Raw genomic sequence first — 56049 nt, 5'->3', positions numbered from 1 at the left:
TAGTACCTGTGGCATCAGTGGACCGATCATTGACGAGAATCCATTCCACATTTTTGTAGGTTTGCTCTAACTGGCTGAGGATGCTTGCAGCAATCTGCTTTTCCTCATTACGGGCAGCAACTACTACAGTCAACAATGCTCCTTGCGCTAAGTCTTCCTCTTTTTCTAATGGATCTATTTTTCGCAGCCCAATCATTCCGTCTATAAGAAAGATAATCCAGACTAGAATTCCTAATGAAAATAAAATCGTTAGCATGCATGACACTTCCCTAGCCTTTTCTTTTCTAATAAGAAAGTATAAGTTTTGAACTTAGATTACTGTCTAGCTCCAGGCCATACGCCGCTGACCAGGGCGCTTGCGCTTTTCTTATTAGTTTAATGTAATAAAGGCAAAAATCCAATTTAGGAAGGTTGGTCGGCAGTTTGAAGCTTAGAACTTAATTCAGTTCCCATTTTTTTAGATTGGGCCGTTGCTGCTTTGATACATGAAATGAAGGCCTCTTGTACCCCGTGTTCCTCAAGCACTCGAATCCCAGCTTCTGTTGTTCCTCCAGGGCTTGTTACATCTTTACGCAACTGGGTAGAAGATTTACTTGAGTTTTTGACCATTTCTGCTGCACCAAGCAGTGTTTGTACAATCAATTCACTGGCCATATCTTTTTCAAGACCAACTTCAACGGCACTTTTCTCCATTGCTTCAATTAGATAATAAATATAGGCAGGGCCGCTGCCGGAAAGTCCAGTTACGGCATCTAATTGTTCTTCTTCCACAACGGAAGCCATGCCGACGGTTCCAAATAAGGTTTTAGTTGTTTCTAACTGAGAATCGGTAACACGATGATTCACGGCAACAGCAGTGGCTGATTTTCCAACCGCTGCCGAGGTATTTGGCATGGACCTTACAATCGCAAGTGGGATTCTTGCCAATGTTTCAATGGTATCCATGGATACACCTGCTAAGACAGAGACGACAAGCATCTCCTCAGTTAAGTGTTCACGAATCGATTGAATAGCAGTCGCGACGTCTTTTGGTTTCATGGCTAACATCACAATGTCTGTTTGATCAAACAGTTCATTCAAATTATAAGTCGTTCGAATTCCATAACGTGTTTCTAATGTTGCTAATCTTTCTTGATTAGAATTGTTTGTGATCCAAATATTTTTTTTATCAATAAAACCATTTTCAAGAATTCCAGAAATGAATGCTTCAGCCATCGATCCTGCGCCAATAATTGCGATTTTTTTCATGTTTATTCCTCCTTTATTTTACCGAAAACATAAAAAAACCCTTCATCCATAAAGGACGAAAGGTTTCGCTTCCGTGGTACCACCTTCATTTACCCTTGCTTAAATTTCAAGAAGGGTTCACTCGACTCCGATAACGCCGGATGTGCGTTAGGTTTTCCTAAGTGCTCCTAAGGTAGGTTCAATGATTAAGAGGGCGGTGAAGTCTTTCAGCCATCGAACTTCACTCTCTTTCGCCATTTCTCATTTACTGGCCTTATTCATCGCTTTAGCGAATCAAATTTTTACTAGATTATGCAAGATAAACAACCTATCTGTCAATAGATAAATTTAGCGAATTTTTTATTTTTTCTAAAAAATTATGCAGAAATAATGACAATTGGTTAAAAAGTCGCTACACTTTAGTATATATAATAAATGTCACATAATGTTCGTATTTATACCATTGGATTCTTTATTCAAAAATAATGATAAGGGGTTTTAGGAATGACAAAATGGAAAGACGGAATAGCAAAAATTACGGTGCCGACTCCTTTTGCGGTTGGGGATGTCAATGTTTATTTGATTAAAGACGAGCGCTTAACACTTGTTGACGCGGGAGTGAAAACGGAAGAGTCCTGGTTGTCGTTTAAGGAGCAATTAGAGGATTTAGGCTTAAGTCCTGGTGATATCGAGCAGGTGATTCTAACGCATCATCACCCTGATCATGTTGGTATGCTTGATTACTTTCCAGACACCTTAGAAGTATATGGTCATCAACTGAATGAACGATGGATTCATCCCACTGAAGCTTTTTTTCAAGAGCAAGAAGAATTTTTTCGTGTGTATTTTCTAGAATTCGGTCTGCCTGAAGAATACTTTCCTTTGCTTTCAGATTTAAGAAAAACATTGAAATATTCTTGCAACCGCTCATTGACTGGCCATCTTGTTGAGGGAATGAGACCTCCTGGGCTTAATGAATGGCAGGTCATTGAAACACCGGGGCATGCCCAAAGCCATATTGCCCTCTACCGGGAAAAGGATGGAATTTTAATTGGCGGAGATTTAATTTTAGCACATATCTCACCCAACCCATTGCTAGAGCCGCCAGCCCCTGGGGAAACAGAGAGACCGAAGCCACAGCTGCAGCATAATGACTCAATGAAGAAGCTGCTTTCGTATCCCATTCAATGTGTCTACACAGGGCATGGGGAGGAAGTTTATAAGTTAGCAGAGTTGGTTGATAAACGATTGGTGCGGCAGCACGAGCGGGCCATGACGGTTCATAGCTGGTTAAAAGAAGAAGAGATGACCGTATTTGAAATCTGTAAACGCTTGTTTCCGTCGGTTTACCAGCGCGAACTGATGCTGACCATTTCCGAAACCGTCGCACAACTTGACTATTTATCATCTATTGGGGAGATTAGTAGTAAGGGGACGAATCCTGTTCTTTTTCAGGCTAAAATTTAGTTGGAATCAACTCAGATGAGGTGTAGAAATGGTTAGGGAACAATTAAAAGGTAAAAATATCGTGATTACTGGTGCATCAGGAGGTATCGGAGCAGAAATCGCTAAACTTTGTGCTTCTAGCGGGGCCAATCTTGTGCTATTAGCACGAAGTATTAGTAAGCTCGAGCAATTGCGAATGGACCTCCAGCAAAAGCATCCCGTTAAAGTTGCTGTTTATCAGTTGGATGTGTCGGAAACAGCTGAGGTAAAGAAGGTTTTTCAACGGATTTTCGATACAATCGGGGATATTGATATCCTTGTTAATAATGCCGGCTTTGGAGTCTTCCGTGAAGCCCATCTGGCGACATTGGATGAAATTAAAGGCATGTTTGATGTCAATGTGGTTGGGCTGATGGCCTGCACAAGCATGGTGCTGCCGAAAATGCGTGAAAGGCGTTTTGGCCATATTATTAATATTGCCTCTCAAGCTGGGAAAATTGCCACACCCAAATCAAGTGTCTACTCGGCCTCAAAGCATGCGGTTCTTGGTTACACCAACTCATTGCGGATGGAATTAGCAGATGTTAATGTACTTGTAACCTCTGTGAATCCTGGTCCAATCGCTACCAATTTTTTTAATATTGCTGACGAAAAAGGCACCTATGTTAAAAATGTGCAGAGATTTATGCTCAAGCCCGAGTATGTCGCCGAGAAGGTCATTGACAGTATGCTGACGAAAACAAGGGAGATTAATTTGCCGCGTTGGATGAATATGGGGAGCGTTGTGTACGTACTCTTCCCCCGACTGTTTGAACGGATTGGCAGACGGGCTTTTAATCAGAAATAAACAATGAAGTAGAAAGCCTCTCATCAGGGGCTTTTTTTGTTTTGATGGCATAATTAGCCTGTTAAAAATTCATACACTGTATCATTGATGACCTCGTATAAGTCTGCAGTTGGTTCGTCCTCTTTTAATTGGATAATTCGCTTTGTGAGCATCTCCAAATCCTTTTCACCAATAGGCATGGAGTCCGCTTCGTAATATTGTTTAAAACAATTTTTAATCATCTTCGCGACTAGTTTTTTATCCATAAACATGCACCTCACTCACATTATACTATTTTTTATCCAGTTTCCATAAATGAATAAATGCCGAAAAATTTCCATTGAATACGAACGCATATTCGCTTATGATAGTGAATATAATAAAAAGGAACGAATGTTCGATATTTAAGTTGTGAGGGATCAGTCATGGTGGATTACAGCGTACTGCCACAAAATAAAATTTTATGTGTGGACATGAAGAGTTTTTATGCCAGTTGTTCGGCTGTCATGCACGGCCTTGACCCAATGGAATGTTATTTAGCCGTTGTCGGTCAAAAAGAGCGGCAGGGAAGCATTGTCCTGGCTGCTTCACCGCGAATGAAAAAAGAATTTGGCATCAAAACGGGTTCGCGAATGTTTGAGATTCCCAATGACCCGAGGATTCAAATTGTGGAACCGAAAATGGCAACCTATTTGCGAATTGCGACAGAAATTTCGCGTGTATTTAATCGCTATGTTCCAAAAGAAGCAATTCATGTCTATAGCGTCGATGAAAGCTTTATTAAAGTGGATGGTGCGATGCAGTTGTGGGGGGATGCCCACACGATTGCCCGAAAAATAAAGAATGATATTGAACGGGAGTTTCAATTGCCATGTGCCGTTGGAATTGGCCCGAACATGCTACTGTCGAAGCTATGTCTCGACCTTGATGCCAAGAAAAAGGGAGTGGCCGAGTGGACATATGAAGATGTCCAAACCAAGCTTTGGAAGCTGTCTCCGCTTAGAGAAATGTGGGGGATCGGCAGGCGCGTGGAAAAAACATTAAATGGGATGGGCATTTTTACTGTCGGTCAACTCGCTCGCTATGATTTAGAAACGTTGGAAAAGAAATTTGGCATCATGGGAAACCAGCTTTATTATCATGCCTGGGGTGTTGATCTCTCTGAATTGGGTGCATCGCTTATTCAAGGGCAGATTAGCTTTGGAAAAAGTCAAATTCTGTTAAGGGACTATAAAGAGGAAGCGGAAATTAAGACGGTCATTTTAGAAATGTGTGAGGAGGTAGCAAGGAGGGCACGGACGCATCGAAAGGCAGGGAGAACGATTAGTCTCGGAGTCGGCTATAGCCAGGATGAATTTGGCGGCGGTTTTCATCGCTCGAGAACGATCGGACAGCCAACAAATGTGACGATGGAGCTTTATCGTGTTTGCCTTGAATTATTTCATGAGCATTATACCGGAAAGACGGTACGGCAAATTTCGATTGCCATCAGCAATATTGTTGACGACCTCGAGCTTCAGCTTGACCTTTTCGACATGGGTGCTTATAAGCGGCGTGAGCTTGGCTATGTGGTAGATACGGTGCGCAGACGCTTTGGCTCAGGTGCTTTGTTGCGCGCTGTTTCTTATACGGCAGCCGGAACGGCTAAACACCGGGCCACACTTGTCGGCGGACATAAAAGATAGGAAAGAAGGAGAGGGGTATGATTCGTGACCGCGGAAGAATCAAATGGACGTCGATGATGCTTCCAGAGCATGTGAAATTGCTCAGGGATTGGGTGAAGGAAGATCGGTATGAACAGAAACGAGAGATGGATGAACAGCAGCTGGAACTCATGAACGAGATTTTATCCGAAGCGATTGAGTATAATCAGTACGTAACAATTACCCATTACCGAAATCGGAACTATGAAATCGTGATTGGCAAAATCCATTACTGGGATGAACTAACCCAAAGGCTTCATGTATTGGACCGCTTTGAAGAGGTGCACCGGATTCCGATGGATGCCATTGCTGACATTCGGATGACGGAGACTTAACTATGAGCAAAGTTGAGTCAACCTCACGTAACATGTGGTACAATCACCATATGCTAAACAGAGGGGGTAATCAACGTGGAAATCAATATAACGGCAGCGGCAGCTGAAAAAATAAATCAAAGAGTTCATGGTCGAGAAGGCTACTTAAAGCTAAAATATGATACCGACGGCTGTGGTTGTGCGGTTAATGGGGTAGTGGCATTGTGGTTTGTCCCGAATCTAGATTCAGATGATATTGCGATTGAAACAAATGATCGAACGGTGTATGTGGAAAAATCAAAAATAGTTTTTTTGGATGAGCAAATGAAAATTGATTTTTCTAATGCGGCCAATTGCTTTCAACTAAAGAGTCCACAGCAGATCCTTAATGGTCATATGAGCTTACTAATCAAAGAAAAAACAGACTGATCCATTTTGGACAGTCTGTTTTTAGCTTGGTAAGGCATGATCAACATACTTTTGTAAAAATTCATCAATTACTCGTTCATAATCAGCCCGGTTTTCGTTAAAGGACTGAGCGTGACGGCCATTAGCTGCTAAATAGAGCATTTTAGGCCCTTTTTTATGTTCGAACAAATCCTTTGACATGGTCGGGAGAATAAAATCATCCTTTTGGCTGTGAATAAACAAAATCGGATGTTTGATATTTTCGATGACCGAAATAGGTGATACATTTCGAATCGAATATTTATCCCGCAGACGTAAAAGTGCATCACCAAGCGGCAATAAAAGGCTAGGGATGAGCTTAAAATCTTTTTTAATGAGATAGGCAAGCTGCTCCTTAAAATCCGAAAATGGACAATCAGCAATATAAAAATCAGCACCGTCCTCAAGAAGCCCAGCATAGAGAAGCATGGTAGCGGCCCCCATCGATTCACCATGAATTCCCAGTTCCAGCTGAGAGCCTTTTTCCTTTTTGAGCCAATCGACGACAGTTTTTAAATCAAATTTTTCATAATGACCAAAGCTAGTGGTTTTGCCCCCGGATTCCCCGTGGCGGCGATGGTCATAAATTAATGTATTAAACCCCCGCGCTAAAAACAGATTAGCGTATTTAATCGAATTAACTTTTGTTTCGGTTACACCATGAGAGATAATGATATAACGATTGGTCTGATGTGGTTCAACGAGCAGAGCTTTAATCATATAACCAAAAGGGGAAGGGATATCTATTTCCCGCTTCGGCAAGGATTCAAATTCCTCAGGATTATATCTGCCAGCCTCTTTTTCACGTCTTAAAATTAAATCCTCATCCTTCTTTTTCATATACATAAGGCGGTTTGTAAAATACAAACCGAGAGATAACCAGAATAACAACAAGGCAATCAAGGTTCGGAATGTCTTCTTCACCAATGGCACCTCCTGTGTTTTTTAATATAAGGTATGAAAAAATAATCTCCAAGCGCCCATAAATTAACAGTTTTAATTTTAGCATAAAAAAAGCCGCTGGCACTAACGAGCGGCTTCCTGAGTTGACCAAAATAATTTATTGCTCAGCGTTTTGTCTTTTGGTAGGGTGGATTGCTTTTTCGACTTCTTCAGCAGCCATCACTCGCTGTCCTCCACCAGCAGTCTCCGCATAGTTTTTTCCTTTTTGACTGGAACCTTTATCGCGTTTTTGGCTCAAAATAATCAGTCTCCCTTCAAGCTAGTCTCAATTAATAAGATGCATTAGTAGTAGAATGATTATTCACTGAAAGTTAATTTAGACAGTTTGCGCATGCAGGCGATAGTATCCGCTTTCAATTTGCCGGGAGAGATGAGGGCGAATGACTTCAATCGCATCAATCAATTTATTCAAATCAACCCCGGTATCAATTCCCATCCGTTCAAGCATATAAACCACGTCCTCTGTTGCTACATTTCCAGAGGCACCAGGTGCAAATGGACAACCGCCAAGCCCGCCGGCAGATGTATCGAATCGGTCAATTCCTGCCTGGAGAGAGGCATAAATGTTCGCAAGGGCAAGCTTTCGTGTATCATGATAATGGGCAGTTAAAAGTGTATGAGGAAAAAGACTTTTCAATTGGGAAAACAAAGCAAAGCACTCATCAGGAGTTGCCATCCCGATGGTATCAGCGACGCTTAATTCATCGACACCTGCATCAACAAATTCTTGGCAAAGCTTTATCGTATCACTTTCATTGATTTTTCCCTCATAAGGACAATAAAAGGAGGTAGAAATGCAGGCCCGGACAAAATAATTCTTCTCCTTTAATTCAGAAATGATCGGTACAAGTTCTGTCATACTGTCCTTTGTTGTTTTATTAATATTTTTAAGATTAAAGCTATTGCTGACGCCCACAAATACAGCAACAGCTTGACAATTGGTAGAGTATACCCTGTCAATCCCTCTACGGTTCGGGGCTAGAACAATATCTCTGGAATCAGCATCAAGGCAGTCGGCTGCTATTTCAGCGGCATCGCTCATTTGAGGCACCCATTTCGGTGATACAAACGACGTGAGTTCCAATTCCTGAAGACCAGCAGTTCTTAATCCATTGATAAATTGTTTTTTTATATCAGTGGGTACAAATAACTTTTCATTTTGCAGCCCGTCACGAGGACCTACCTCGATGATCGTGACCTTTTTAGGTAAATTTAGCATTCATTTTCCACCTCCGATAATCATACTTTCATTGTAGTGGTGTTAATTTCAAAAAAGCAAGAATAATAGAAATTTTGACAAAATAAAAGGATTTTTTCGTATTTTACTAGAAATAATAATGGAAAAAAGGATGGATGAAGGAGGGAAAACTGGATGAAGAAAATTTGTACATCCTTCCAGGAGGCAGTTGCCGATATTCATGATGGGGCTACCCTGATGGTTGGTGGATTTGGGTTGTGCGGAATACCGGAAAATCTGATTCTGGCCTTAGCAGAAAAAGGCGTGAAGGATTTAACGGTCATTTCAAATAACTGTGGGATTGATGAGTGGGGGTTAGGGTTGCTCCTAAATAATAAACAAATCAAAAAGATGATTGGATCCTATGTAGGTGAAAATAAAGAGTTTGAGAGACAGGTTTTAACTGGTGAACTAGAGGTAGAATTAACGCCTCAAGGCACACTCGCTGAAAAAATCAGGGCAGGCGGGGCTGGGATTCCAGCATTTTATACACCTGCTGGAGTAGGAACTCCGGTTGCAGAGGGGAAGGAAACGAAGATTTTTAACGGAAGAGAATACCTGCTAGAAGAGGCACTAACGGCCGATTTTAGTCTTGTGAGGGCGTGGAAGGGTGACAAAATGGGAAACCTTGTTTACCACAAAACGGCACGGAATTTTAACCCGATGATTGCGGCGGCTGGGAAAGTAACGATTGCAGAAGTGGAAGCGCTTTATAAAATTGGTGAATTAGATGCTAATTTTATTCATACTCCAAGCATCTATGTGCAAACAATCATTGAAGGAACACAGGAAAAACGAATCGAGAGATTGACAGTGAGCAAATAGTGTAGGGGAAGGGAGAGAGTACAATGGCGGATGAAAAAGTCTCTGTCAGAGAGAGAATTGCAATCAGGGCAGAGAAGGAAATTGAAAATGGCTTTTATGTAAACCTAGGCATTGGTATGCCAACCCTGGTTGCCAATTATATGTCAGCTAATAAACAAGTGGTCTTGCAGTCTGAAAATGGTCTTCTTGGCATCGGGCCATATCCAGGTGCGGACGAGGTGGATCCTGATTTAATCAATGCTGGTAAAGAGACAGTTACGGCGATAAGTGGTGCCGCCTATTTCGATAGTGCCGAATCGTTTGCGATGATACGTGGAGGACATGTCAATTTGGCGATCCTTGGTGGAATGGAAGTATCCGAAACGGGTGATTTAGCGAATTGGATGATCCCAGGAAAAATGATTAAAGGCATGGGCGGGGCGATGGATCTTGTCCATGGAGCTCAAAAAATAATTGTAATCATGGAGCATGTTAATAAAAAGGGGGAATCAAAAATATTGAAGGAGTGCACGCTTCCTCTTACAGGTAAAGGGGTAGTCAATCGGATTATCACCGAGCGCGCAGTCATGGATGTGACGGACGCGGGTCTTAAGTTGGTGGAAGTAGCAAAAGGATTTACAATTGAGGAAGTCGTCAATTCTACAGAAGCCGCATTATCAGTGGACGAAAATGTGAAAATTGAAGCTTATTGAGATAGCCACTCTGTTGATTGGAGCGAAGCCGCCTGGAGTGGAAATCAACAGACTAATTAAAAGAGCCAATAATATAGAATAGCAGGCTGCAAGAAAATAAAGCCTGCTTTTTTCTGTGGGCATTTTTGATGACATGATATAATATAAATGAATTTTGACAACGGAGGCGTTTTGATGAAAAAGCAAAACAGACAAAAAAATCAATCGAAACCCAAAAAGGATGATTCAGCGGTCACGCTTGCCGATATGATCAATCCAAATTTATTTAAACAATTAAAAGATCAACAGGAACAGCTGAAAGCAGCAGAAGAAAAAAGAAAAGAAGAAGAAGAGCAAAGAAAACGGGAAGAAAGAAGATTAAAAGAAAAAAACAAATCATTTGAAGAACTATTAAATGAAAGCGGCATGAATTGGAAAGAGTTTAAATAAAAGGCTGTGTTAAAGGTTAATTTTGATTTTGGCACTCTGTTGATTGAAGTGCCTGGAACGGAAATCAACAGACTAGTTTTAACACAGCCAAATAAGAACTGATAAAAAGGAGAGCGGTTGTACGCTCTCCTTTAACGATGTTCTTTATAGATACTTACTTTCGTTAATTCTTTAATGAGAGAAACTTCTTCAGCAGAAAGTGGCTGACTTCTAACTGCTTTCGCATTACATCTAATTTGCTCTGGACTGCTTGCCCCGGCAATAACAGAAGCAACAACAGGATTTGCGAGATTATACTGGAGGGCGATCTCTGTAAAGGAGCGTGAGTCCGCTAGTCTTTCCTTTAGCATTGGCAAAACTTCATTCAGCTCAGTTAAGCTATAGTCTTGATACCCCTTATCGGCTGCTTTCTCCAGCATTTTATTACTTAAAAGGCCTTTAGCAAGCGGGCCGCGGGTTACAACGCTTACACCAAACTCTTGCAGTAATGGAAGTGCTTCTTCTTCAGGACGGCGGTCTAGGATACTATATTGCATCATCACGGAAACGAGACTCGACTTTTTCACATATTCCCTAATGACATTGGGGCGGATCGATGAAATCCCGTAATAACGGATAAAGCCTTCTGCTTTTAATTCTTCGAATGCTTCAATCGTTTCCTCAATAGGATCATCAATTGTACCGCCATGCAGCTGATAGAGATCGATATAGTCCGTGCCTAGTCGTTTAAGACTTTGTTTGACTTCTTCCTTTATATATGACTTCGATGGATCCCATGACCATCCTTTTTTATCCTGACTCCAGCGGTTTCCAACCTTGGTGGCAATAATTACATTTTCACGTACACCCTTTAATGCTGCTCCGACAATTCTTTCGTTTTCCCCAAAATCATATAAATCAGCCGTATCAAAATAATTAACACCTTCCTCAAGTGCGGTCTCAATAATATTTCGTGCCGTTTTCTCTTCGGTACCAATTGACATACAGCCAAGCCCTAATTCTGTTACATACAAATCTGAATTTCCAAGTTTTCTCTTTTTCAAAAAATCACCTGTCCTTTTTTTACAATTTTAATAAAGAAAAGGACAGACTACAATCGAAAGGCATTATTTTTGATTGACCTTTTCAACCCATTCGGAAACGGTGAGATGATCTTTGTTATATTCTTTTAGTTTCTGAACTATTTCCCACCCTTTTCCAACAAGAATGATTCCCTTTTCGTGAACGTACACCTTCATCTCATACCCTCCAATTAAAGTATGGTAAAATGTATGAGCAGATAATAGGAATAGAACAGGAGTGACCCATATGAACAATCTTGAAGAAAAAACGCTCCAGAGCGAAGAGATTTACTCTGGAAAAATAATCAGTGTTCACTTACAGGATGTCGAACTTCCGAACGGGAAACAATCCAAGCGGGAGATTGTTAAACATCCCGGTGCTGTCGCTATTTTAGCGCTGACTGATGACAAAAAAGTCCTTATGGTGGAACAATACAGAAAAGCACTGGAACGGACCATTGTCGAAATTCCTGCTGGAAAGCTGGAAAAGGGCGAAGAACCAGCCCTTTGTGCGCGCCGTGAACTGGAAGAAGAGACAGGTTATGAGTGTAAGAGCTTAGAGTGGCTCACCTCTTTTTACACCTCCCCAGGATTCGCCGATGAAATCGTACATGTCTATGTAGCAACAGGTCTGACTAAGAAAGAAAATGCAGCCACACTCGACGAAGACGAGTTTGTGAATCTTGAGGAATTAACCATTGAAGAAGCCGTTCAATATGTGAATGAGAAAAAGATCTATGATGCCAAAACGATTTTCGCTGTACAGTATTTACAGTTACAAGAGGCTTTGAAGAGTAAATGAATCGCTACTATGTAGATTTACATATTCATATTGGCCGGACCTGGACCGGAAAGCCGGTAAAAATTACTGGGGCCAAGTCATTAACGTTTACGAATATCATTGAACACGCACGACATGAGAAAGGGCTTAATATGGTGGGAATCATCGATAGTCATTCACCTGAAGTCATTCTCGAAATGGAGAGTCTTATTGAAAGTGGAGATGTAGTCGAGCATCCAGACGGGGGCTTAGTATTTGGTGATCTAACGGTAATCCCTGGTTCGGAATTAGAAATTTACGATGAGCAATGCAATGGTCCAATCCATCTATTGTGCTACTTTCCTAATCTTTCCGTCATGAGGGAATTCTCCACATGGCTTTCTGGTCACTTGAAAAATATTCAACTAAGCTCTCAAAGGATTTATGCCTCGGGTCTCACTTTGCAAAAGAAGGTGAAAGAGTTAGGTGGAATCTTTATTCCTGCTCATGTATTTACGCCTTTTAAGAGCTTATATGGGAAAGGTGTCAATCAATCATTAACTGAGGTATTGGACCCGGATTTGATTGATGCCATTGAACTTGGATTAAGTTCCGACACGAATATGGCAGATCAAATCAAAGAGTTGCATGATTTTACTTTTGTAACGAATTCCGATGCCCATTCCCTTGCAAAAATAGCTCGAGAATACCAAGTTATCGCGATGAAGGAACCAACATTTTTAGAATTGCAGAAAGCATTAAAGAAGGAAGATGGACGGAAAATTATCGCAAACTATGGTCTTGATCCATTACTTGGTAAATATCATAAGACAGTTTGTGCAGAGTGCCTCAATCCTGCAGCAGATGACGATCAAATATGCAGCCAATGTGGAAATACCAAAATTATTAAAGGTGTAGCTGACAGAATCCTTGAACTGAAAACAGCTGAACAAGGGCCAGAAGATCGTCCGCCCTATATTCATCAGGTCCCGCTTGAATTCATCCCTGGCTTAGGACCTCGCTTATTGGAGAAGCTGGTCGATCATTTTGGGAGTGAAATGGCGATTTTACATGATGTTCCATATGATGGTTTGAAAGAGGTCGTCCCTGAAAGAATTGCTGAACTGATCCTGAAGGCTAGAGAGGGGAAAGTAAATCTAGCAGCTGGCGGCGGCGGGAAATACGGAAAAATTTCAGATTAAGTAAAGCAACCCCGGTAGCAAAAGCCATCGGGGTTAATTTCTGAAATCTATTAATTTTTGAGCATAGAAATACTAGACTGGCATACAATGTATTAACTGAATCGAGAATAGTGGGAGGAAACGCAAATGAAAAAACGATTGTACCAGTCCGATGCCGCTAGTTATTTCCGTGAGCATTCCTCAATATTTTTGTTTATTGTCGTTTTATTTTTGATGGGAGTCATCTTTGGGGCCATTGTCGTAAATAGTATGAGCATTACCCAGAAGGAAGATTTATTCTACTATTTATCCCAATTTTTTGGCCAAGTCTCAAGTGGAAAAGATGCCGAAGACAGTGATTTATTCTTACAGAGTTTATTCCATAATAGTAAGTTTATTGGGCTCATGTGGATTCTAGGTATTTCAATCATTGGCCTGCCGGTTATTCTCATTCTATTATTTATTAAAGGTATGGTAGTGGGATTTACTGTTGGTTTCCTAGTCAGTCAAATGGGCTGGCAGGGATTTATGCTAGCTTTTGTTTCCATATTGCCGCAGAACTTGATTATTATTCCCGTCTTTATCCTTATGGCCGCATTATCAGTAATTTTCTCACTCCGAATGATAAAAAAACAATTTATGAAAAAATATGCCCAGCCAATCCTTCCGTTTTTTAAGAGATATATTTTTGCCTTGATTATAGCCGTGATATTTATATCTGCTGCATCCGGAATTGAGGCTTATCTTTCGCCATGGTTAATGAAAACCATTGTAACTTCTACTAGTTTAAAGTAATTACTTTATAATAATTATTACTAATAATTGTTTATTGTTATTTATAATAATTTTATTTTGATTCTCAATTGCCATCTGTTATAATGAGAATTAACAGTGGCGAGGGAGGGACTTCAGGATGGAAACTAGAATTGAGAGAATAAAAAAACAGTTGCATTCCGCAAGTTATAAACTAACACCTCAGCGTGAGGCAACCGTTCGTGTTTTATTAGAAAATGAAGAGGATCATTTAAGTGCGGAAGATGTATACCTCCTCGTAAAAGAAAAGTCGCCTGAAATTGGTTTAGCAACTGTTTATCGAACGTTGGAATTATTAACGGAATTAAAAATTGTTGATAAAATAAATTTTGGGGATGGGGTTTCTCGTTATGACCTCAGGCAGGAAGGTGCAGCCCATTTTCATCACCATCTAGTTTGTATTGAATGCGGTGCCGTTGATGAAATTCAAGAGGATTTACTTGAAGATGTTGAAGCAGTCGTGGAACGTAAATGGAATTTTAAAATAAAAGACCATCGTCTTACTTTTCATGGAATTTGTTACCGATGCCAGGATAAAGTGAAAGATGAAGAAAAAACGGATTAACCAATGAAGCTCTTTGAAAAGGGCTTTTTTCTTTTCTCCTTTAATACCAATGACTAGGTATAAAAATTGTCCGTTTTGGCATACATTTTACTAGACAACCTTAAAATTGGGGGAAGTAGAATGGGCCAATTTATTAAAGCTGTACTGAAAACCTTAAAAGTTTTTATTATATTCACAGGATGCACGATTCTTTTCTATTATGGTATCATGTTGGTAAATGAAGAATATCAAAATTATCATCGCTATGATGAACCGGAAGGAGCCTCTCTCAAGGTTTCGAACGCAGTAAATGAGGATAATTCTTCTTTGTTCGATCGGCTGATGTTGTTTTATTTAAATGGGGAGTAAATGCGATGGACGAGCAATTAAAGGATTTTATGCATTACTTAATCGTTGAAAAAGGTTTATCCAATAATACAATTGTGGCATATGAGCGAGATTTAAAAAGCTATCTTCATTATTTGAAAAATGTGGAATCGGTCATGACTTTAAATGATATACAACGGGTCCACATCATTCACTTTTTAAGATTTTTAAAGGAACAAGGAAAATCAATGAAAACCTTGGCAAGACACATCGCTTCCGTAAGGGCATTTCATCAGTTCTTATTAAGGGCAAAGGAAACAGACCAAGATCCTTCCGTTCAAATTGAAACACCGAGGCTTGAAAGGTCCCTTCCAACGGTATTAAGTCTGAAGGAAGTAGAAGTCCTGCTGGAGACACCACAACCACTTGATCATTTTGGAATAAGGGATAAGGCGATGCTTGAACTGTTATATGCAACAGGTATCCGAGTTAGTGAACTAATAGGTCTTGAGATTGATAATGTCCAGCTATCAATGGGATTTGTGCGTTGTAATGGGAATAAAGAGAGAATCGTCCCAATCGGACGAACTGCCTCTGAGGCAATAAAGCATTATCTCGAGGAAGGAAGACCACGTTTTGTATCGACAAAGCATCAGGAACATGCTTTGTTTTTAAACCATCAAGGGAGAAGGTTAACGCGGCAAGGATTTTGGAAGATTTTAAAAAAGCTTACAAAAGAAGCAGGTATTCATAAGGAACTTACCCCACATACCCTTCGTCATTCGTTTGCCACACATTTGATAGAAAATGGGGCGGATTTACGAGCTGTCCAAGAAATGTTAGGTCATGCAGATATCTCGACCACTCAAATATATACACAGGTTTCGAAAACAAAGATAAAAGACGCATATAGTAAATTTCATCCACGAGCTTAATAGAGTAGGAGAATCTAAAAAAACATAAATTGTCAAAAAGCTGCCTAAATTTTGGCGGCTTTTTTGCTTGTAATTTCTGAAACATTTAGTACAATAGAGATGTCAGACTTCTGACAAATAGATTTATATTAGTTTTTCATAAACCTATATAATGAGGGCAACCTATTTGTAGGATTTTAATATTTGCAAACGTTTTCGACGGATGAAGGAGGAAGAATTAATGGCTGCAAATACATATAAACGTATTTTTATTATCGTGATGGACTCGGTGGGGATTGGAGAAGCACCAGATGCAGAGAAGTTTGGTGACAAAGGCGCTGATACTTTTGGTCATATTGCCGAAAGAATGAACGGTCTTAACATGCCAAATATGGGCAAGTTAGGATTAAGCAATATTAGAGAAATAAAAGGTATTGAAAAAGCAGATAAACCCTTGGCGTTTTATACAAAAATGATGGAAGCATCCAATGGTAAAGATACCATGACCGGTCACTGGGAAATTATGGGCTTAAATATTCAAACACCTTTCCAAGTGTTCCCAGATGGTTTTCCAGATGAGCTTCTCTCGGAATTAGAAAAGCGTACCGGAAGGAAAATTATTGGGAATAAGCCGGCAAGCGGAACAGAAATACTCGATGAGTTGGGCGAAGAACATATGAAGACAGGGGCATTAATTGTCTATACTTCCGCTGATTCAGTTCTTCAGATTGCTGCACATGAAGAAATTATTCCAATTGAAGAGCAATACAAAATTTGTAAAATTGCTCGTGAATTAACGCTTGATGAAAGGTATATGGTTGGACGCGTCATCGCACGCCCTTTCTTAGGTGAACCAGGAAACTTTAAACGTACCTCGAACCGGCACGATTACGCGCTAAAACCATTTGATCGGACGGTGATGAGTGAATTAAAAGATAGCGGCTTCGATGTTATTGCCATTGGAAAAATATCCGATATCTATGATGGCGAAGGCGTGACTCAATCTCTAAGAACGGTTTCTAATATGGATGGTATGGATAAGCTTGTAGAAACCTTAGAAATGGATTTTACTGGAATCAGTTTTTTAAATCTAGTTGATTTTGATGCTTTATATGGCCATCGCCGGGACCCTGAGGGCTATGGGAAAGCATTGGAAGAATATGATGCGCGTCTCCCAGAAGTGTTTGCGAAGTTGAGAGAAGACGATTTATTAATGATTACAGCCGATCACGGAAATGACCCAATAGCACCAGGTACTGACCATACACGTGAATATGTACCTTTATTAGTTTACTCCAAGGGTATGACGGAAGGTAAGGAACTTCCATTAAGAGAGACGTTTGCTGACCTCGGTGCAACTGTTGCAGACAACTTTAAAGTCAAATTACCTAACTACGGAAAAAGCTTTTTAAATGAATTGAAATAAAAAGGGGAATTAAGTATGAACACTGAAAAAATTCAAAATGCTTCAAGCTTTTTAAAACAGAAATATGCAAATACACCTAAGGTAGGATTAATTCTAGGTTCAGGACTTGGTGTTTTAGCGGACGAAATTGAGAACCCAGTAAAAATTCCTTACAATGAAATCCCTGACTTCCCTATTTCAACTGTGGAGGGCCATGCTGGTCAACTAGTGTTTGGACTATTAAGCGGTGTAGAAGTTGTCGCCATGCAAGGACGTTTCCATTTCTATGAAGGATACAGTATGGAAAAAGTAACCTTCCCTGTTCGCGTTATGAAAGAGTTAGGCGTAGACATGTTAATCGTGACCAATGCTGCAGGCGGAGTTAATGAAAGCTTCTCTGCAGGTGATTTAATGATTATTTCAGATCATATTAATAATATGGGCACAAATCCGTTAATTGGACCAAATGATTCGAAACTTGGGGTACGATTCCCTGATATGTCAGAGGCATATACGAAAGAATTACGAGTTGCTGCAAGAGAGATTGCTAGCCGTCTAAACATTAATGTTAAAGAAGGAGTTTACTTTGGTAATCCTGGGCCTGTGTATGAAACTCCTGCCGAAATTAGAATGGTACGAACCATGGGCGGAGATGCAGTCGGAATGTCTACTGTCCCAGAGGTAATTGTAGCCCGTCACAGTGGCATGAAGGTACTTGGTATTTCATGTATTTCAAACATGGCAGCAGGTATTCTTGACCAGCCGCTTACCCATGATGAAGTGATTGAAACAACAGAGAGAGTAAAAGCTGACTTCCTTCAGTATATAAAAGAGATTGTGAAAACAATTGCTAGGTAAATATTTTTCGGAAAAGTGGTGATTTAGATGAGAATGGTTGACTTAATAGAGAAAAAAAGAGATGGACAAGAATTATCATCAGATGAAATTAAATTTATAATTAATGGATATACCGACGGATCAATACCAGATTACCAAGTCAGCGCCTTAACTATGGCTATATTTTTTAAAGGGATGACTGAACAGGAAAGAGCCGATTTGACTATGGCGATGGTTGAATCCGGTGACCAAATTGATTTATCACAAATTGCTGGAATTAAAGTTGACAAACACTCTACCGGCGGTGTTGGTGATACAACAACTCTAGTTCTTGGTCCGCTTGTTGCTGCACTTGATGTACCTGTTGCAAAGATGTCAGGGCGCGGCTTAGGACATACTGGGGGAACAATCGATAAATTAGAAGCGGTAGAAGGCTTCCATGTTGAAATTAAAAATGAAGAATTTATCGAGCTTGTTAATAAAAACAAGATTGCTGTAATTGGACAAAGTGGAAATTTAACGCCTGCAGACAAGAAACTTTATGCATTGAGAGATGTGACAGCCACTGTCGATAGTATTCCACTAATCGCAAGTTCAATCATGAGTAAAAAGATTGCCGCTGGTGCTGATGCTATCGTCCTTGATGTTAAAACCGGTGCAGGTGCATTTATGAAAACACTTGATGATTCTCGCGAACTTGCAAAAGCAATGGTGCGAATTGGAAATAATGTCGGCAGAAGAACAATGGCTGTTATTTCTGACATGAGCCAACCGCTGGGTTTTGCGATTGGGAATGCCCTTGAAGTAAAGGAAGCGATTGATACATTAAAAGGTGAAGGCCCTGAGGATTTAACAGAATTATGTTTAACTCTTGGCAGCCATATGGTTTACTTAGCAGAAAAGGCGGACTCATTAGCAGATGCCCGGACCAAGCTTGAAGGTGTAATCAAAGACGGTTCAGCGCTTGAAAAATTAAAAGTATTTTTAAGTTCACAAGGCGGGGATGCGTCCGTTGTGGATGATCCATCAAAAATGCCGCAAGCAAAGTATATGATTGAATTGGAAGCCAAAGAGGATGGCTATGTATCTGAAATCGTGGCAGATGAAGTCGGAACAGCTGCGATGATTCTTGGCGCAGGAAGAGCAACTAAGGAATCTGTCATTGATTTAGCTGTGGGCCTCGTCCTAAGAAAGAAAATCGGTGACCAAGTGAAGAAAGGTGAATCCTTAGTAACCATTTACAGCAATTTCGAAAATGTCGAAGAAGTAAAAACCAAACTTTATAACAACATAAAAATTTCCGCGACAAAAATAGACTCACCAATCCTCATACATGGGGAAATAACCGAATAAATCAACTCTAAAGGGTGTCAGGCACCATGTGAAAAATTCACATGGTGCCTGACACCCTATTTTTATTTTGTTTACAAGGAAATAACTGTATAAAGTTATTAATTTTGGAAAAAATGGATGCTATAAAGAATGGAGGGTTATGCGAATGAAACGATTTGTCTCTTTGATAGTGACAATTTTTTTACTTACAAGTTTATGGAGTACATCAGCATTTGCTGCTGAGGAAAAAAAGAATGCTGATATCGTCAACAATGTAAAATCCGCTATTTTAATTGAACGTGATACAGGAAAAGTGCTTTATGAGAAAAACGGGAATGAAGAGTTACCGCCGGCGAGTATGACCAAAATTATGACTATGCTGTTAATCATGGAAGCCGTTGATAAAGGGAAACTATCTTGGAATGAAAAAATCCGTGCTAGTGAGTATGCAGCATCGATGGGTGGTTCACAAATTTTTCTTGAACCTGGCGAAGAAATGACCACCAAGGAAATGCTAAGAGGAATTGCAATTGGTTCTGGAAATGATGCATCTGTGGCTATGGCTGAAAGAATTGCTGGGTCAGAAGAAGCATTTGTTGACATGATGAATAACAAAGTGAAAGAACTTGGTTTAAAGCATACTTTCTTTAAAAATACAACGGGACTACCAGTTAGTGGTCATTTCAGCACGGCGAATGATATGGCTATAATGGCGAAAGAACTATTAAGATATGAAGACATTACGAAATTTACTGGTATGTATGAAGCATATCTTCGTGAAAATACAGACAAAAAATTCTGGCTTGTTAATACGAATAAATTGGTACGATTTTACCCAGGTGTAGACGGACTTAAAACAGGCTTTACTGCGGAAGCAAAATACTGCTTAACAGCCACAGCTCAAAAGAATGGGATGCGTGTCATTGCGGTTGTGTTCGGAGCACCTACATCAAAGGAAAGAAATGCCCAAGTAACAAAAATGCTTAATTATGCTTTTAACCAATATCAAACACATCCAATGTACAAACGTAACCAGATAATAGCCAAAGCTAGATTGAGTAAAGGACAGGAGAAGTCAATCGAGGCTGTAACAAGCGAGCCGATTTCACTGCTTACAAAAAAAGGTGAAAAAACCGAAGATGTCAAACAAAAAATAACAATAAATAAAAATCTCCAAGCTCCCATCAATAAAGGCGATAAGATTGGAACCATTCAATTAATAAAAGACGGAAAAGTCTTTGTAGAAAGTCCTTTATTAGCAAAGGGAACCGTAAAAGAAGCGGGTTGGTGGACGCTATATAAACGATCATTTGGAATGTTCACAAAGGCTGGTAAATAAGAAAAGCAGAAGAACCTCGGCTGTGTCGAATCTTCCAAATAAATCACTTCTTTTAGCGAAATGCGACTAGTTTTGTATTTACAGAAGGATATTAACAGCCCGAAAGAGAATTGTCTCACTATACCAGATTAAGGAGGACGGGATAGTGAGTCTTAATATTGATATGGAAACAAAACATGACGTTCTATGCATTCGTTTAAGCGGTGAATTGGACCATCACACCGCGGATGAACTTCGCGAAAAAGCGATAACTGTGATTGAAAAAAATGAAATTCGTCATATTGTCTTAAATCTGGAACATCTCGCTTTTATGGACAGCTCTGGATTAGGCGTAATCTTAGGCAGATACAAACAAATTAAACAGGTCCACGGTGAAATGGTGGTATGTGCGATTTCCCCAGCGATACAAAGGTTATTCGATATGTCAGGTTTATTTAAAATCATCAAAATGGAACCGACAGAAGAATTTGCATTGCAAAGATTGGGGGTGGCCTGAATGAAGAACGAAATGAATCTTCAATTCAGTGCACTAAGTCAAAATGAGTCATTTGCTCGCGTAACCGTGGCCGCATTTATCGCCCAGTTAGACCCTAATATGGATGAATTGACTGAAATTAAAACAGTTGTATCAGAAGCAGTGACCAATGCGATTATTCACGGATATGAGAATGATCCTAATGGAATTGTCTATATTCAAGTAATCATCGAAGATAGTTTAATTGATCTAACAATTAAAGATGCAGGATTGGGAATTGTAGATGTGGAAGAAGCTCGTCAGCCATTATTTACAACAAAGCCGGATTTAGAGAGATCCGGAATGGGTTTTACCATCATGGAAAATTTCATGGATGAGGTAGAGGTTCATTCACAGCCAGGTCGAGGAACCGAAGTTAGATTACGAAAGCATTTACAAAACCGCAAAATGCTTTGCAATTAAGGAGACTTGCCAATGGATGTGGAGGTTAAGAATGATAAAGGTCAAACATATTTAAAGGATCATGAAGTAAAAGAACTCATTAAAAAGAGCCAAGATGGAGATCAAGAATCAAGGGATCTAATTGTTGAAAAAAATATGCGTCTTGTTTGGTCTGTTGTCCAAAGGTTCCTAAACCGGGGGTATGACCCCGATGACCTGTTTCAGATTGGGTGTATTGGATTATTAAAATCAGTGGATAAATTTGACCTTTCCTATGATGTAAAGTTTTCGACTTATGCAGTCCCGATGATTATTGGTGAGATTCAGCGATTTATCCGTGATGATGGAACGGTTAAGGTTAGCCGATCTTTGAAGGAAATGGGAAACAAAATCCGAAAAGCAAAAGACGAATTATCAAAAGTGCTTGGCAGAATACCAACGGTTAATGAGATCTCAGCCCATCTTGACCTCTCACCAGAGGATGTCATTCTCGCTCAAGAAGCCAGCAGAACACCTTCTTCCATTCATGAAACAGTGTATGAAAATGATGGAGATCCAATTACTCTACTGGACCAGATTGATGATGGAAATGATGGAAAATGGTTTGATAAAATTGCATTAAAGGAAGCTATCCGAGAATTAGATGAGCGCGAAAGACTCATTGTCTATTTAAGGTATTACAAGGACCAAACACAATCTGAGGTCGCTCTTAGGCTTGGAATATCCCAAGTGCAAGTATCACGACTTGAAAAAAAAATATTGCAGCAAATGAAAGGCCGTATGGATCTCTGATTCATACGGTTTTTTTGTGCTGATAAAAATAAAGTTTTTTGAACTTAGTTTACTGTCTAGCAAAAGCGCCCTAGCGGCTAGTGTCCTTCGCTCTCCGCCCTACGATAAGTCAACATCGAATCGCCTTCGGCTCTTCGTGTTTCCTTTATCTCAGTTGGAGCGCTCCAGGCCATACGCCGCTGACCAGGGCGCTTTCGCTTTTCTTGGTATTTTTTGGATTTAATGAAAAAAGTGCTTATTACTCATACTATTTATACAGGAAATCATTGTTTGGGAAGTGATAGTTTTGGAAGAAACAATATATATCCGTATGCGGAATCGAGTTCAGGCTCCGCCCCAAGAAAAAGTATTGTTAAATGATATTGCCCAAGTCATTGCACCTGACGAAGTTCTTTCACAACTACAAACTTTGACCATTCATCAATTAACAGTTACAGATCAGAATATCGTCATTATTGATGTCATGAAAGTTATCCACTTAATTAAAAATGAATTTGAAAGAATGGAAGTCCAAACAATTGGACCCGCCCAAACCATCATTGAAGTCATGAATAAAAAAAAGGGAGTCCACCTGCCTTTTTTCCTTTTAATTTGGTTTCTCTTATTTTTCGGCTCAGCCTTGGCAATAATGAATTTTCATGATGATGTAAGTATGAAAAGTGTCCACGAAAAAATATATACGATCATTACAGGAAAAAAAGATGCAAAACCATTACTGTTTCAAATTCCCTATTCAATTGGATTAGGCATGGGAATGATTCTTTTTTTTAATCATGTCTTTAAGAAACGTATAAATGAAGAGCCCAGTCCCCTCGAGGTAGAAATGTTTAATTATCAAATGGATTTAGATAATTACGTAATTATCCACGAAAATAAAGAAAGTATAAAAAAAATCAGTGACGATTAAGATAATAGCCATCCTCTTTTTAGGTGTAGCGAGTGGACTGGCAGTAGGTTCTGGTTTTGTCGCATTTCTAACGGTATTAGGAATTATCCCGAGACTTACACAACTAAGTAAGACAATGAAAATGATTCAACACTATGAATGGGCAGTTGTGTTAGGAGCACTCGCTGGGGTAGGTGCAAGTCTGAGGGATCCTATTTTACATATTCCTTCTTTTTCATTAATTTTTCTCGGAATTACAGGTGGAATTTTTTATGGGATGTTAGCTGCAGCCCTCACTGAGGTATTAAACGTTCTGCCAATTCTTGCTAAAAGAATCCGATTAGATGGTGAGATTGTTATATTAATCATGGCAATCGTATTAGGAAAAATTGCGGGTTCAATTTTTCAATGGGTTTATTTTGTACATCATTAACCCTTTTGGGAAGAATTTTCAACTTGGGCCAAGAAAGGACAGCACACTATGAGCATTCGGAGGCGTGTTATTTTAATTACTGACGGTGATGAATATGCTAAGAAAGCAGTCGAGCATGTTGCCAAAGAAATAGGTGGCCGATGTATTTCTAGTTCCCAAGGGAATCCTTCAACCTTAACCGGAGAGAAAATAGTCCAGTTGATAAAAAAGACCCCTCACGATCCTGTATTAGTGATGTTTGATGATAGTGGCATAGTTGGAGAAGGTGCTGGTGAGAATGCTTTGAAATATGTAGCAGGACATGAAGACATTGAAGTTCTAGGAATTATTGCAGTTGCAGCTAAATCAAGACATGAAGAATGGTCAAGGGTGGACGTAAGTATCGATCGTGATGGAAATTTAACTCCATATGGAGTAGATAAATTTGGTATACCTGAGCTTGAAATCGGGAGAATAAATGGTGATACAGTTTACTGCCTTGATGAATTGGAGGTTCCTGTCATCGTAGGAATTGGTGATATTGGCAAGATGGCTAGACATGACTCCTACAAAAAAGGTTCCCCGATAACAAAAAAAGCAGTGGAGCTTATACTTGAAAGGAGTGGCTTCCATGTCAAGAAGTAACGAACAGAAATGGCCAATCCCTAAATCAGTAAATGAAGTTGAAAACTATATGAAACAACGGGTTGGTCTTGGGAAAAGCTTTGATTTTGGTGTGAGGAAATTAAAAATCCTCAAGAAGGACGTACATATCTACTATGTAAATGGCTTATGTGATTCTCGCTTCGTAATTGAATTAATTGAAGAATTAGTTGAAATCAATGACCATGAAAAATTATCATCAGATTTCTTTAAGGTAATTGAAAATAGGCTAATCAATCAATCAGTTGAACAAGCTACCACACTTGATTACATTGTTGATAAGGTTTTGTCCGGATTAGTTGCTGTAGTATTGGAAGGGGAAAATACAGCTTTTGTCGTTGATGTCAGAAGCTATCCAGGAAGGCAGCCTCAAGAACCTGATACAGAAAAGGTGGTTAGAGGGTCCCGTGATGGGTTTGTTGAAAATATTATTTTGAATACGGCCTTAACGAGACGGCGAATTCGAGATGAACGTCTTCGCTTTGAAATGCTAAAGGTTGGTGAACGGTCAAAGGCGGATGTGGCTTTAGGGTATTTAGAGGATGTTGCAGATCCAGATATGGTCAATGTGATTAGGAAAGAAATTCAGGCAATTAATACAGATGGAATTCCAATGGCTGATAAAACGATAGAAGAATTCATTCTAAAGCAGGGTTGGAATCCCTTTCCGCTCGTAAGATATACGGAGCGTGCAGATATCGCTGCAACACATCTTCTGGAAGGGCATGTTGTAATTTATGTTGACACCTCCCCAAGTGTCATAATCACTCCTACGACATATTTCCATCATGTACAGCATGCAGAAGAATTTCGTGAATCTCCTGCAATGGGAACATTTTTGCGTTGGACCCGTTTTTTAGGCGTACTTACGTCTATTTTACTACTCCCATTATGGATGTTATTTGTATTAGAACCATCCTTATTACCTGAAAGATTCTCTTTTATTGGACCAAATGAAACAACAAATATCCCGATTATCGTTCAGATTTTCTTGGCTGATTTTGGGATTGAGTTTTTACGATTGGCCGCCATACATACACCCACTCCACTCTCGACTGCAATGGGATTAATTGCAGCGGTATTAATTGGGCAGATTGCGATTAGCGTGGGGCTGTTTGTTCCAGAGGTAATCTTGTATGTAGCGGTTGCAGGGATTGGTTCCTTTACAACTCCAAGTTATGAATTAAGCGTAGCAAACAAAATTGGACGATTAACTCTGTTAATTCTTGTGTCGTTATTTCATCTGCCGGGATTTGTTATTGGGGCGACAGTATTCTTCCTTTTCCTTGTAAAAATACGTGCACTTAATACACCATATCTGTGGCCATTCCTTCCTTTTGAGCCGAAAGGATTTTTGCAAATCATTGTGCGCAGAGCAATACCAGGTTCTATCTTGAGACCAAGTATTGTTCACCCTAGAAACCGTTACCGGCAGCCGCCTAAAGCAAACGAGAAATAATTGCACTTTTCTAACAGGTATGCTAAAGTATTTTTAATTAAATAAAGGGATAAAGAATGAAAAATAGGCAGTATCTTTTGTAGATTCTGTCTATTTATTATTATCTTATGTGATTGTCCGCATAAACTATAGTGAGTGATTGGGAGAGAGGGAAGGGTATGTATTTTTACGGGACAACAGGCGTAAACAAAAACGGAAATTTAGAAATTGGCGGGGTCGATTCTATTGAGTTGGCGAAAGAATATGGAACTCCTCTTTATGTATATGATGTAGCATTAATGCGTGAAAGGGCCCAATCTTTTAAACGGGCATTTGAAGAACAAGAGATCAAGGCGCAGGTTGCCTATGCTAGTAAAGCCTTTTCAACCATTGCAATGATTCAGCTCGCTGAGGAAGAGGGATTGTCACTAGATGTAGTATCTGGCGGCGAATTGTATACTGCTATTGCTGCAGGGTTCCCTGTCGAGAGAATTCATTTTCACGGGAACAACAAGAGCAGAGAAGAATTAGAAATGGCATTGGATCATGAAATTGGCTGCATCGTTGTGGATAATTTTTCAGAATTGGAGCTTTTGAAAACCATTTCTAAAGAGAAAAATGCTCATGTTAGCATCCTGCTCCGAGTAACCCCTGGTATCGAAGCCCATACGCATGATTACATTTTAACTGGGCAGGAAGATTCTAAATTTGGGTTTGATCTTCAAAATGGACAAGCGGAAGATGCATTAAAAATGGCACTAAAAAATGATAACTTTGAAGTTCTTGGTCTCCATTGCCATATTGGATCACAAATTTTTGAAACAACTGGCTTTTTATTAGCAGCTAAAAAGATTGTCGGAAAAATGGAAGCATGGAAAAGAGAGCTTTCCTTCGAAGCAAAAGTATTAAATTTGGGCGGGGGCTTTGGAATCCGCTATACAAAAGAAGATGAACCCATTCAACCTTCTCAATACGTGAGTGAAATTATTCGGGAAGTTAAATTATTAACTGATAGCTATTCTTTAAAAATGCCGGAAATTTGGATTGAGCCAGGGCGTTCGCTTGTTGGGGATGCTGGAATTACTCTTTATAAAGTGGGTTCATCCAAAGAAGTTCCTGGTGTTCGAAAGTATTTAGCAGTGGATGGTGGAATGAGTGACAATATTCGACCAGCCCTTTATCAGGCGAAATATGAGGCTGTTCTTGCGAATAAACCATTAACGAAAGCGAAAGAAACGGTATCAATAGCTGGGAAATGCTGTGAATCAGGAGACATGTTGATTTGGGATTTACCGTTACCAGATGTAGGGGAAGAAGATATTCTTGCTGTTTTTTGTACAGGTGCCTACGGCTATTCAATGTCAAATAACTATAATCGCATCCCGCGTCCAGCAGTGGTATTCGTAGAAAACGGAATCGCAACCCTTGTGGTAAAGAGAGAGACATATGAGGATTTAATAAAACATGATTTACCTCTTAAATAAAAAACTGCCGCAGAAATTTTTTTTGCGGCAGTTTTTTTATATTTTAATGCTCATTAATAGTATTGGCACGATGTTGATTGGAGCGGAAGGTGCGANNGGGAGTACGGGGCAGGGGAGACCCCACAGGCGCTTAAGCGCCGAGGAGGCTCCCCGCAAACGCCCGCGGAAAGCGAAGTACCTGGAGCGGAAATCAACAGACAAGGTTAACACAGCCTTCTATTAAGAGAATATCGACTTAATCGTATCAATCAGCCAATTGAAAAATTGTTTTAACTTATCTAAAAAACCTTGCCCTTCTTCTGACTTAAGAAAATTAGAAATTTGATCCTTCGCTTTATTTAATTGGTCGCTAACTTGATTCCAGTCAATGTTTAAATCCTTTAGCTTGTTAAAAAAGTCTATTAACCGCTGCATTTCTTCATCTGTAAGCTTTACATTTAAGTCCTTTGCAGCCTGTTCGATAATATTTTGTAATTCTTGATCATTTTTTGGTTTATTCTTTGCAATTTCTTCTTTAATTTTTGCAATTAACGCGGCGGCATTCTCTTCACCTATGGAGTCACCTAATTTCGCAGTTTCAACCATTTCTTGATTTGCTGCCTGTTTCACTTCTTCAGGAATGGTCTTATCAGCAGATATCTCGTAGGCTTTTATAATCCCTGTTAATGCTGCAGTTCCAGAAACAGTAATCGGGGCCGTTATATAAATTTTTGCATCCTTTACACCGGCAGTTATTAGAGCATTGATGTACATTTCGTCCGTGACCCAATTAATATTCTTCGTTTCAACCGTGACACCCGCACCTTTTGGTTGGATGGTTATCGCCGATGATGAAATGGCTTTTGTTCCGATAAGTGATTTTGACACATATTTCCCTAAATACTGGTGTTCTTCCTCGTTTGTGACAGTGACAATCTGAACATCATCAGGAGCACCCATTTCTAATAAAAGTGCCTTCTTCTGAGCTTCAGTTAAATTTTGACCTAATGTAACAATCATGTCACCTTCTGCTACATCAGCAAAGGTGCGAATTGGATTGAAAATTAAAAAAGCCAACATGAAGTAAATAATAGTTTTTTTCATAGTTTCCTCCTCGGAATTTACAGGTAATCATGAAAATGTAGTGACTCTGTTTATTATAATATAACCGAATTCAATAATAATAACGTAAATAACAAGCTTTAAGTTTCATAGAAAGTAGAACTTGCTCGAAAAAATGTAAAATATGTAAGTAGAATAGCTTATTTTTGCAAAATAGTGTAGAATGTAGGACAGTACCAAATCTTCAATATTCTTTTGGAGGAAACATTTTAATGAAGAGAAGCAACTGGATTATATTTTGTGTTCTTATTGGTGTGTCGATCTTATGGGGAGTTATCTATTGGATTTTTATCGGACCGAAACACTAATATTAATTTTTTCCATTGATGATTGACCGTTTATTATGTATCATGGTGATTGATGAAACATAATAACTTCCAATACATATAATGAATAGTGTTTAATATTCAGCTACTTGGTAAAAATATACTATTGTTAAACCATCAAGTTTATCGGTTTATTTAATATAATGAGGGATCTAAATGTTAATTCGTTATAAGAAAGCTTTCGAGAAAATAGCCATGGGGTTATTGTCTTTTATGCCCGCCGAAAAGGACTTAAAAAAGCTTCAGCAAACTATGAAGGAATATGAAACCGAAGATCAATTACAGCTATTTCTTTGGAAAGAGGAAGATATCATCGGTCTGTTAGGTGTCTTATTTCATAATGATACCAATTCTTTAGAAATCTTACACATCTCCGTTAATCCCTCACATCGGTATCAGGGAATCGGTAAAAAGATGGTTAAAGCTCTAAAAGAAATGTATGCTGAAAAAGAAATTACTGCTAATGAAAATACAGCCGCTTTTATCGAAAAATGTGAGTTTTGCTAATCTTATCTTCAAAAAGGCAGTGAATAATAATTTATTCGCTGCCTTTTCGCGTCTTTAATGACTTCAATCTTTCTTGGACTATGCTGGTTCTGTCGCGTAATTTATGACGATCAATAATGAATTTATTGGTCATATCACTTTGATTACCCCAAATAAACCCTTTTTGTTCACATGTTTTTTTCGCTAATTCAGTTAAGGAAGTGTCACAAATCGGAATTGAGATGCTTCGATACGATTCACCTTTCTGAAGAGACGATAATTGTTCATGTAATAAATGGATAAGCCCGACGGGAGTTATTCCAAGTTTAGTGATAGAATCTGGTTGTAATTCGAAAATTTTAATTGCTTTAGCTAACGTCCGCTTTGCACCGCTAAAATTTTTTCGGCGATGATGATATAGAGAAACGGATAATAATATGAAACCAACCCAGATGGAGTCTTTGTTTCTCGAATCTGTTTTTTTCCAATAGTCTTCAAGAAGTTCATGGCATTCGAAATAATCACGGTCTCCATGAAAATGGGCTAAAAAATGGATATACTCGCTAGGGTACAAGCAATTCACCCCCTTACACAATAATTATGTATAGTGTATCACAGTTATATGCTGTCTCGAATAAATAAAAAAAACCCGTCATGAAAGACGGGTCCAGTTTGTCTAACGGTAATGGCTGCTTTATTGAACTGGTTTTTTAGTAGTTCTTCAGCCTTCCTGTCTAATTAATATACCCAGGAAGCACCAACGATAATTAACAAGATAAATAGAACTACAATTAAAGCAAATCCGGATCCAAATCCATGTTCAGACATATTCACTACCTCCTAAAAATGATGTTTTGTTCTTTTCCTTGTCATCATATGTAGGATACTAGTCCAATGTTATGGGCAAACATCATGATTTGATAATATTCCCTCGGGGAGTTGATTTTTCTATTGGATAACCTCATTTAATCCTCTATACTATTATTAGTCGAAGTGGATAATCAACAACTTATTTTTAAAGAATTTTGGTGAAGTACAATGCCATACCAGGTGAAAATTGATGCATTTGAAGGACCGTTAGATTTGTTGCTCCATTTAATTAATGGGCTTGAAATTGACATATATGATATTCCAGTTGCCCAAATAACTGAGCAGTACTTAATGTATATTAAGACAATGAATGAACTTAAGTTAGATGTTGCAAGCGAGTTTTTGGTAATGGCTGCAACATTACTTGTCATTAAGAGTAAGATGCTCTTACCCAAACATGAGGAGGTTCCTGGTTATGAGGATCCTGACATCTTATATGAAGAAGACCCACGAGATGAACTGGTTGAGCGTCTAATCGAATACCGCAAGTTTAAAGAAGCAGCTCATGACTTAAAGTCGATGGAAGTAGAGCGAGGGCTTATGTATACAAAGCCGCCAAGTGATCTCTCAGAGTACGCAAAAGAGAGCCAGCCTGAAAAAGCAGAGTTAAATGTGTCACTATATGATATGCTGGCGGCTTTTCAAAAATTAATGCGACGGAAGAAGCTTCAGCGCCCAATGGCTACGAAGATTGCTCGCCAAGAAATATCAATTGATACCAGAATGACAGAAATAATGGCTGAATTAAAGCAGCTAAAGGGCCGGAAAAACTTTAATGATTTATTTCCTTATCGAACGAAAGACCACATTGTAGTCACTTTTTTGGCGATTTTAGAGCTAATAAAAAGAAAAGAAATCGATGCACAGCAACGAGAGAACTTTGGAGATATTTATGTTGAAGCGGTAAAGGAAGGGGCAGAAATGATTGGACATCATTAATTGGAATAGCATTTTAGAGAGCCTTTTGTTTGCTGCTGGAGATGAAGGTCTTTCATTAAAACAACTAGTAGAGGTCCTTGAAGTAAGTGAATTAAAAGCAAATGAAATCATCGAAGATTTAAAAAAACAATATGAGCGTGATACTAATAGGGGAATTATGATTGTACAGCTAGCGGGAACATACCAGCTTGCCACGAAAAAAGAAAATGCTGCTTATTTAAAAAAGCTGGTTGATTCCCCGCATACGACGACACTGTCACAGGCAGCATTAGAAACATTAGCGATTATTGCCTATAAGCAGCCTATAACTCGAGCGGAAATAGAGGAAATCCGTGGTGTCAAAACAGAGAGACCGCTGCATACCCTGATGGCCAAAGCATTGATCAAAGAAGTTGGTCGTGCGGAAGGGACTGGAAGAGCCTATTTATATGGGACGACAAAAGAGTTTCTTGATTACTTTGGTCTAAAGAGTATTGAAGAACTTCCTAAGCTTCCCGAAAAGGGAGAAGAGGAATTCATTCAAGAAGAGGCAGATCTTTTTTTTGAGAGATTTCAGGACACGATTAATTCTTAATTTTCAAATACTTAATTGAATTTATGATAAAATGAAGCTAAGTAAATTATGTAATTCATTCTCAGGTGAGTTGATCAGATTTATTTGCCATATTTTCATTGGCCAAGGAGTGGAATTTATTTGTTAATTAAAGAGTGTAAAGGGTTTGAATTAGAAAAAGAAAAATCAAATACTTCTGAGGATTTTTTTAACAGGAGCATCGTTACCTTTTATGAAGATGGAGAGGAAAAAACACTTCATGTTCTATACGTAAGGTATTTTGATGAAATTCGGCATGAATTTACACCATACCAGCAAGACCCAATTTTTGTTCAGCAAGATGATGAAATTGCCTTTAAAGACATTGTAGCGTTGGTCTGTCTCTTGAAAAACCCAGGCCTGCGCAGCCGGAAACGACTTTATATTAATTCTAAGCAGGAATTTGCATCGTATTTTAAAGATATCAATTATAATAAATTACCTGAAATTTTTCTTTCTTTAAATCAAAAGAAAGAATATGAGCTTCGTTCTCCGCTTGAATTCATCATGCAGCCAAAATAAGTATAATAAACGAAGTAAAAAACCTAGGGGGTACACAATGGGGAATACATTGGTAAAATCACAATTAAATGATGTAAAGAGTTTTCTAGGAAGATCTATCTCAACATTAGAGAATTTTTTAAATGAGACAACTATTTCACAATTAAACTTAGAAAATGAAGAAGATACAAACTATAATAAATTGATCTTCGCAAATTTACGAAAAATAGTTGTTTATAGCGAGGAAGGGTTAGATGCATGTTCCGTTATTTTGCAGGGCAGCCCTTTTCAAAAAGCTGCAGCGGAAAAGACGCTTTACAAAATTTACCATCAATGTATTGAAGAGTTTTTCTCTCCGAAAAATGATGCATGGTATGAGGACAGCAGGTCAGCATACACTGGAAGAAATTCTATTAAGTTTTACCGCACTGTATCAGACAATATCGCTCAGTTGGTTAAAAGTTTAGAAGGTGACTTTCAACAAATCAGGGAAGAACTTGAGTATTATGAAACAGACTATAGAACTAAAATGATCCAATCAAAATAAAAAGCGGCAGCGCCATAGCGCTGAAGCTGGACTGTTACCATAGTCGAAAAACTTAATATTTTTATTTTTTTACGGCTGCCCTACAAGGGCAGCTTTGTTTTTGTTCTTATTAAACCGTATCTCTCATACCATTTAGGTAGATTACATCTTAACAGGTCAGGAATGAGGGATGGTATGGATAAATTTAGTCAATATGTAAACGAAATGTTTAAGTGGAATGAGCAAATGAAGCAGTTTCTTCAATCGGAAAAAGAGGGCAGCAGCTCAGAGTTATGGGAACAACTGGATAGTTTTACTGAGTTAATCGAAAGCACAAGAACGCAGTTATCGAATGAAGAACTACTAACATTACAAGCTAAGGCTGAATACATCCATGAGCAAATGGAACATTACTTTAATAGAAAACAAGCGAGCGGTGACATAAGGGTAGGAGAGAAAAGAGTTCCTCTAGGCGGGCATACACTGCCTAACCTCCCCTATCCCTATAATGCTTTGGAACCATATATATCAGAAGAAATCATGAGACTTCATCATGATAAGCATCACCAGGCATATGTTGATGGATTAAATAAAGCAGAACTTAAACTTAAAGAAGCAAGGGAAATAAATGATTTCGCATTAATTAAACACTGGTCAAGAGAGCTTGCTTTTCACGGGTCAGGGCATTATCTTCATTCGATTTTTTGGAAAAACATGAGCCCGCATGGAGGCGGGAGTCCACATGGACCCTTGAAGAGTGGAATAGAAAAATACTTTGGCAGTTTTACGGCATTTAAGAAGCAATTTACTGAAGCGGCCAAACAAGTGGAAGGAGTAGGCTGGGCAATATTAGTTTGGTCACCTCAAGCAAGACATTTGGAGATTTTACAATCTGAACGACATATGCTTTTGACTCAATGGGATACCATTCCACTCTTGGTATTAGATGTTTGGGAGCATGCTTATTATCTTCAGTACAAGAATAAAAGACCTGAATATGTAGACAATTGGTGGAACATAGTCAATTGGCATGATGTAGAAATGCGTTTTGAAAAATCAGCAGACATGAAATGGACAGCAATGTAATAAGGGAAATGAAATTGAGCAGACGGCATGTTGTCGTCTGCTTTCGTTTTTCTTCAGCAAATTGTCATAACAAGCCTTGTCCTGCATAAACTTGTACAAGAAAAATGAAAAGCAGAAACCGCTTTGACTAAAAGAGAAGATAACTTTACAAGGGGACGGGGTAAATCTAATGAGAATGATTTGGAAGCTAGTTATGTATTCCCTCATGGTCTCACTATTCATTGCTAACATTCCTCAAAAGGTGGAAGCTTCTGTTTCCGTAAGTGCAGCAAGTGCTGTTTTAATAGAGCAGAAATCAGGGCGTATCCTTTTTGAGAAAGATGCCCACACAAAAAGAAGAATCGCGAGTATTACGAAAATAATGACTGCGAAGCTAGCGATTGAATCGGGGAAAATGAATGAATATGTAAAAGTAAGTGAACAAGCAACTCGTGCGGAAGGATCATCTGTTTATTTAAAGCCAGGAGAAAAAATTAAACTTAAAGATTTAGTCTATGGATTGATGCTCAGGTCTGGAAATGACACTGCAGTAGCAATAGCCGAATATGTGGGTGGAAGTGTTGAGGGTTTTGCCTATCTAATGAATCAAAAAGCAAAGCAAATCGGGATGTTAAATACCCATTTTTCTAATCCTCATGGCCTTGATGATCATGAAAATCATTACTCCACAGCCTATGACATGGCTGTGTTAATGCGTTATGCCATGCAGGACAAAACCTTTAAAAAAATCTCTGGAACAAAGGTTTATCGAGCACCAAATCCTACGGAAGATTGGGACCGTGTTTGGAAAAATAAAAACCGCTTGCTAACAAAATATAAATATACCACCGGTGGAAAAACAGGGTACACAAAACGGGCCAAACGAACCTTGGTAACAACGGCAACAAAGGGAGATATGAGCTTAATTGCAGTCACCTTAAACGATCCAGATGATTGGAATGACCATATTTCTATGTATGAAAGTGGTTTTAAAGGGTTTGATATGGCTGAAGTGTTAGCTGAGGGTAAGATTGATGGTATTAAGAATAAGGCTTATAAGAATCACCTATATATAAAGAAAACAATTGTTTATCCGGTTACAAGCGAGGAAATGGATTTATTCTCCATAAAATACAAACTGAATAAACCGACACAAAAATTTGATGATGATAAGAAGAATGATGTAGTCGTAGGTAAGGCTGCAGTTTACTTAGATGGGCGTGTTGTCCAAGAAACGCCTATTTACTATCAAAGCGTGCCTGTAAAGAAAGAAGGAATGTTTGAATTCGTAAAGAAAATTTTTCTTATCTTTTGTGGTGTGAAGGACAATGGTTAATTATATCTGGGTGTTTATGTTTATTGTTGGTTTTATTTTCGCATTAATCAATGGAACCATGGCTGAAGTGAACAAAGCAATCTTTGATGGGGCGAAAGAAGCGGTGACACTGTGTATCGGGCTTATTAGTGTTCTGGTCTTTTGGCTTGGAATGATGCGGATTGCGGAGGAATCGGGCCTTCTAGAGCGTCTTTCTAGATTTTTTCGACCGCTAGTTAAACGACTTTTCCCGGAGGTACCAGTTAACCATCCAGCGATGGGATATATATTATCCAATATGATTTCAAATATGTTTGGATTAGGGAACGCTGCCACTCCCTTAGGGATTAAGGCAATGGAAGAATTAAAAAAGTTAAATGGGGGAAAGGATTCTGCCAGCAGATCCATGGTCACCTTTTTAGCAATTAATACAGCAAGTATTACAATTATTCCTACTACTGTCATTGCGATTAGAATGAACTATCATTCAGCATCTCCTACGGAGATTGTCATTCCAACAATCATTGCAACTATTATTTCAGCACTAGGAGCAATCCTAATTGACCGTTATTTCTATTATCGCAGAAACAGAAAAGGATGAGGATGCATGGAACTCATTTCGGTAATTTCATTAACTTTTATTCCATTACTCATTGGATTTATTCTATTATATGGGACAATGAAACGCGTCTCTACCTATGAAAGTTTTGTTGAGGGAGGAAAGGAAGGCATTAAAATTGCTGTATCCATTATTCCCTTTCTAGTTGGTATGCTTGTGGCTATTTCCGTCTTCCGGGCATCTGGTGCACTTGATGCTTTAATGAATTGGATTCGCCCACTCATGAAAACAATGGGCGTACCTGCTGAAATTGTGCCATTACTAATCATAAGGCCAATTTCTGGGAATGCAGCACTTGGGATGACTAGTGATTTAATTGCTGTATATGGTCCAGATTCATTTATTGGCCGTTTAGCATCTGTTTTGCAAGGGAGTACTGACACGACGTTTTATGTGTTAACCGTTTATTTTGGAGCTGTTGGTATTAAAAAAATGGGGGATGCCCTTAAAGTAGGACTCCTCGCGGATGTCGTTGGTATTATTGCGGCGATTGCCGTTGTTGGTTTAATCTTTGGTACAAAATAATTAACACGATTGTAGCATGTTCTTTGGACATGCTATTTTTATTTTTCTGTAATAATATCCGTTACTTTGAAAAGTGAAGGAATTGTGTCATAATTCATAAGGATAGGATGCAGTTTGCTGCTGTCAAATCGTTTTATATAGATAAATTCGAGGTGGAACAATGGAAAGATTACAAAAAGTAATTGCTCGGGCGGGCATTGCTTCTAGAAGAAAAGCAGAGGACCTAATAAAAGAAAGGCGCGTAAAGGTTAATGGAAAGGTTGTTACCGAACTTGGACTGAAAGTTTCTGCATCTGATAGGGTAGAAGTAGATGAAATTCAGATTGAGAAAGAAGAACCTGTTTATTTCCTTTTATATAAACCACGAGGAGTTATCTCAAGTGTTAATGATGATAAGGGCAGAAAAGTAGTCACAGATTTCTTTCCGCATCTAAAAGAAAGAATTTATCCCGTTGGACGTCTTGATTATGATACATCAGGTTTATTAGTGCTAACCAATGACGGGGAATTTGCTAATATACTGATGCATCCTAAAAATGAAATTGATAAGGTTTATGTAGCAAAAGTGAAAGGAATTCCCTTAAAGGAAAATTTAAGGAAACTAGAAAGGGGTATCCGTCTAGAAGATGGTAAAACGGCCCCTGCAAGAGTGAAATTACTCTCGGCAGATAATAAAAAACAAACTGCAATCGTTGAAATAACCATCCATGAAGGTAGAAATCGTCAGGTTAGAAGGATGTTCGAAGCGATTGGCCATGAAGTGGTGAAATTAAAGCGTGAACGCTACGGTTTTTTAACATTAAGTGGTTTAAGAACAGGTGACGCAAGAGAACTGACACCACATGAAGTAAAGCAACTTAGAGCACTTGGGATGGGGTCTGCCAAAAAAAATTCATAAAACCGTCACAAATTACGTTCTGCGTTAACACTGTGAATATATTGAGAAATGCTATAATTAGACAAACTGTGTCAAGTGGTTATGGGAGGGTTTTCTTATGAAAAAACGGCGATTAGTTATAAGATCCATCATCTTACTATTACTAGGTGCTGCCGTTGTTTATACGTTGTATCAAAATTTTACAAACGATACGAAACAAAAAGTTGCGGTAGGTGCACAGGCTCCTGATTTTGCATTGGTCGATATGCAAGGAAAAAAGCATCAGCTTTCAGATTACCGTGGACAAGGGGTATTCCTGAATTTCTGGGGAACATGGTGCCCGCCATGTAAAAAGGAAATGCCTTATATTAATAATCAGTATCATCAGTATAAAGACAAAGGTGTTCAAGTCTTGACAGTAGATATTCAAGAATCTGAACTCGCAGTTAATCAATTTGCAGAGCGTTTAAAACTGGATTTTCCAATTATGATTGATACGGATAAAGAAGTCATGAATACTTATGGTATTGATCCGCTTCCAGCTACTTTTTTAATTGATAAAAATGGCGAAGTTGTAAATTATTATACTGGTGAACTCACGGAAGAAAAAGTAAGGGAGTTTATGGAGAAAATTAAACCTTAAGGTTGTAGGGAGTTTTTTCGAATGAAGGATGTTAAATGTGAATGTGGGCATGTGAATCCCCATGGAACCGTTTTATGTGAAGCATGTGGAAAAGAGCTGATCGTTCAATCTACTACAGAACAGCTTATTGATATGCGTTATGAAGGGAGTGCACGCCGTTCACAAACATATAATAAAACGATTATTGATAAAATATGGAACTTTTTTTCATCAGTAAAAGTTGGCGTTTGGCTGATTATAATCACCTTAATTGCCTCATCACTTGGTACCATATTGCCTCAAGAAATGTATATCGATTTACCTCCAGATGTATACTACGAACAAGAATATGGCTGGTTTGGTAAATTATATTACCAATTGGGATTTAATAACCTATATAGTTCTTGGTGGTACTTAGTTTTGATTGCAATGATTGGAATATCGCTAGTCATTTGTAGTCTTGATCGTGTTGTGCCATTGTATAAGGCTCTTAAAGCCCAAAGAGTAACTCGACATGAAGGTTTTTTAAAACGTCAGCGTGTTTTCGGGGTGAACGAATCAGCAAGTGAAAGTGATTTTTCAATCGTTAAGAAACATTTACAAGAACGGCGCTACAATATTCGAGAAGAAAATGGAGATATTCTAGCGGAAAAGGGTCGTTTTTCTCGCTGGGGTCCATACGTAAACCATGTCGGTTTAATTATTTTCTTATTCGGCGGTATGCTGCGCTTTATTCCAGGAATGTATGTTAACGAGGACCTTTGGGTGCGTGAAGGTGAAACAGCTGTTGTTCCAGAGACGGATGGAAAGTTCTATCTTCAAAATAACAAGTTCATTCTGGAGCATTACGATAAAAATAAAGATAAAACCTTTGAAAAGGCGATTGATAAGGCCGGGGAAGTTGTAAAAAATTATCAATCTAACGTTGTTCTATATAAACGAGTTGGAGAAAATCTCCCTGGAGAGAAACCAACCCTTAAAAAGGTTGAAGATTATAAGGTACGTGTAAATTTACCACTCACATATGAAGGCTATTCGGTTTTCCAGGCTTCATTCAGGAATGAATTAAATAAAATGTCATTTGGTTTGACAAATAAAAAGACAAACCAATCCATGGGCGAACTTACAGTTGACCTAAGAGATCCGAAGATGAAATATGACCTCGGAAAGGGCTACTCAGTTGAAATACTAAACTATTTTCCTGACTTTGAATTTGCAGACAATGGCGAGCCAACCACTAAATCACGGGTACCCAACAACCCTGCTTTTGTCTTTCGGATGGTGACTCCTGATAAGCCAAAAGGAGAAACAAGTTTTGTAGCCATCAAGCAAACAATTGAACCATTTGGTGATAACCAATATAAGATGTCCTTCAATGGAATCGAAACAACAAATGTTTCAGGCTTTATTGTTCGTAAAGATTCAACCCTTTGGGTGATTATTATAGGTGGAATCATCTTTATGATTGGTGTCATTCAAGGTGCCTATTGGAATCATCGCCGCATTTGGCTTCAAAATAAAAACGGCGAAGTCTGGATTGCTGCGCACACAAATAAAAATTGGTATGGATTAAAACGAGAAATTGAAGGTGTATTGGCAGATACGAATCTTAAAATGCCAATTGATCAAACTCAATTAGAAGAATCGGATAAGGGGGGAGTCTAGTTGGTATCAATAAGTAGTAATTTATTATTTATTTCTTTTATTATATATTTAGTTGCAACCCTATTTTTTGGCGGGTCGATTAAATCCAAAAAGCAAGGGGAAGAAAAGCAAGGAACCAATAAGTGGGGGAAAATAGCAGTCTTTTTAACGATTATTGGTTTTATCTCCCAATTAGGTTATTTTATTACGAGATGGATTGCGGCAGGACACGCTCCAGTAAGTAATATGTTTGAGTTTACAACATTCTTTGGAATGGCTCTAGTCGGTGCATTTATTGTTATATATTTTATTTATCGAACTACATTACTTGGATTATTTACCATGCCTGTGGCTATTTTGGTTATCGCTTATGCAAGTATGTTTCCGAAGGATATTTCGCCACTAATTCCTGCGCTGCAAAGTTATTGGCTACATATTCATGTTACGACTGCGGCAATTGGGGAAGCTATTTTAGCGATTAGTTTTGCTGCTGGGCTTATTTATCTTGTTAAGGCAATTGATCAAACCAAATTAAGCAAACAAACCTTTTGGCTTGAAATGGTGATGTTTGCACTTGTTGCAGTCATTGGATTTGTTGCTGTTTCCTCCATTTTTTCTGGTTTGGGTTATCATGAAAAATTTAATTGGATTGATAAACACGATAACGCGTCTGTGCTTGAATATACAATGCCTGCGCTTTCTGGTCCACATGAAGGAGAATTAGTAACTAAAGATGGATTTAAACCTTTGTTCGAGGTTCCAGCTTTTATTAATGCAAAAAAATTAAATACAGTCATTTGGTCATTGATGGCGGGGATTGTTATTTATGGCGTCATTAGATTAATTTTAAGAAAGCGAATTGCAGCGGCACTTAAGCCGATTGTAAAAAATATTAAACTAGACTTTGTGGATGAAATCAGCTATCGATCTGTGTTAATCGGTTTTCCTGTTTTTACGCTAGGTGCCCTGATTTTTGCAATGATTTGGGCCCAAATGGCTTGGTCGCGGTTTTGGGGCTGGGATCCAAAAGAAGTATGGGCATTAATTACTTGGTTGTTTTACGCAGCATTTTTACATCTACGTCTTTCAAAAGGCTGGCATGGAGAAAAATCCGCATGGCTAGCTGTTATTGGTTTTGTCATAATTATGTTTAACCTGGTTGCAGTAAATCTTGTTATTGCTGGACTCCATTCCTATGCAGGTTAAATTGCTTTAAAGCTAAATTTTATAGCCTTCACTTTTATTAAAGTGAGGGCCTTTTTAAAACTCAAATGTTTATAGTTTGTCAAAATATTGACACAATTTTTCAGGTGAATTAGCAGGAAATTATAGCATAAAACAATAGTGTTTTGTAAAATAAACTCCATGGGGGGATTATTAATGGATAAAGACGTGAAAATTTTAGTGGTAGATGATGAAGAAAGAATTCGTCGCTTATTAAAAATGTACTTAGAGCGAGAAGATTATATAATTGATGAAGCGGAAGACGGGAATGAGGCATTAGAGAAAGCATTTGCTAATGATTATGATGCCATTCTCCTCGACCTAATGATGCCTGGTAAGGATGGAATTGAAGTTTGTCGTGAATTAAGAGAAAAAAAGGCAACGCCAGTAATCATGCTGACAGCAAAAGGGGAAGAAATCAATCGAGTTCAAGGATTCGAAGTGGGAACAGACGATTATATTGTTAAACCATTCAGTCCCCGGGAAGTTGTCTTAAGGGTTAAAGCGTTGTTAAGAAGATCATCACAAACTAGTTACCTGCAAACGGAAACAACAACTAAAGACGTCATTGTATTTCCGCACTTAACAATTGATAATGATGCACACAGAGTATCAGCTAATGGTAAAGATGTTAGTTTAACTCCAAAAGAATATGAATTACTTTATTTCTTATCGAAAGCGCCTGATAAGGTTTTTGACCGGGAACAATTACTTAAAGAAGTCTGGCATTACGAGTTTTTCGGAGATCTGCGAACAGTAGATACACATGTAAAGCGTCTCCGTGAAAAATTAAATAAAGTTTCCGAGCCGGCTGCTAGAATGATCGTTACAGTTTGGGGTGTAGGCTATAAATTTGAGGTTATTAATGAATGACCTTTTTAAGAAGTGTTGTAGGAAAGCTATGGTTAACGATTCTTTTATTAGTTTCAGTTGTGCTTTTCATCTTAACAATCATGCTTCTCGAATTTTTCCAAAACTACAATACTCTTGGGATGAAAGAGGATTTAACCAATACAGCCGAGAAGATTGCTAACGTTTTAGAAGGCCATACTAATGGGGAATTATCACTTGGATTAGAGATATCCTGGGAAATTATCGATAAAGTAAATAATGTTGTCATCATCAAAAATGATAATGAAATCTACTACTCTCCAAACACAGAAAAGACGAAAAGATTATCATTGACAGATATTAAGAATGACCCAAATTTATCACAGGTCTTTCAAAGAGACGTTAATGTAGAAAAGGTTTCCACACTTACGTTCAATGAAAATGATGATGATGGAAAGGGAACAAAGTTTACGATTATCGGTGTACCTTTGCATCTTCCTGGCGAAAAGCATAGTGCTGTATTTATTTATCAATCAATGGAAGTCATGCAGGAAACAACTCATGAAACAACAAAATTTATTCTACTTGTGGCTGGCGTTGCAATTATTCTTACAACGATTTTTGCATTCTTTTTATCTACAAGAATTGCTGCTCCGTTAAGAAAGATGAGGGAAGCAGCATTTGAAGTGGCTCGAGGGAAGTTCGATACCAAAGTTCCAATCCTCACTCACGATGAAATTGGTGAATTAGCAACTGCGTTTAATCAAATGGGCAGACAATTGAAATTCAATATGAGTGCACTCAGCCAAGAAAAAGAGCAGCTATCAAGTATCTTAAGTAGTATGGCAGATGGAGTTATTACTTTTAATCGGGATGGTACAATCTTAATTACTAATCCCCCGGCTGACCGTTTTCTACAATATTGGTATTATGAAATGGGTGTATTAAGTGCTGATTCTGAGGCTATCCCAACGGAGGTAATGGATCTATTTCAACAAGCAGTAGATACTGAGTCTGAACAAATTGGTGAAATTTCGTTTCAAGGCAGGCATTGGGTCATCTTAGTAAGCCCCTTATATAGTAACCGTTTTATCCGCGGTGCTGTTGCTGTTTTAAGGGATATGACAGAGGAACGGCAGCTAGATAAGATGAGACAAGATTTTATTGCAAATGTTTCACATGAACTTAGAACACCTATATCGATGTTACAAGGGTATAGTGAGGCGATTGTAGATGATATTGCTGAATCCCAGGAAGAGAAAAAGGAAATGGCAAAGGTTATCTACGATGAATCATTGCGGATGGGCCGGCTTGTAAATGAGTTGCTGGATCTGGCGCGAATGGAAGCGGGTCATCTTCAACTAACAATGGAAGAAATTGATATTTCTTCATTTATTAATCGTATAATCCATAAGTTTCAGGGTTTAGCTAAAGATAATGAAATTCGATTGTATGTGGAGATTGAAAATGGAATCACCTCTATTTCTTTTGATCCTGATCGAATCGAACAGGTACTCACTAATTTAATTGATAATGCAATCAGACATACACCTAAAGGTGGATCAGTTAAATTAAGTGTCGGATCTGAAGAAAAGGGAATCATGATTGGAGTAAAGGATTCTGGCTCTGGTATTCCTGAAGAAGACTTGCCGTTCGTTTTTGAGCGCTTTTATAAAGCTGATAAGGCACGAACTAGAGGAAGAGCAGGAACAGGCCTTGGACTAGCCATAGCAAAAAATATTATTGATGCACATCATGGTCATATCTCGGTTCAAAGTAAACTTGGACAGGGGACGACATTTTCCTTTTTAGTACCTCGAAAATAGTAAAATGAACAAGTTTTTTGCCGACTGTTCTTGATTCACGGGGAACATTTAAGAAAAAAATATTGTTCAATCAAAAACTCATCCATAAAAATAGGATGAGTTTTTTGTCAAATCTTTAGGAAATCTATTCCAAATAATACCTTTCATTTTGTCACAAAAAAGTCTATATTTATAAGGTGAAACTTTTTATACATATAAATCGACTAATATTATGAACGGGGAGGGGAATGGATGGACTCCGTTTTCGATGAACTTTATCAAAAATACCATCACGACGTTTTTCAATTTCTATTTTATATGGTTAGAAACAAAGAACAAGCAGAGGATCTTGTCCAAGAGGTTTATATAAGGGTATTTAAATCCTATCGTCGTTTTGAAGGGAAAAGCAGTGAGAAAACATGGCTTTTTTCGATTGCGAGAAATGTAGCTATAGACTTTTTCCGAAAACAAAAAGGTTGGAAAGGAAGATTACTGGAAAAATTCGATTGGTCAACTGATCAACTGAAAGACGGATATCCGATTCCAGAAGAAATTGCAGTACAAAGGGAAGAAATCAGATGGGTATATAATTGCCTCGAATATTGCACACTGGATCAAAGAGCTGTAATAATTCTACGGTATATACAAGATTTATCTATTTCTGAAACTGCCCAAGCACTAGGATGGACTGAAAGTAAGGTGAAAACTACACAACACCGTTCGTTAAAGGTATTGAAGAAGCATATGGAACTTTCTTATGAAAAGGAGGGATTAACTAGTGAAAAAGTCAGAGTGGAGCGATAAGCAGCTCGAAGAATTATTAAGGCAGATGCCTAAAATACAAGATGATCGCAATCCTCGTGACATTTACGAAAATCTTCCGATAAGAAAAAAGAAACCAAAACAATGGCTGGTACCTGGTCTTGCTACTGTTGCTGCCTTGCTCATCTTCTTTATCTTAATTCCTAAATTAATGGTCGGGCCACAATATTCAGAGGATCACGCTGGTCAAGAAAAATCATCTGTAGAGCGTGACATACAAAAGGCAGATGAAAATTCAACCATTGCATTGAAAAAGGAGGATGCAAGTCCAAAAGCATGGACATTTTCAGGAGCTGATAAAACTCAAACTTCGAAAACGGCTATTTATGATGAAGAAGTGGGTGATGGAAAAGTATTAACCTTCTGGATTCCTGACCCCCAAATACAAATCCTTGTACCCGTTTCAACAATAATTAATGATTCAAATGAGAAAAAATGGCTAGAGTTATTTAATGAAAATATGGTGAATTTAAAGGAGCAGGAATGGGGATTAAGTGAATTCTATCCTCTTAGTGCTTCATTGAAACTTGATGAAAAAAATAATGCTATCTTAGTCGATGTTCCATCAAACCATCAGTATGGACAAGGATCAGCGACAGAAACAAATTTCATTAATGTACTGAAAAAAGATATCTCCTCCAATAGTGATATTAAAAAGATAAGATTTTCAACCAATGGTGAACCTGGTATTGAATTGGGGAATTATGGTCATCAAGACGAAGTGAGGATAAAGCAACAAAAGAATCATGCCTACTTCTTTTATTATTCTGAGGGTAATGATATACCCTTCCTAGTCCCATCTATAGAAAAATATGAAGATATTAAGACGGCTGTTGAGGAAATGAAAAAGGATCAGCCCACACTAGGATTAAAAAGTTCACTTTTACCTGCACTTCCGATAAATGAGGTTTCTATTAAAGAGAAAACGTTAATTGTATCAATAGAGGATAATACGAGCCTTCAAGATGATCAATCAACAATCAACGCTTATGAGTCACTGTTATTAACTGCAAAAGAATTCGGATTAGAAAAAGTCTTTATTACGAACCCGCCAATAAAAAATCTTGGTCCATTTGACCTGTCAAAAAAGAACAAAGTACCGCTGGCTCCGAATCAACGGACATTACAATAATTTACTTAATCAACCGTTAAAGGTTGATTTTTTAATGAATATTATTTATCATTTCTCCAAATTATAACAAGTATGCCTAATCACTCCACCGATAAGGAATATGTTCTAAAGGTGAAAAATACTACATATTGTGTGGAGGAGGAAAAGAAATAAGGAGAGTGACTAAAGAAAATGCGAGATTACATAAAAAGGGTTATTATAGCCCTAATTATGGCGCTATGTGTCAGTTTGTTATTTTTAGGAGGAAAACATTCCGAAGCTAGTATGCAGGTTAATAAAGAGATGAAGGATGGATGGATATGGCCTGCAGATGGTATAGTTTCTGATACATATGGAACAAGGATGGGTAAGCATAAGGGAATTGATATCGCTGGAAAATTAAATACACCTGTACTAGCAGTTGCTGACGGACAGGTGGTGAAATCTTATTACTCTAATACATATGGAAACGTAGTGTTTATTAAACACCCAAGTCATTTAGTAACTGTCTATGCACATTTAAACAAGAGAAACGTGTTTCAAGGACAAAAGATTAAGCAAGGTACAGTAATAGGAAAAATGGGGGAAACTGGACAAGCTACAGGGATACATCTCCATTTTGAAACGCATCAGCAAGAATGGAGATATGATAAGAAGTTTGCATTGGATCCAGAAAAGATATTAGGAAAAGCTGACACAGGGGAGACAGTACGCGGAGGGATTGCCGCAAGCAATGGCGTTGTATTAGAAGCGAGCTCACATATTAAATTCAATCATGAGGATAAAATCAAGGTGACAAACCAGCAATATATCGTCAAACAAGGTGATACATTGTATTCGATTTCGAGGGAAAAAAACATCTCGGTGACCCGGATTAAAGAGTTAAACCACCTTTCCACCGACTTGATCAAACCTAAACAAATATTGAATATACATTAATTTCACGCAGCAAGACCCGCAGACTATTTTCTGCGGGTCTTGTTACGTGAAACCTTTTACTTAACAAAAGATAAGTTCTGCAGTATAATTGAAATTGTAATTTAATATCGATCTATCTTCGGGGCAGGGTGAAATTCCCGATCGGCGGTATTTGAGTAAAACTCATAAGCCCGCGAGCCGTTTTATGGCAGGATTTGGTGAGATTCCAAAGCCGACAGTATAGTCTGGATGGGAGAAGATGGAGGTTCTGCAGACGTTCAAAAAAAATTTATATTAATGAACGTTTATTAAGCGTGCCTTTGTAAACTCCCTTAAGCGAATTATTGCTGAGGGAGTTTTTATTTACATTGGTCTCGTCTGTTGCTGAACCTCTCTTCCTTAACGCGATGGATCAAAAAAAGGAGAGAGGAAGATGAAGAAAATGCAGAAAAAGAGGAAAATGAACGTTAGGGCTTATGTGTCAATAGGAATGCTGAGTAGTATTGCTTTTCTGTTAATGCTCATACAATTTCCGTTGCCGCTATTCCCAAATTTCTTGTTTGTCGATTTCAGTGACATTCCAGCATTAATTGCCACATTGATTTTTGGACCGATTGCAGGAATTTTAGTTGAGTTTTTTAAAAATGTCCTTAATTATATTCAGACAGGTAGTCAAACAGGAATTCCAGTGGGGCAGATAGCCAATTTCGTTGCGGGAATTGTTTTTATCCTGCCGACTTATTTTGTATATAATAGACTTAAGACTAGAAAAGGTATGACGCTAGCATTAATTTTTGGTACGGCAATCATGGCAGTTATGATGAGTATTTTAAACTACTTGGTAATTTTACCTGCATATACTGTTCTAATGGGCTTTCCAGATATGAGGAATTTAGTATTGCCAGCAATCTTACCATTTAACCTTTTAAAAGGAGTCATGATGTCCATCATCTTCATGCTTCTGTTCATACGGATGCAAGCATGGATCAATAAATTTACTACAATTAAAAGCGCCTAAGTAGCTAAAGGACAGGGGGAATCATTCCTCCTGTTTTATTTTGTAAACAAAAATAAAGGCCCCTCACCTAAAATAGGAGAGAGGCAGTAGCTTAAACGTATTATCCTAAATATTACTCAAATTTAGTTGGATTGCCATCAAAAGCTTCGTCAGCTACTTTAATGGAATCAGTAGGACAGCCTTCGAAAGCATCCATCATGTCATCGATTAATACATCAGGAATTTCAACAATTCCTTCATTATCATCAAGTGTTACGTATGCGATACCTTCATCATCGTAATCATAGATATCTGGTGCTGCCGCGCCGCAAGCTCCACATGCAATGCATGTTTCCTTATCAACAATTGTGTACTTTGCCATGAAAAAAACCTCCCAGTAAATTAAAAAAATAAGACTCATTTCCATTATTAATATGAAAACGGATAACTCATATCTATTGTAAAACTGTATCGTCAACTTTTCAATAGAAAAATGCCTTTATCACTTTAGTTTATCCAAGTGTTTTGCTAAATCTTCCACATTTTTGGGCATCAAGATCCTTTATTTCATGGTAGAATAAAGAGAGAAAATGGTGTTTTTGGTCGAATATGTGCGAAATAAGTGATGGGAGGTTCGTATGCTCCAAATTGAATCCATCATTCTTTATAGTATAAAACAATTAAATAAGGAACGGACCATTTATTCGGTCTATCACCTTCTTAATGGAAAAAAGTCATCGCAAACTATCCAAGATGCCCATTTATTTTCGTTGAAAAGTTTTTTTGGGATTTATGAGCAATTATCCAGAGAATCTTTTGAAGAAATAATTCAATCGATGAGTGAAAAAAAGTGGGTAAAAAATATCGGAGAACAACGATTTATAGTTACGCTTCTTGGAAAAGAGCTTCTAGAAAAAACTCAACTGCCGAAGTATATTCATGGCTGGAACTATCATCAAATGACCTCCTTATTTTGGGAAAGATTGTCCCTATTAGTACAGGTGATATCCAATTTAATGTTCGGAGAAACAAGATATACTCCCATCCAAAAAAACAAAGAAGTTCATACTTGGTTAAAATCCGCTCTAAAAAGTATGAATCTGCCTAGGATGGAAATGGGGACAATTTTTTATTCAGAATTAGAAGATTGTCTTGACGCGGGAAACGGGTTTGACCCTGCCATCTTAGTAATTCGGTTAACAGGTTTTCAACAAATTGGCTTGACCCCTCTTCAAGCAGCCAAACAGTTAAATATAAATTTTCACGACTACCAAATTGGTTTTACAAATACACTTCATTATTTATTGCGAAAAATTGAGGAAGATGGTTATAAGTTTAAAATTTTGCCTTTTTTAATTAAAGGTCTAATGAAAAATGATGAATTAACGTTATCTACCAGGAAAACACAAAGATTATTAAATCAAGGATATACACTTGATATGATTGCAAATATAAGGCACTTAAAATTAAGTACAATAGAAGACCATCTGGTTGAATTAGCCCTAAATATGGAGAATTTCTCCATCGATACTTACGTAGATAAAGAATTACAAAATAAGATTTTAGAAATTTCACACCAAATAGCAACTAAACAGTTAAAGTTAATTCGAGAAAAGATTGTAACCGCGACATATTTTCAAATAAGACTAGTATTGGCGAAATATGGTGATAGATAATGGAACTAGAAAAAGTATTAATAGAACATTTTGGTTATCCAAGTTTTAAGACTGGACAAAAAGAGGTAATCACATCAATTTTGTCTGGCCATCATACATTGGCTATGCTTCCGACAGGAACAGGAAAATCATTGTGTTACCAACTGCCAGGGCTAATGTTAAAGGGGCAAATTTTAATAGTATCGCCACTTCTCTCACTGATGCAAGACCAAGTGGAACATTTTAAGAAATTTGGTGAAAAGAGAGTCATTGCGTTAAACTCCTTTCTTAGTGCAGATGAAAGGAAAAATGCACTTCATCAATTGAAACAGTATAAGTATATCTTCATCTCACCTGAAATGTTAATGGTTCCTTTTATCCTTCGCAAACTACAAGAACTTACAGTTTCATTGTTTGTAGTCGATGAAGCTCATTGTATTTCCCAATGGGGATTTGACTTTCGGCCAGATTATTCAAAACTAGGTGAAATTAGAAAAAAGTTTGGCGATCCACTCACACTTGCGCTGACTGCAACTGCTACCAAAAAAGTAAGAGAGGACATCATTCGTTCACTTGATTTGGATGAAATTAAAAAAATAGAGTCCACAATTGACAGGCCAAATATAGGTTTTTATGTTAAAGAATTATTAGAATTCCGCGAAAAGCAAGGGGTTGTCTGTGAGCTTGTTGCCAATTTGCAAAAGCCTGGGATTATTTATTTTTCAAGTAAAAAAATGGCGGAACAAATGGCTTCCTTGTTATCAGATAAAGGAATCTGCCGAGCGATGGCCTATCATAGCGGTTTGGACCAATCCACTAGAATACTGATTCAACAGCAGTTTGTGTATGGACAATTAGATGTTATATGTGCCACAAGTGCCTTTGGCATGGGAATAAATAAGGACAATATCCGGTTTGTTATTCATTATCATATGCCGATGCAAATAGAATCGTATCTCCAAGAAATTGGAAGGGCTGGTCGAGATGGCAAACCTAGTATTGCCATCCTTTTATATACGCCTGGGGATGAACAACTGCCGATTCAACTTGCGGAGAGTGAATTACCATCTGAGCAGCAAATAGACTGGTTGTTTAATAAACTGGACGAGAAACGGATGTTAATAGATGGGAAGATGACTTTAGATATCAATTTAATGGATCTTGGCGGTTTCTCGGAAATTCAATGGCGGATTGTTGAGGACTTTGTAATAAATACTTCTCTTGAAACAATAAGTATTAAACAATTAAGAAACATCATTAAAGAGTTTGTTCTGGAAAGATTAGCAATTAAAAAGAATAATATTTATCGAATGAAAAAATGGGCTGAATCTAGATTATGCAGACGTCAAAATATTTTACAATATTTTGATGAAACACTATTAAACAAGGTAAACAAATGCTGTGACATATGCGGACTTCAAATAATCGACTACCAAACAAGTCATTCTAGTGATTTACCTTTGGTGAGAAAAACGGAACAAAACTGGAAAGAATTACTTGCCAAAATTCTAATCAATAGTGAGTTGAGGGAATGAAAAAGAAGTATTTTGAATTAATAAATGGATTAACGGATAGAGATTTGCTTTTTCATCTGTATATGACACAAATCATTCTCTGTGTCATCTCGTTACTATTGGGGTTTATATTTTTTGACCATTTCTCCTATTTAGAAAATATAATTTTGGATGACTCTAACATTTTTATAATTGGGATTCCTGCGGGAGTAATCATTGTGATGTTAGATGTTCTTTTAATGAAATGGCTGCCTTCTTCCTTTTATGATGACGGGGGGTTAAATGAAAGAATCTTTAAAAATAGAAACTTTTTTCACATCATACTGATTGCTTTTTTTGTAGCGTTTAGTGAGGAATTATTGTTTAGAGGAATCATACAAACAAAAGTAGGATTGGTTTTTGCGAGCATTATTTTTGCAATTATTCACTATCGATATCTTTTTAATTGGTTTTTATTTGTAAATATTGTTATATTAAGCTTTTTGATTGGTGTAATTTTTGAATGGACCAATAATTTAGCGGTTACAATTGTTATGCATTTTGTTATTGATTTTTTATTAGGTGTTTATATAAAATGTAAAAGTCCAACTAGAGAAGACCCACGGGGAGGAGTGCGGCTATGAATAGCGAAGAACCATACAGGGACCAGGCGGAACGTTTGAAACAACGTATAGAAAAAATTAATGAGAAAGTGGACGCCAAGGATGACTTGCCGCCTCGTGAGCATATCCATCGGAGAAAGAAGAAAAAAACAAAGTGGAAGCTAAAATACCCAGTCATCCGTTTATTAGTTTTGTTCTTTATTCTCCTGCCGATTATTATTTTTAGTGTAATTTCGTACCGTGATGGAGCTAAAAAAGTTAATGGAGTTCCAAATACCACCGAGGATTCTGTTGGATATGAAACCATTAATTTAGAAACGTCAAATGACGAAGAAGAAACAAAAACCGAGGATTTTGATCAATCAAAGGAAACGAATCCTGCTAATAATGAAACAAAACAAACTAGCAACGAGGTAAAACATTCTGAAACTAAAAAACCCTTAAAAAAAACAACAGGAACTTCGAGAGAATCACAAATAAAGTCTACTGTAACGCATACAGTTAAACGAAACGAAAATCTATATAGAATAGCCTTAAAGTACTACCAATCTCCCAAGGGGATGGACATCATTATGAAAGCCAATCATCTTCGGAGTAAGCAAGTAAATGCAGGTCAGGTCTTGAAAATACCGATAAACAATTAGCCGATCCCTTAGTGATCGGTTTTTTCATGAAGAAATCATAATAGAAAGGACAAGTTCATATGTATATATATAGAAATGGAGGGTGATAAAATGGATTCTCCAATCCAATTACTTGAAAATACGGATCAAGCAACCAAACAAGCGCTTGAAAATGTGAGAAAAAGGAAAGAAAAGTTTGATCGGTTTAAAAAGCGGCATATCCTTTCAATCTGGGGAACAATTATATTGGCCGCAAGTTTTTTTGTCTATTTATATTTAACAGTTGCCAGCATTTATTCCTATTCCTTTGCTGCGATGTTTTCAGCTTTTGTTAATGATTCGAATAATTTAACACTATTAGTCTTTTGTGTGGGCATGTATGGAACCATGAACTTATTGAAAGAGAAAAAAGACAAAGCAGAAAAAGAGTACCATGAATTACGCTGTGAAATTGTTGACCGAAGTAAAGATTACTGGAAAAAAGAAGAAGAATGGAAAAACCGCCATATTGTCTTTGAAATGATGAAAACAAAATATGACATTAATCTATACCATGAAAAAAAATAAGAAGCAGGACAAAACTGCTTCTTATTTCTTTTGAATCCAGCTCCAGCGCCTAGAGGAGCTTCCACTTTTTAGTTAAAATATTTTCTTTTTGCCTTGTTCGTCTTTTAATATTTCCACGGCTTCACGGAAGCGCTGTGAATGAATAATCTCTCGTTCTCTTAAGAACCGTAGACCATCATTTAAATCTGTATCATCACTCATATTAATAATCCATTGATAGGTAGCTCTGGCTTTTTCTTCTGCTGCAATGTCTTCGTAAAGATCTGCAATAGGATCCCCTTTTGTTTGGATAAATGCTGCTGTCCATGGCACTCCAGCAGCATTATGGTAAAACAAACCTTTGTCATGGTTTACGTAGTGATCCTCAATCCCTGCCGCTTTTATTTGTTCTGGTGTTGCATCCTTTGTAAGCTTATAAACCATGGTGGCAATCATTTCAAGGTGTGCAAATTCCTCTGTTCCTATATCTGTCAGAAGTCCGATTACTTTGTCAGGAATGGAATATCTTTGGTTTAAATATCGTAGTGCTGCAGACAATTCCCCATCTGCACCGCCATATTGCTCAATTAAATATTTAGCCAATCTCGGATTACACGTGCTGACGCGAACAGGATATTGTAATTTCTTTTCGTAAATCCACATTTACACCAATCCCTCCTCAAAAAATAATACGGGCGCTTCGATTTTAGACTTGCCATGGCCAAGGGGTATCGTCCCAATTCCATGGATAACTTGAGTAACTATTACCAAATTGCAAAAGAGGTCCAAATTGGCTTTCGAATGCTTTTTTAAGGCGTTTTCTTTCTTTTGCGTAATGATTGAATTGATTGATGGCTTCAAGATCATCATTATGAGTATCCAAATATAGGGTTAGTTCGACTAAGACAAAGTCAACAGCTTGTAGTTGTTCCATTAATTGGTAGTACTCGGCAGGAACTTGTTTCATTGGGGTAATCCTCCTTTGCCAGGCTCCAGTGGACTAAACCATGGATCATAGAATGCTTTCCAGAGTGTACCGGCTCTAAGTGCCTCAAGTGGTGTAAATTGTTCCAGGTTTGGTGGTTGAAATCCCATATATAAATTTGGTGGGGTAGAGTATGCTTTTTCAAGAATCGGCGGACAAGGGTCAAAGGGACTCACATACGGATGAAAGGTTTTGAAATGTGTATTCATAATAGTCCTCCCTTTATTCAACATCAGTTAATAATATGAAATAATCCTTTTTCTATGACATAATCTTAAATGCAAAAGGGTTTTTTCCAAGCTTTATAGAAGTATACTAAATAATGCATGATTATATTTCGAGGTGATGGATTTGTTCGTAAAAAATATAATGATTCCAAAGCATGAATGTTTTACTGTCCAGGAAAATACTACACTTAAAGACGCTTTAGAAAGTTTGGAAAAATATCAGATTGATGGACTTCCGGTTTTAAGTGGAGATAAATACGTAGGAGTGGCGACAAGATACAACATTTATATGAGCTATTTTCAGTCTGATAAACAAAAGAATGAGTATTTATCCCAAACTTTTGTAAAAGATATTGCTACACATCATGATAAGTTTCTAGAAGGTGGAGAATTATTTGAGAAAACACTTCTTGATTTAAAGGATTTTCCTTTATTAGCAGTTGTTGATGCTAACAAAAACTTCCTTGGTGTAGTTACGCGCTCTGATGTCATTAGTTCTTTCGAAAGTGCATTTGGGGTGAATCGTCCAGGTGTACGGATTGCCTTTACATCCGTTGAAACCGAAGGACGAATCGCACGCCTGTCTGAAATTGCACATCAATTCCACGAGCATATTATTTCTCTGGTAACTTTCGATGAAACAGATAAACTTGTCCGGAGAATCGTAATGAAGATAGAGAAGAAAGACAATATCGATAAATTCACCAAGAGGCTGGAAGACCATGGCTTCAGAATATTGAGCATCCAAGAAGATGATTAACTAGCAGTAGGTAAGTTTTTAAATCCTTCTCATACATTGTATGGGAGGGGTTTTTATGTTCATTAAAGTGATTAAGTATTTTGTAATTTTTATATGTGGGTATATACTCATCAAATGGATTTCAATACCACAACCTTTTGCCTTATCTGATTTCTTTATAAGTCTTGTCGTAAATCCCTTAAAATTTTTTGCAGCCACGTTAGTTTTTTTTATCGGATTTCTCTTAACTGGGAGAGTCCTATCAGAACTTATCGTTGGCACAAAAATAGCTTGGCAAAAACGAAAAGTAATTGGTGTTGACCTTCTCATTGAGTATCTATATCTTCTGATTGTTTTTTGCCTTCTCTTTTATTTGGGTTTGGTGCAGACGATTGCATTTTTTAGTTTAAGTCTTTTTTATGGTATGATTTCCATTGAACGTTAGTTAAGAAATGGGGAAAAGAGAAATGGTTATAACATTAGTATTCTTGTTCATCCTGGGTGGATGCCTTCTTATATATATGTTACGAGAAGCTTTTTTAAATAATATCATAGAACATGAATTCAGCTTTCCTGACTTTCCTAAATCACTTGGCAGCATTTCTATTTTTTTTATTTCCGATATACATAGGCGAACAATCTCTGATAAAGTGATAAATCCAGTTATGGGGAAAGCGGATATTGTTGTAATCGGTGGTGATTTAACTGAAAAAGGTGTATCTTTTGAAAAAGTAAAGGCAAACTTGAGGAAATTAAAACAAATTGGCCCAGTTTATTTTGTTTGGGGAAACAATGATTATGAAGTGGATTATCATAAATTGGATGCCATTCTCCTGGAATTGGGTATAAAAGTATTAGCTAATACAGCAGTTACCTTTGAATCTGTTAAAGGAGAAAAATTTTGTTTACTAGGTGTAGATGATTTAAACCAAGAACGAGATCGCCTAGATTTGGCCTTATTAGATGCGGAAGAAAGTGGGTTTAAGATATTAGCCAGTCATTATCCTAATATTACAGACAAGATTCTTCCAGAGCATAAAATACGTTTGGTGTTAAGCGGACATACACACGGAGGGCAAATTCATATTTTAGGATATAGCCCCCATGAGCGGGGAAAAATAAAAAAGCTGGATAACACGGTCCTACTTATAAGTAATGGTTATGGTACGACTTCCATTCCACTCCGGTTAGGTGCACCGGCTGAATGTCACCTGATTACACTAAATGGGAATTCTGTAATCGAAGGATAAATATAGACAATTCACCAACAGACCCCTGGGGCATACACTGAAAACAAGAGTTATGTCACGGCAGGGGGCAAAATCATGCGCTTAGAACGCTTAACAGCCAATAAAATAAAGATTTTTCTAACCTCTGATGATTTATTTGACAGAGGACTCTCCAAAGAAGATATTTGGAAGGACTCCATTAAATGGAATCAGCTTTTCCATGATATGCTGGAAGAGGCAAGTGAGGAATTTGATGTTGATATTCAAGGTTCTGTTGCGGTAGAGGTGTTCTCCCTCCAAGCTCAAGGGATGATATTGATTATTACCGTTGATGATGTGATAGAAGATGATGAAATTTTGTATGATGGTTTTATCGAGATGCAAGTAAGAGTTGAAGGCTATGAGGACCTCTTGTATGAGTTTGATGAATTTGAAGATATTATCAGCCTTGCCAAAAGACTGTCCACTGTGAGTATTTTCGGCGGGAGTCTTTATGTTTGGAACAACCGCTACTATTTAATAATGGATAACTTAGAATCGGAAAAAAATATTAAAGCTGCCTGCGTTTTATCCGAATTTGGCAATGCATCTATACTTAGTCCATATGTTCTAGCTGAGTACGGTAAGCGAATAATCGAACAACAAGCGGTGGAAACCATTCTTCATTTTTTTAAGTAGAATTAATTGTTTTTATAGATAATAAAAGGGCGCCACCGCCCTTAAATTGGAAAATGATATTGCGCAATAATATTTAGCCATTGCATATAAAAATGCCAATGGCAGCGTTTACATAATTGGACTTTTTTTATACTTTTCTTCTTGCATAAATGTATGAAAGGTGTATACTTGTGTCTGAAAGATGACAACATTCGTAGCATTTTTTTAGGGAGGATTACAAATGGTAGCCGAAAGAGAAAATGAAAAGACTAATCAAGAGGAAAAGCATGATGTGTTGAAATCGACACAAACAGTTATACATAAGGCCCTTGAAAAGTTAGGT

At 37.9% G+C, this 56049-nt stretch carries 70 protein-coding genes and 1 riboswitch (2 of these 71 running past the window's edge); of the genes, 55 read left to right on the top strand and 15 right to left on the bottom strand.

Annotated elements, in window-relative coordinates; translation table 11 throughout:
• Positions 1–256 carry the 5' end (the start) of a glycosyltransferase family 2 protein gene (locus COJ96_RS16410; protein ID WP_098574887.1) on the bottom strand. Its footprint begins 884 nt before the window's first position, so the window shows 256 of its 1140 coding nt (coding positions 1–256); its start codon is at positions 254–256; its stop codon lies off the left edge, out of view.
• Positions 257–402: 146 nt separating this feature from the next.
• Complete coding sequence (proC, locus tag COJ96_RS16405; protein ID WP_098574886.1) at positions 403–1248, bottom strand: pyrroline-5-carboxylate reductase; 846 nt, start codon at positions 1246–1248, stop codon at positions 403–405.
• Between the two features lie 483 nt (positions 1249–1731).
• On the opposite strand from proC, the gene COJ96_RS16400 reads away from it, so the two are divergent.
• Together COJ96_RS16400 and COJ96_RS16395 are read left to right on the top strand one after the other, a co-directional pair.
• Positions 1732–2694, top strand: a complete 963-nt coding sequence (locus COJ96_RS16400; protein ID WP_098574885.1) for an MBL fold metallo-hydrolase — start codon at positions 1732–1734, stop codon at positions 2692–2694.
• Positions 2695–2722: 28 nt separating this feature from the next.
• Positions 2723–3520, top strand: a complete 798-nt coding sequence (locus COJ96_RS16395) for an SDR family NAD(P)-dependent oxidoreductase (RefSeq protein ID WP_098574884.1) — start codon at positions 2723–2725, stop codon at positions 3518–3520.
• A 53-nt stretch (positions 3521–3573) separates the two neighbouring features.
• On the opposite strand, the gene COJ96_RS16390 is transcribed toward COJ96_RS16395, so the two are convergent.
• Entirely contained in the window at positions 3574–3765 is a 192-nt protein-coding gene (locus COJ96_RS16390) for a YqzH family protein (RefSeq protein ID WP_098574883.1), read from the bottom strand.
• Between the two features lie 159 nt (positions 3766–3924).
• On the opposite strand from COJ96_RS16390, the gene COJ96_RS16385 reads away from it, so the two are divergent.
• From COJ96_RS16385 to COJ96_RS16375, 3 genes are all read left to right on the top strand, one after another.
• A complete protein-coding gene (locus tag COJ96_RS16385; RefSeq protein WP_098574882.1) occupies positions 3925–5184 on the top strand; it encodes a Y-family DNA polymerase in 1260 nt (419 codons plus the stop codon).
• Between the two features lie 17 nt (positions 5185–5201).
• The gene (locus COJ96_RS16380) at positions 5202–5537 is read left to right on the top strand and encodes a YolD-like family protein (RefSeq protein WP_098574881.1); all 336 of its coding nucleotides are present in this window, start codon (positions 5202–5204) and stop codon (positions 5535–5537) included.
• 75 nt (positions 5538–5612) lie between these two features.
• Positions 5613–5945: an iron-sulfur cluster biosynthesis family protein gene (locus tag COJ96_RS16375; RefSeq protein WP_098574880.1), complete on the top strand. Its 333-nt coding sequence runs from the start codon at positions 5613–5615 to the stop codon at positions 5943–5945.
• 21 nt (positions 5946–5966) lie between these two features.
• Here the strand turns inward: COJ96_RS16375 and COJ96_RS16370 are convergent, their stop codons facing one another.
• From COJ96_RS16370 to COJ96_RS16365, 3 genes are all read right to left on the bottom strand, one after another.
• The gene (locus COJ96_RS16370) at positions 5967–6887 is read right to left on the bottom strand and encodes an alpha/beta hydrolase (protein WP_098574879.1); all 921 of its coding nucleotides are present in this window, start codon (positions 6885–6887) and stop codon (positions 5967–5969) included.
• 136 nt (positions 6888–7023) lie between these two features.
• Positions 7024–7164 (bottom strand): hypothetical protein, encoded by a 141-nt coding sequence (locus COJ96_RS28710; RefSeq protein ID WP_180230143.1) that lies wholly within the window; start codon positions 7162–7164, stop codon positions 7024–7026.
• Positions 7165–7242: 78 nt separating this feature from the next.
• A complete protein-coding gene (locus COJ96_RS16365) occupies positions 7243–8145 on the bottom strand; it encodes a hydroxymethylglutaryl-CoA lyase (RefSeq protein ID WP_098574878.1) in 903 nt (300 codons plus the stop codon).
• A 153-nt stretch (positions 8146–8298) separates the two neighbouring features.
• Between COJ96_RS16365 and COJ96_RS16360 the strand changes: the two genes are divergently transcribed.
• The 3 genes from COJ96_RS16360 (at position 8299) to COJ96_RS16350 (ending at position 10109) form a co-directional block, all read left to right on the top strand.
• Positions 8299–8988, top strand: a complete 690-nt coding sequence (locus COJ96_RS16360; RefSeq protein ID WP_098574877.1) for a CoA transferase subunit A — start codon at positions 8299–8301, stop codon at positions 8986–8988.
• A gap of 23 nt (positions 8989–9011) precedes the next feature.
• Positions 9012–9680: a 3-oxoacid CoA-transferase subunit B gene (locus COJ96_RS16355; RefSeq protein ID WP_098574876.1), complete on the top strand. Its 669-nt coding sequence runs from the start codon at positions 9012–9014 to the stop codon at positions 9678–9680.
• A 174-nt stretch (positions 9681–9854) separates the two neighbouring features.
• Positions 9855–10109: a YqkE family protein gene (locus COJ96_RS16350; RefSeq protein ID WP_098574875.1), complete on the top strand. Its 255-nt coding sequence runs from the start codon at positions 9855–9857 to the stop codon at positions 10107–10109.
• 131 nt (positions 10110–10240) lie between these two features.
• Here COJ96_RS16350 and COJ96_RS16345 read toward each other — a convergent pair whose 3' ends face one another.
• Positions 10241–11152: an aldo/keto reductase gene (locus COJ96_RS16345; protein WP_098574874.1), complete on the bottom strand. Its 912-nt coding sequence runs from the start codon at positions 11150–11152 to the stop codon at positions 10241–10243.
• A 63-nt stretch (positions 11153–11215) separates the two neighbouring features.
• Positions 11216–11347, bottom strand: a complete 132-nt coding sequence (gene mciZ / locus COJ96_RS16340; RefSeq protein WP_081825343.1) for a Z-ring formation inhibitor MciZ — start codon at positions 11345–11347, stop codon at positions 11216–11218.
• Positions 11348–11417: 70 nt separating this feature from the next.
• On the opposite strand from mciZ, the gene COJ96_RS16335 reads away from it, so the two are divergent.
• The 18 genes from COJ96_RS16335 to lysA all read left to right on the top strand — a co-directional run bounded on the left by COJ96_RS16335 (position 11418) and on the right by lysA (position 27213).
• Positions 11418–11972, top strand: a complete 555-nt coding sequence (locus COJ96_RS16335) for an NUDIX hydrolase (RefSeq protein WP_098574873.1) — start codon at positions 11418–11420, stop codon at positions 11970–11972.
• Positions 11969–13132, top strand: coding sequence for an endonuclease Q family protein (locus tag COJ96_RS16330; protein ID WP_098574872.1), 1164 nt, complete (start codon positions 11969–11971; stop codon positions 13130–13132). Before COJ96_RS16335 ends, COJ96_RS16330 begins: the two co-directional genes overlap by 4 nt.
• A 126-nt stretch (positions 13133–13258) precedes the next feature.
• Positions 13259–13906: a stage II sporulation protein M gene (gene spoIIM, locus COJ96_RS16325; RefSeq protein ID WP_098574871.1), complete on the top strand. Its 648-nt coding sequence runs from the start codon at positions 13259–13261 to the stop codon at positions 13904–13906.
• A 118-nt stretch (positions 13907–14024) separates the two neighbouring features.
• Positions 14025–14489, top strand: coding sequence for a ferric iron uptake transcriptional regulator (gene fur / locus COJ96_RS16320; RefSeq protein WP_098574870.1), 465 nt, complete (start codon positions 14025–14027; stop codon positions 14487–14489).
• 120 nt (positions 14490–14609) lie between these two features.
• Positions 14610–14837 carry a YqzK family protein gene (locus COJ96_RS16315; RefSeq protein ID WP_098574869.1) on the top strand — a complete coding sequence of 76 codons (228 nt, stop codon included), beginning with the start codon at positions 14610–14612 and terminating at the stop codon, positions 14835–14837.
• A 5-nt stretch (positions 14838–14842) separates the two neighbouring features.
• Positions 14843–15730 carry a site-specific tyrosine recombinase XerD gene (xerD, locus tag COJ96_RS16310; protein WP_098574868.1) on the top strand — a complete coding sequence of 296 codons (888 nt, stop codon included), beginning with the start codon at positions 14843–14845 and terminating at the stop codon, positions 15728–15730.
• A 220-nt stretch (positions 15731–15950) separates the two neighbouring features.
• Complete coding sequence (gene deoB / locus COJ96_RS16305; protein ID WP_098574867.1) at positions 15951–17135, top strand: phosphopentomutase; 1185 nt, start codon at positions 15951–15953, stop codon at positions 17133–17135.
• A 15-nt stretch (positions 17136–17150) separates the two neighbouring features.
• A complete protein-coding gene (locus COJ96_RS16300) occupies positions 17151–17972 on the top strand; it encodes a purine-nucleoside phosphorylase (RefSeq protein WP_098574866.1) in 822 nt (273 codons plus the stop codon).
• A gap of 27 nt (positions 17973–17999) precedes the next feature.
• Positions 18000–19304: a pyrimidine-nucleoside phosphorylase gene (locus COJ96_RS16295; protein ID WP_098574865.1), complete on the top strand. Its 1305-nt coding sequence runs from the start codon at positions 18000–18002 to the stop codon at positions 19302–19304.
• A gap of 145 nt (positions 19305–19449) precedes the next feature.
• Complete coding sequence (locus COJ96_RS16290; protein ID WP_098574864.1) at positions 19450–20622, top strand: D-alanyl-D-alanine carboxypeptidase family protein; 1173 nt, start codon at positions 19450–19452, stop codon at positions 20620–20622.
• Positions 20623–20767: 145 nt separating this feature from the next.
• Positions 20768–21118 carry an anti-sigma F factor antagonist gene (gene spoIIAA / locus COJ96_RS16285; RefSeq protein ID WP_026563990.1) on the top strand — a complete coding sequence of 117 codons (351 nt, stop codon included), beginning with the start codon at positions 20768–20770 and terminating at the stop codon, positions 21116–21118.
• Positions 21119–21559 carry an anti-sigma F factor gene (gene spoIIAB, locus COJ96_RS16280; RefSeq protein WP_098574863.1) on the top strand — a complete coding sequence of 147 codons (441 nt, stop codon included), beginning with the start codon at positions 21119–21121 and terminating at the stop codon, positions 21557–21559.
• 12 nt (positions 21560–21571) lie between these two features.
• Positions 21572–22330: an RNA polymerase sporulation sigma factor SigF gene (gene sigF / locus COJ96_RS16275; RefSeq protein WP_098574862.1), complete on the top strand. Its 759-nt coding sequence runs from the start codon at positions 21572–21574 to the stop codon at positions 22328–22330.
• Between the two features lie 286 nt (positions 22331–22616).
• The gene (locus COJ96_RS16270) at positions 22617–23237 is read left to right on the top strand and encodes a stage V sporulation protein AA (RefSeq protein WP_098574861.1); all 621 of its coding nucleotides are present in this window, start codon (positions 22617–22619) and stop codon (positions 23235–23237) included.
• Complete coding sequence (locus tag COJ96_RS16265) at positions 23227–23649, top strand: stage V sporulation protein AB (RefSeq protein ID WP_098574860.1); 423 nt, start codon at positions 23227–23229, stop codon at positions 23647–23649. Before COJ96_RS16270 ends, COJ96_RS16265 begins: the two co-directional genes overlap by 11 nt.
• 54 nt (positions 23650–23703) lie before the next feature.
• Entirely contained in the window at positions 23704–24273 is a 570-nt protein-coding gene (spoVAEA, locus tag COJ96_RS16260) for a stage V sporulation protein SpoVABEA (RefSeq protein WP_142333014.1), read from the top strand.
• Entirely contained in the window at positions 24260–25750 is a 1491-nt protein-coding gene (locus COJ96_RS16255) for a spore germination protein (protein WP_098574858.1), read from the top strand. Before spoVAEA ends, COJ96_RS16255 begins: the two co-directional genes overlap by 14 nt.
• Positions 25751–25908: 158 nt before the next feature.
• Positions 25909–27213, top strand: coding sequence for a diaminopimelate decarboxylase (gene lysA / locus COJ96_RS16250; protein WP_098574857.1), 1305 nt, complete (start codon positions 25909–25911; stop codon positions 27211–27213).
• Between the two features lie 219 nt (positions 27214–27432).
• On the opposite strand, the gene COJ96_RS16240 is transcribed toward lysA, so the two are convergent.
• Positions 27433–28296: a DUF1002 domain-containing protein gene (locus COJ96_RS16240; RefSeq protein WP_098574855.1), complete on the bottom strand. Its 864-nt coding sequence runs from the start codon at positions 28294–28296 to the stop codon at positions 27433–27435.
• A 500-nt stretch (positions 28297–28796) separates the two neighbouring features.
• Between COJ96_RS16240 and COJ96_RS16235 the strand changes: the two genes are divergently transcribed.
• Positions 28797–29147 (top strand): GNAT family N-acetyltransferase, encoded by a 351-nt coding sequence (locus tag COJ96_RS16235; RefSeq protein ID WP_098574854.1) that lies wholly within the window; start codon positions 28797–28799, stop codon positions 29145–29147.
• 31 nt (positions 29148–29178) lie between these two features.
• On the opposite strand, the gene COJ96_RS16230 is transcribed toward COJ96_RS16235, so the two are convergent.
• Both COJ96_RS16230 and COJ96_RS16225 read right to left on the bottom strand, forming a co-directional pair.
• The gene (locus tag COJ96_RS16230; RefSeq protein WP_306460595.1) at positions 29179–29709 is read right to left on the bottom strand and encodes a DUF309 domain-containing protein; all 531 of its coding nucleotides are present in this window, start codon (positions 29707–29709) and stop codon (positions 29179–29181) included.
• A gap of 155 nt (positions 29710–29864) precedes the next feature.
• Positions 29865–29954, bottom strand: coding sequence for a YjcZ family sporulation protein (locus COJ96_RS16225; protein WP_066363308.1), 90 nt, complete (start codon positions 29952–29954; stop codon positions 29865–29867).
• Positions 29955–30164: 210 nt separating this feature from the next.
• On the opposite strand from COJ96_RS16225, the gene COJ96_RS16220 reads away from it, so the two are divergent.
• From COJ96_RS16220 to COJ96_RS16135, 18 genes are all read left to right on the top strand, one after another.
• Positions 30165–30935 (top strand): segregation/condensation protein A, encoded by a 771-nt coding sequence (locus COJ96_RS16220; RefSeq protein WP_098574852.1) that lies wholly within the window; start codon positions 30165–30167, stop codon positions 30933–30935.
• Positions 30922–31509 carry an SMC-Scp complex subunit ScpB gene (scpB, locus tag COJ96_RS16215; protein WP_098574851.1) on the top strand — a complete coding sequence of 196 codons (588 nt, stop codon included), beginning with the start codon at positions 30922–30924 and terminating at the stop codon, positions 31507–31509. Before COJ96_RS16220 ends, scpB begins: the two co-directional genes overlap by 14 nt.
• A 120-nt stretch (positions 31510–31629) precedes the next feature.
• The gene (locus tag COJ96_RS16210; RefSeq protein ID WP_098574850.1) at positions 31630–32049 is read left to right on the top strand and encodes a hypothetical protein; all 420 of its coding nucleotides are present in this window, start codon (positions 31630–31632) and stop codon (positions 32047–32049) included.
• Between the two features lie 37 nt (positions 32050–32086).
• Positions 32087–32575, top strand: coding sequence for a YpuI family protein (locus tag COJ96_RS16205; RefSeq protein WP_098574849.1), 489 nt, complete (start codon positions 32087–32089; stop codon positions 32573–32575).
• Between the two features lie 174 nt (positions 32576–32749).
• A complete protein-coding gene (locus tag COJ96_RS16200; RefSeq protein WP_098574848.1) occupies positions 32750–33640 on the top strand; it encodes a superoxide dismutase in 891 nt (296 codons plus the stop codon).
• A 169-nt stretch (positions 33641–33809) separates the two neighbouring features.
• Positions 33810–34955, top strand: a complete 1146-nt coding sequence (locus COJ96_RS16195; protein WP_257148537.1) for a D-alanyl-D-alanine carboxypeptidase family protein — start codon at positions 33810–33812, stop codon at positions 34953–34955.
• Complete coding sequence (locus COJ96_RS16190; protein ID WP_026563973.1) at positions 34948–35535, top strand: nucleoside recognition domain-containing protein; 588 nt, start codon at positions 34948–34950, stop codon at positions 35533–35535. The genes COJ96_RS16195 and COJ96_RS16190 overlap by 8 nt, the downstream gene beginning before the upstream one ends.
• Positions 35536–35541: 6 nt before the next feature.
• Entirely contained in the window at positions 35542–36078 is a 537-nt protein-coding gene (locus COJ96_RS16185; RefSeq protein ID WP_098574847.1) for a spore maturation protein, read from the top strand.
• A 160-nt stretch (positions 36079–36238) separates the two neighbouring features.
• A complete protein-coding gene (rluB, locus tag COJ96_RS16180; RefSeq protein ID WP_098574846.1) occupies positions 36239–36976 on the top strand; it encodes a 23S rRNA pseudouridine(2605) synthase RluB in 738 nt (245 codons plus the stop codon).
• A 97-nt stretch (positions 36977–37073) separates the two neighbouring features.
• On the top strand, positions 37074–37598 hold the full coding sequence (gene resA / locus COJ96_RS16175; protein ID WP_098574845.1) for a thiol-disulfide oxidoreductase ResA: 525 nt from the start codon (positions 37074–37076) through the stop codon (positions 37596–37598).
• Between the two features lie 21 nt (positions 37599–37619).
• Positions 37620–39242 carry a cytochrome c biogenesis protein ResB gene (gene resB, locus COJ96_RS16170; protein ID WP_098574844.1) on the top strand — a complete coding sequence of 541 codons (1623 nt, stop codon included), beginning with the start codon at positions 37620–37622 and terminating at the stop codon, positions 39240–39242.
• Positions 39243–40427 carry a c-type cytochrome biogenesis protein CcsB gene (gene ccsB, locus COJ96_RS16165; protein ID WP_098574843.1) on the top strand — a complete coding sequence of 395 codons (1185 nt, stop codon included), beginning with the start codon at positions 39243–39245 and terminating at the stop codon, positions 40425–40427.
• 174 nt (positions 40428–40601) lie between these two features.
• Positions 40602–41318 (top strand): response regulator transcription factor, encoded by a 717-nt coding sequence (locus COJ96_RS16160; protein WP_098574842.1) that lies wholly within the window; start codon positions 40602–40604, stop codon positions 41316–41318.
• On the top strand, positions 41315–43102 hold the full coding sequence (locus tag COJ96_RS16155; RefSeq protein ID WP_098574841.1) for an ATP-binding protein: 1788 nt from the start codon (positions 41315–41317) through the stop codon (positions 43100–43102). Before COJ96_RS16160 ends, COJ96_RS16155 begins: the two co-directional genes overlap by 4 nt.
• Positions 43103–43333: 231 nt before the next feature.
• Positions 43334–43885, top strand: a complete 552-nt coding sequence (sigX, locus tag COJ96_RS16150) for an RNA polymerase sigma factor SigX (protein WP_098574840.1) — start codon at positions 43334–43336, stop codon at positions 43883–43885.
• Positions 43860–45035 (top strand): hypothetical protein, encoded by a 1176-nt coding sequence (locus COJ96_RS16145; protein ID WP_098574839.1) that lies wholly within the window; start codon positions 43860–43862, stop codon positions 45033–45035. The genes sigX and COJ96_RS16145 overlap by 26 nt, the downstream gene beginning before the upstream one ends.
• A 171-nt stretch (positions 45036–45206) precedes the next feature.
• Positions 45207–45953 carry a peptidoglycan DD-metalloendopeptidase family protein gene (locus COJ96_RS16140; protein WP_098574838.1) on the top strand — a complete coding sequence of 249 codons (747 nt, stop codon included), beginning with the start codon at positions 45207–45209 and terminating at the stop codon, positions 45951–45953.
• Positions 45954–46063: 110 nt separating this feature from the next.
• A riboswitch (FMN riboswitch) is annotated at positions 46064–46197 on the top strand.
• 168 nt (positions 46198–46365) lie between these two features.
• A complete protein-coding gene (locus COJ96_RS16135; protein ID WP_098574837.1) occupies positions 46366–46950 on the top strand; it encodes an ECF transporter S component in 585 nt (194 codons plus the stop codon).
• Positions 46951–47062: 112 nt separating this feature from the next.
• On the opposite strand, the gene COJ96_RS16130 is transcribed toward COJ96_RS16135, so the two are convergent.
• Positions 47063–47311, bottom strand: coding sequence for a ferredoxin (locus tag COJ96_RS16130; RefSeq protein WP_098574836.1), 249 nt, complete (start codon positions 47309–47311; stop codon positions 47063–47065).
• 256 nt (positions 47312–47567) lie between these two features.
• Here COJ96_RS16130 and COJ96_RS16125 point away from each other — a divergent pair, with 256 nt between their 5' ends.
• The 5 genes from COJ96_RS16125 to COJ96_RS16105 all read left to right on the top strand — a co-directional run bounded on the left by COJ96_RS16125 (position 47568) and on the right by COJ96_RS16105 (position 51890).
• Positions 47568–48605 carry a YpbB family protein gene (locus COJ96_RS16125; protein ID WP_098574835.1) on the top strand — a complete coding sequence of 346 codons (1038 nt, stop codon included), beginning with the start codon at positions 47568–47570 and terminating at the stop codon, positions 48603–48605.
• Positions 48605–50119, top strand: a complete 1515-nt coding sequence (locus tag COJ96_RS16120; RefSeq protein WP_098574834.1) for a RecQ family ATP-dependent DNA helicase — start codon at positions 48605–48607, stop codon at positions 50117–50119. The genes COJ96_RS16125 and COJ96_RS16120 overlap by 1 nt, the downstream gene beginning before the upstream one ends.
• Positions 50116–50721: a CPBP family intramembrane glutamic endopeptidase gene (locus COJ96_RS16115; RefSeq protein ID WP_098574833.1), complete on the top strand. Its 606-nt coding sequence runs from the start codon at positions 50116–50118 to the stop codon at positions 50719–50721. The genes COJ96_RS16120 and COJ96_RS16115 overlap by 4 nt, the downstream gene beginning before the upstream one ends.
• Positions 50718–51344, top strand: coding sequence for a LysM peptidoglycan-binding domain-containing protein (locus tag COJ96_RS16110; protein ID WP_098574832.1), 627 nt, complete (start codon positions 50718–50720; stop codon positions 51342–51344). The genes COJ96_RS16115 and COJ96_RS16110 overlap by 4 nt, the downstream gene beginning before the upstream one ends.
• Positions 51345–51434: 90 nt before the next feature.
• The gene (locus tag COJ96_RS16105; RefSeq protein WP_098574831.1) at positions 51435–51890 is read left to right on the top strand and encodes a YpbF family protein; all 456 of its coding nucleotides are present in this window, start codon (positions 51435–51437) and stop codon (positions 51888–51890) included.
• A 72-nt stretch (positions 51891–51962) separates the two neighbouring features.
• Here the strand turns inward: COJ96_RS16105 and COJ96_RS16100 are convergent, their stop codons facing one another.
• From COJ96_RS16100 to COJ96_RS16090, 3 genes are read right to left on the bottom strand one after another with little or no spacing between them, the layout of a single operon-like run.
• Entirely contained in the window at positions 51963–52532 is a 570-nt protein-coding gene (locus tag COJ96_RS16100; RefSeq protein ID WP_098574830.1) for a manganese catalase family protein, read from the bottom strand.
• Positions 52533–52575: 43 nt separating this feature from the next.
• Entirely contained in the window at positions 52576–52836 is a 261-nt protein-coding gene (locus COJ96_RS16095) for a spore coat protein CotJB (protein ID WP_098574829.1), read from the bottom strand.
• Positions 52833–53063, bottom strand: coding sequence for a spore coat associated protein CotJA (locus COJ96_RS16090; protein ID WP_098574828.1), 231 nt, complete (start codon positions 53061–53063; stop codon positions 52833–52835). Before COJ96_RS16090 ends, COJ96_RS16095 begins: the two co-directional genes overlap by 4 nt.
• 142 nt (positions 53064–53205) lie before the next feature.
• On the opposite strand from COJ96_RS16090, the gene COJ96_RS16085 reads away from it, so the two are divergent.
• The 5 genes from COJ96_RS16085 to COJ96_RS16065 form a co-directional block, all read left to right on the top strand.
• The gene (locus COJ96_RS16085; protein WP_098574827.1) at positions 53206–53841 is read left to right on the top strand and encodes a CBS domain-containing protein; all 636 of its coding nucleotides are present in this window, start codon (positions 53206–53208) and stop codon (positions 53839–53841) included.
• 55 nt (positions 53842–53896) lie between these two features.
• Positions 53897–54265, top strand: coding sequence for a hypothetical protein (locus COJ96_RS16080; protein ID WP_098574826.1), 369 nt, complete (start codon positions 53897–53899; stop codon positions 54263–54265).
• A 22-nt stretch (positions 54266–54287) separates the two neighbouring features.
• Positions 54288–55070: a metallophosphoesterase gene (locus tag COJ96_RS16075; protein WP_098574825.1), complete on the top strand. Its 783-nt coding sequence runs from the start codon at positions 54288–54290 to the stop codon at positions 55068–55070.
• A 75-nt stretch (positions 55071–55145) separates the two neighbouring features.
• Positions 55146–55727, top strand: a complete 582-nt coding sequence (locus COJ96_RS16070) for a genetic competence negative regulator (RefSeq protein WP_098574824.1) — start codon at positions 55146–55148, stop codon at positions 55725–55727.
• A gap of 220 nt (positions 55728–55947) precedes the next feature.
• Positions 55948–56049, top strand: partial view of a Glu/Leu/Phe/Val family dehydrogenase gene (locus tag COJ96_RS16065; RefSeq protein WP_098574823.1) — the 5' end (the start) only. 1176 nt of this gene lie beyond the right edge of the window; 102 of the gene's 1278 nt are visible here — the first part of the coding sequence; the start codon lies at positions 55948–55950; its stop codon lies beyond the right edge, outside the window.

The organism is Bacillus sp. AFS073361, from assembly GCF_002567005.1.
Lineage (GTDB): Bacteria > Bacillota > Bacilli > Bacillales > Cytobacillaceae > Neobacillus.
The sequence above is the reverse complement of the archived record's forward strand: the minus strand, read 5'-3'. Positions and strand labels throughout refer to the sequence as shown.

What these genes read in the sequence shown, in the direction of transcription:
- proC (WP_098574886.1), bottom strand. Translation starts at nt 1,248, where the DNA reads ATGAAAAAAATCGCAATTATTGGCGCAGGATCGATGGCTGAAGCATTC.
- COJ96_RS16400 (WP_098574885.1), top strand. Translation starts at nt 1,732, where the DNA reads ATGACAAAATGGAAAGACGGAATAGCAAAAATTACGGTGCCGACTCCT.
- COJ96_RS16395 (WP_098574884.1), top strand. Translation starts at nt 2,723, where the DNA reads ATGGTTAGGGAACAATTAAAAGGTAAAAATATCGTGATTACTGGTGCA.
- COJ96_RS16390 (WP_098574883.1), bottom strand. Translation starts at nt 3,765, where the DNA reads ATGGATAAAAAACTAGTCGCGAAGATGATTAAAAATTGTTTTAAACAA.
- COJ96_RS16385 (WP_098574882.1), top strand. Translation starts at nt 3,925, where the DNA reads ATGGTGGATTACAGCGTACTGCCACAAAATAAAATTTTATGTGTGGAC.
- COJ96_RS16380 (WP_098574881.1), top strand. Translation starts at nt 5,202, where the DNA reads ATGATTCGTGACCGCGGAAGAATCAAATGGACGTCGATGATGCTTCCA.
- COJ96_RS16365 (WP_098574878.1), bottom strand. Translation starts at nt 8,145, where the DNA reads ATGCTAAATTTACCTAAAAAGGTCACGATCATCGAGGTAGGTCCTCGT.
- COJ96_RS16360 (WP_098574877.1), top strand. Translation starts at nt 8,299, where the DNA reads ATGAAGAAAATTTGTACATCCTTCCAGGAGGCAGTTGCCGATATTCAT.
- COJ96_RS16355 (WP_098574876.1), top strand. Translation starts at nt 9,012, where the DNA reads ATGGCGGATGAAAAAGTCTCTGTCAGAGAGAGAATTGCAATCAGGGCA.
- COJ96_RS16350 (WP_098574875.1), top strand. Translation starts at nt 9,855, where the DNA reads ATGAAAAAGCAAAACAGACAAAAAAATCAATCGAAACCCAAAAAGGAT.
- mciZ (WP_081825343.1), bottom strand. Translation starts at nt 11,347, where the DNA reads ATGAAGGTGTACGTTCACGAAAAGGGAATCATTCTTGTTGGAAAAGGG.
- COJ96_RS16335 (WP_098574873.1), top strand. Translation starts at nt 11,418, where the DNA reads ATGAACAATCTTGAAGAAAAAACGCTCCAGAGCGAAGAGATTTACTCT.
- COJ96_RS16330 (WP_098574872.1), top strand. Translation starts at nt 11,969, where the DNA reads ATGAATCGCTACTATGTAGATTTACATATTCATATTGGCCGGACCTGG.
- spoIIM (WP_098574871.1), top strand. Translation starts at nt 13,259, where the DNA reads ATGAAAAAACGATTGTACCAGTCCGATGCCGCTAGTTATTTCCGTGAG.
- fur (WP_098574870.1), top strand. Translation starts at nt 14,025, where the DNA reads ATGGAAACTAGAATTGAGAGAATAAAAAAACAGTTGCATTCCGCAAGT.
- COJ96_RS16315 (WP_098574869.1), top strand. Translation starts at nt 14,610, where the DNA reads ATGGGCCAATTTATTAAAGCTGTACTGAAAACCTTAAAAGTTTTTATT.
- xerD (WP_098574868.1), top strand. Translation starts at nt 14,843, where the DNA reads ATGGACGAGCAATTAAAGGATTTTATGCATTACTTAATCGTTGAAAAA.
- deoB (WP_098574867.1), top strand. Translation starts at nt 15,951, where the DNA reads ATGGCTGCAAATACATATAAACGTATTTTTATTATCGTGATGGACTCG.
- COJ96_RS16300 (WP_098574866.1), top strand. Translation starts at nt 17,151, where the DNA reads ATGAACACTGAAAAAATTCAAAATGCTTCAAGCTTTTTAAAACAGAAA.
- COJ96_RS16295 (WP_098574865.1), top strand. Translation starts at nt 18,000, where the DNA reads ATGAGAATGGTTGACTTAATAGAGAAAAAAAGAGATGGACAAGAATTA.
- COJ96_RS16290 (WP_098574864.1), top strand. Translation starts at nt 19,450, where the DNA reads ATGAAACGATTTGTCTCTTTGATAGTGACAATTTTTTTACTTACAAGT.
- spoIIAB (WP_098574863.1), top strand. Translation starts at nt 21,119, where the DNA reads ATGAAGAACGAAATGAATCTTCAATTCAGTGCACTAAGTCAAAATGAG.
- sigF (WP_098574862.1), top strand. Translation starts at nt 21,572, where the DNA reads ATGGATGTGGAGGTTAAGAATGATAAAGGTCAAACATATTTAAAGGAT.
- COJ96_RS16255 (WP_098574858.1), top strand. Translation starts at nt 24,260, where the DNA reads ATGTCAAGAAGTAACGAACAGAAATGGCCAATCCCTAAATCAGTAAAT.
- lysA (WP_098574857.1), top strand. Translation starts at nt 25,909, where the DNA reads ATGTATTTTTACGGGACAACAGGCGTAAACAAAAACGGAAATTTAGAA.
- COJ96_RS16240 (WP_098574855.1), bottom strand. Translation starts at nt 28,296, where the DNA reads ATGAAAAAAACTATTATTTACTTCATGTTGGCTTTTTTAATTTTCAAT.
- COJ96_RS16235 (WP_098574854.1), top strand. Translation starts at nt 28,797, where the DNA reads ATGTTAATTCGTTATAAGAAAGCTTTCGAGAAAATAGCCATGGGGTTA.
- COJ96_RS16225 (WP_066363308.1), bottom strand. Translation starts at nt 29,954, where the DNA reads ATGTCTGAACATGGATTTGGATCCGGATTTGCTTTAATTGTAGTTCTA.
- COJ96_RS16220 (WP_098574852.1), top strand. Translation starts at nt 30,165, where the DNA reads ATGCCATACCAGGTGAAAATTGATGCATTTGAAGGACCGTTAGATTTG.
- COJ96_RS16205 (WP_098574849.1), top strand. Translation starts at nt 32,087, where the DNA reads ATGGGGAATACATTGGTAAAATCACAATTAAATGATGTAAAGAGTTTT.
- COJ96_RS16200 (WP_098574848.1), top strand. Translation starts at nt 32,750, where the DNA reads ATGGATAAATTTAGTCAATATGTAAACGAAATGTTTAAGTGGAATGAG.
- COJ96_RS16195 (WP_257148537.1), top strand. Translation starts at nt 33,810, where the DNA reads ATGAGAATGATTTGGAAGCTAGTTATGTATTCCCTCATGGTCTCACTA.
- COJ96_RS16190 (WP_026563973.1), top strand. Translation starts at nt 34,948, where the DNA reads ATGGTTAATTATATCTGGGTGTTTATGTTTATTGTTGGTTTTATTTTC.
- COJ96_RS16185 (WP_098574847.1), top strand. Translation starts at nt 35,542, where the DNA reads ATGGAACTCATTTCGGTAATTTCATTAACTTTTATTCCATTACTCATT.
- rluB (WP_098574846.1), top strand. Translation starts at nt 36,239, where the DNA reads ATGGAAAGATTACAAAAAGTAATTGCTCGGGCGGGCATTGCTTCTAGA.
- resA (WP_098574845.1), top strand. Translation starts at nt 37,074, where the DNA reads ATGAAAAAACGGCGATTAGTTATAAGATCCATCATCTTACTATTACTA.
- resB (WP_098574844.1), top strand. Translation starts at nt 37,620, where the DNA reads ATGAAGGATGTTAAATGTGAATGTGGGCATGTGAATCCCCATGGAACC.
- COJ96_RS16160 (WP_098574842.1), top strand. Translation starts at nt 40,602, where the DNA reads ATGGATAAAGACGTGAAAATTTTAGTGGTAGATGATGAAGAAAGAATT.
- COJ96_RS16155 (WP_098574841.1), top strand. Translation starts at nt 41,315, where the DNA reads ATGACCTTTTTAAGAAGTGTTGTAGGAAAGCTATGGTTAACGATTCTT.
- sigX (WP_098574840.1), top strand. Translation starts at nt 43,334, where the DNA reads ATGGACTCCGTTTTCGATGAACTTTATCAAAAATACCATCACGACGTT.
- COJ96_RS16140 (WP_098574838.1), top strand. Translation starts at nt 45,207, where the DNA reads ATGCGAGATTACATAAAAAGGGTTATTATAGCCCTAATTATGGCGCTA.
- COJ96_RS16135 (WP_098574837.1), top strand. Translation starts at nt 46,366, where the DNA reads ATGAAGAAAATGCAGAAAAAGAGGAAAATGAACGTTAGGGCTTATGTG.
- COJ96_RS16130 (WP_098574836.1), bottom strand. Translation starts at nt 47,311, where the DNA reads ATGGCAAAGTACACAATTGTTGATAAGGAAACATGCATTGCATGTGGA.
- COJ96_RS16125 (WP_098574835.1), top strand. Translation starts at nt 47,568, where the DNA reads ATGCTCCAAATTGAATCCATCATTCTTTATAGTATAAAACAATTAAAT.
- COJ96_RS16120 (WP_098574834.1), top strand. Translation starts at nt 48,605, where the DNA reads ATGGAACTAGAAAAAGTATTAATAGAACATTTTGGTTATCCAAGTTTT.
- COJ96_RS16115 (WP_098574833.1), top strand. Translation starts at nt 50,116, where the DNA reads ATGAAAAAGAAGTATTTTGAATTAATAAATGGATTAACGGATAGAGAT.
- COJ96_RS16110 (WP_098574832.1), top strand. Translation starts at nt 50,718, where the DNA reads ATGAATAGCGAAGAACCATACAGGGACCAGGCGGAACGTTTGAAACAA.
- COJ96_RS16105 (WP_098574831.1), top strand. Translation starts at nt 51,435, where the DNA reads ATGGATTCTCCAATCCAATTACTTGAAAATACGGATCAAGCAACCAAA.
- COJ96_RS16100 (WP_098574830.1), bottom strand. Translation starts at nt 52,532, where the DNA reads ATGTGGATTTACGAAAAGAAATTACAATATCCTGTTCGCGTCAGCACG.
- COJ96_RS16095 (WP_098574829.1), bottom strand. Translation starts at nt 52,836, where the DNA reads ATGAAACAAGTTCCTGCCGAGTACTACCAATTAATGGAACAACTACAA.
- COJ96_RS16090 (WP_098574828.1), bottom strand. Translation starts at nt 53,063, where the DNA reads ATGAATACACATTTCAAAACCTTTCATCCGTATGTGAGTCCCTTTGAC.
- COJ96_RS16080 (WP_098574826.1), top strand. Translation starts at nt 53,897, where the DNA reads ATGTTCATTAAAGTGATTAAGTATTTTGTAATTTTTATATGTGGGTAT.
- COJ96_RS16075 (WP_098574825.1), top strand. Translation starts at nt 54,288, where the DNA reads ATGGTTATAACATTAGTATTCTTGTTCATCCTGGGTGGATGCCTTCTT.
- COJ96_RS16070 (WP_098574824.1), top strand. Translation starts at nt 55,146, where the DNA reads ATGCGCTTAGAACGCTTAACAGCCAATAAAATAAAGATTTTTCTAACC.